Origin of the sequence: Nonomuraea guangzhouensis (genome assembly GCF_019396345.1) — a bacterium.
Classification (GTDB): domain Bacteria; phylum Actinomycetota; class Actinomycetes; order Streptosporangiales; family Streptosporangiaceae; genus Nonomuraea; species Nonomuraea guangzhouensis.
The window spans coordinates 115,344-171,586 of the sequence record NZ_JAHKRM010000001.1 but is presented as its reverse complement, the minus strand read 5'-3'; the positions used below and the strand labels follow the sequence as shown (position 1 = coordinate 171,586).

54 protein-coding genes and 2 riboswitches (1 of these 56 only partly in view) are annotated in these 56,243 nt (G+C 69.9%); of the genes, 30 read left to right on the top strand and 24 right to left on the bottom strand.

Features of this window, described 5'->3' with window-relative positions; all coding sequences use genetic code 11:
- A protein-coding gene (locus tag KME78_RS00775; RefSeq protein ID WP_219526731.1) for a DUF3618 domain-containing protein crosses the window boundary here: on the top strand, positions 1–40 show its end. 293 nt of this gene lie to the left of the window's left edge; the window shows 40 of its 333 coding nt (coding positions 294–333); its start codon lies beyond the left edge, outside the window; its stop codon occupies positions 38–40.
- 5 nt (positions 41–45) lie between these two features.
- Here KME78_RS00775 and KME78_RS00770 read toward each other — a convergent pair whose 3' ends face one another.
- Positions 46–1,239 (bottom strand): amino acid deaminase/aldolase, encoded by a 1,194-nt coding sequence (locus KME78_RS00770; RefSeq protein ID WP_219526730.1) that lies wholly within the window; start codon positions 1,237–1,239, stop codon positions 46–48.
- 137 nt (positions 1,240–1,376) lie between these two features.
- Here KME78_RS00770 and KME78_RS00765 point away from each other — a divergent pair, with 137 nt between their 5' ends.
- Both KME78_RS00765 and KME78_RS00760 read left to right on the top strand, forming a co-directional pair.
- Positions 1,377–1,976 (top strand): DUF6286 domain-containing protein, encoded by a 600-nt coding sequence (locus KME78_RS00765; protein WP_219526729.1) that lies wholly within the window; start codon positions 1,377–1,379, stop codon positions 1,974–1,976.
- Entirely contained in the window at positions 1,976–2,476 is a 501-nt protein-coding gene (locus tag KME78_RS00760; protein ID WP_219526728.1) for a hypothetical protein, read from the top strand. Before KME78_RS00765 ends, KME78_RS00760 begins: the two co-directional genes overlap by 1 nt.
- An 8-nt stretch (positions 2,477–2,484) precedes the next feature.
- On the opposite strand, the gene KME78_RS00755 is transcribed toward KME78_RS00760, so the two are convergent.
- The 7 genes from KME78_RS00755 to KME78_RS00725 form a co-directional block, all read right to left on the bottom strand.
- Positions 2,485–3,861: an L-serine ammonia-lyase gene (locus KME78_RS00755; RefSeq protein ID WP_219526727.1), complete on the bottom strand. Its 1,377-nt coding sequence runs from the start codon at positions 3,859–3,861 to the stop codon at positions 2,485–2,487.
- Between the two features lie 52 nt (positions 3,862–3,913).
- Positions 3,914–4,303: a glycine cleavage system protein GcvH gene (gcvH, locus tag KME78_RS00750; RefSeq protein ID WP_219526726.1), complete on the bottom strand. Its 390-nt coding sequence runs from the start codon at positions 4,301–4,303 to the stop codon at positions 3,914–3,916.
- Positions 4,300–5,385 (bottom strand): glycine cleavage system aminomethyltransferase GcvT, encoded by a 1,086-nt coding sequence (gcvT, locus tag KME78_RS00745; protein WP_219526725.1) that lies wholly within the window; start codon positions 5,383–5,385, stop codon positions 4,300–4,302. The genes gcvH and gcvT overlap by 4 nt, the downstream gene beginning before the upstream one ends.
- 33 nt (positions 5,386–5,418) lie before the next feature.
- Positions 5,419–5,514: riboswitch (glycine riboswitch) on the bottom strand.
- A riboswitch (glycine riboswitch) is annotated at positions 5,515–5,612 on the bottom strand.
- An 84-nt stretch (positions 5,613–5,696) separates the two neighbouring features.
- Complete coding sequence (locus KME78_RS00740) at positions 5,697–6,386, bottom strand: gamma-glutamyl-gamma-aminobutyrate hydrolase family protein (protein WP_219526724.1); 690 nt, start codon at positions 6,384–6,386, stop codon at positions 5,697–5,699.
- 12 nt (positions 6,387–6,398) lie between these two features.
- On the bottom strand, positions 6,399–7,163 hold the full coding sequence (locus KME78_RS00735) for a 3-oxoacyl-ACP reductase (protein ID WP_219526723.1): 765 nt from the start codon (positions 7,161–7,163) through the stop codon (positions 6,399–6,401).
- A gap of 4 nt (positions 7,164–7,167) precedes the next feature.
- A complete protein-coding gene (locus tag KME78_RS00730; RefSeq protein WP_219527176.1) occupies positions 7,168–8,511 on the bottom strand; it encodes an aldehyde dehydrogenase family protein in 1,344 nt (447 codons plus the stop codon).
- A 5-nt stretch (positions 8,512–8,516) separates the two neighbouring features.
- On the bottom strand, positions 8,517–9,893 hold the full coding sequence (locus KME78_RS00725; protein WP_219526722.1) for a glutamine synthetase family protein: 1,377 nt from the start codon (positions 9,891–9,893) through the stop codon (positions 8,517–8,519).
- 108 nt (positions 9,894–10,001) lie between these two features.
- Here KME78_RS00725 and KME78_RS00720 point away from each other — a divergent pair, with 108 nt between their 5' ends.
- Complete coding sequence (locus KME78_RS00720) at positions 10,002–10,706, top strand: FadR/GntR family transcriptional regulator (RefSeq protein ID WP_219527175.1); 705 nt, start codon at positions 10,002–10,004, stop codon at positions 10,704–10,706.
- 63 nt (positions 10,707–10,769) lie between these two features.
- Positions 10,770–11,525: a hypothetical protein gene (locus tag KME78_RS00715; protein ID WP_219526721.1), complete on the top strand. Its 756-nt coding sequence runs from the start codon at positions 10,770–10,772 to the stop codon at positions 11,523–11,525.
- A 9-nt stretch (positions 11,526–11,534) separates the two neighbouring features.
- On the opposite strand, the gene KME78_RS00710 is transcribed toward KME78_RS00715, so the two are convergent.
- The 3 genes from KME78_RS00710 to KME78_RS00700 form a co-directional block, all read right to left on the bottom strand.
- Positions 11,535–13,043, bottom strand: coding sequence for a nickel/cobalt transporter (locus tag KME78_RS00710; protein WP_219526720.1), 1,509 nt, complete (start codon positions 13,041–13,043; stop codon positions 11,535–11,537).
- Positions 13,040–14,245 (bottom strand): tetratricopeptide repeat protein, encoded by a 1,206-nt coding sequence (locus KME78_RS00705; protein ID WP_219526719.1) that lies wholly within the window; start codon positions 14,243–14,245, stop codon positions 13,040–13,042. The genes KME78_RS00710 and KME78_RS00705 overlap by 4 nt, the downstream gene beginning before the upstream one ends.
- Before the next feature lie 203 nt (positions 14,246–14,448).
- Positions 14,449–15,825 carry a DUF4331 domain-containing protein gene (locus KME78_RS00700; RefSeq protein ID WP_219526718.1) on the bottom strand — a complete coding sequence of 459 codons (1,377 nt, stop codon included), beginning with the start codon at positions 15,823–15,825 and terminating at the stop codon, positions 14,449–14,451.
- 228 nt (positions 15,826–16,053) lie between these two features.
- Here KME78_RS00700 and KME78_RS00695 point away from each other — a divergent pair, with 228 nt between their 5' ends.
- Positions 16,054–17,772: an ABC transporter ATP-binding protein gene (locus KME78_RS00695; protein WP_219526717.1), complete on the top strand. Its 1,719-nt coding sequence runs from the start codon at positions 16,054–16,056 to the stop codon at positions 17,770–17,772.
- 75 nt (positions 17,773–17,847) lie between these two features.
- Entirely contained in the window at positions 17,848–18,672 is an 825-nt protein-coding gene (locus KME78_RS00690) for a MurR/RpiR family transcriptional regulator (RefSeq protein WP_308126752.1), read from the top strand.
- Here the strand turns inward: KME78_RS00690 and KME78_RS00685 are convergent.
- The 3 genes from KME78_RS00685 to KME78_RS00675 are packed head-to-tail and all read right to left on the bottom strand — an operon-like array spanning position 18,652 to position 20,890.
- A complete protein-coding gene (locus tag KME78_RS00685; RefSeq protein ID WP_219526715.1) occupies positions 18,652–19,398 on the bottom strand; it encodes an ABC transporter permease in 747 nt (248 codons plus the stop codon). The genes KME78_RS00690 and KME78_RS00685 overlap by 21 nt on opposite strands.
- Positions 19,395–20,348 (bottom strand): ATP-binding cassette domain-containing protein, encoded by a 954-nt coding sequence (locus KME78_RS00680; RefSeq protein ID WP_219526714.1) that lies wholly within the window; start codon positions 20,346–20,348, stop codon positions 19,395–19,397. The genes KME78_RS00685 and KME78_RS00680 overlap by 4 nt, the downstream gene beginning before the upstream one ends.
- A gap of 11 nt (positions 20,349–20,359) precedes the next feature.
- On the bottom strand, positions 20,360–20,890 hold the full coding sequence (locus KME78_RS00675; RefSeq protein WP_219526713.1) for a PadR family transcriptional regulator: 531 nt from the start codon (positions 20,888–20,890) through the stop codon (positions 20,360–20,362).
- A gap of 53 nt (positions 20,891–20,943) precedes the next feature.
- Here KME78_RS00675 and KME78_RS00670 point away from each other — a divergent pair, with 53 nt between their 5' ends.
- From KME78_RS00670 to KME78_RS00655, 4 genes are all read left to right on the top strand, one after another.
- The gene (locus KME78_RS00670) at positions 20,944–21,630 is read left to right on the top strand and encodes an SDR family oxidoreductase (protein WP_219526712.1); all 687 of its coding nucleotides are present in this window, start codon (positions 20,944–20,946) and stop codon (positions 21,628–21,630) included.
- A 98-nt stretch (positions 21,631–21,728) separates the two neighbouring features.
- Entirely contained in the window at positions 21,729–23,081 is a 1,353-nt protein-coding gene (locus KME78_RS00665; RefSeq protein ID WP_219526711.1) for a formimidoylglutamate deiminase, read from the top strand.
- Positions 23,078–24,223: an imidazolonepropionase gene (hutI, locus tag KME78_RS00660; protein WP_219526710.1), complete on the top strand. Its 1,146-nt coding sequence runs from the start codon at positions 23,078–23,080 to the stop codon at positions 24,221–24,223. The genes KME78_RS00665 and hutI overlap by 4 nt, the downstream gene beginning before the upstream one ends.
- Positions 24,224–24,329: 106 nt before the next feature.
- Entirely contained in the window at positions 24,330–25,271 is a 942-nt protein-coding gene (locus tag KME78_RS00655; RefSeq protein WP_219526709.1) for a sigma-70 family RNA polymerase sigma factor, read from the top strand.
- Between the two features lie 155 nt (positions 25,272–25,426).
- Here the strand turns inward: KME78_RS00655 and KME78_RS00650 are convergent, their stop codons facing one another.
- Positions 25,427–25,996 carry a TetR/AcrR family transcriptional regulator gene (locus KME78_RS00650; protein ID WP_219526708.1) on the bottom strand — a complete coding sequence of 190 codons (570 nt, stop codon included), beginning with the start codon at positions 25,994–25,996 and terminating at the stop codon, positions 25,427–25,429.
- Positions 25,997–26,080: 84 nt separating this feature from the next.
- On the opposite strand from KME78_RS00650, the gene KME78_RS00645 reads away from it, so the two are divergent.
- On the top strand, positions 26,081–26,878 hold the full coding sequence (locus KME78_RS00645; protein WP_219526707.1) for an alpha/beta fold hydrolase: 798 nt from the start codon (positions 26,081–26,083) through the stop codon (positions 26,876–26,878).
- Here the strand turns inward: KME78_RS00645 and KME78_RS00640 are convergent, their stop codons facing one another.
- Positions 26,879–27,793, bottom strand: a complete 915-nt coding sequence (locus tag KME78_RS00640) for an ABC transporter substrate-binding protein (protein WP_219526706.1) — start codon at positions 27,791–27,793, stop codon at positions 26,879–26,881.
- Positions 27,794–27,982: 189 nt separating this feature from the next.
- Here KME78_RS00640 and KME78_RS00635 point away from each other — a divergent pair, with 189 nt between their 5' ends.
- From KME78_RS00635 to KME78_RS00600, 8 genes are all read left to right on the top strand, one after another.
- Positions 27,983–29,299, top strand: coding sequence for an ammonium transporter (locus KME78_RS00635; protein WP_219526705.1), 1,317 nt, complete (start codon positions 27,983–27,985; stop codon positions 29,297–29,299).
- Positions 29,296–29,634, top strand: a complete 339-nt coding sequence (locus tag KME78_RS00630; protein WP_184756141.1) for a P-II family nitrogen regulator — start codon at positions 29,296–29,298, stop codon at positions 29,632–29,634. The genes KME78_RS00635 and KME78_RS00630 overlap by 4 nt, the downstream gene beginning before the upstream one ends.
- Positions 29,631–31,856 carry a [protein-PII] uridylyltransferase gene (locus KME78_RS00625; RefSeq protein ID WP_219526704.1) on the top strand — a complete coding sequence of 742 codons (2,226 nt, stop codon included), beginning with the start codon at positions 29,631–29,633 and terminating at the stop codon, positions 31,854–31,856. The genes KME78_RS00630 and KME78_RS00625 overlap by 4 nt, the downstream gene beginning before the upstream one ends.
- Before the next feature lie 132 nt (positions 31,857–31,988).
- The gene (locus tag KME78_RS00620) at positions 31,989–34,886 is read left to right on the top strand and encodes a sensor histidine kinase (RefSeq protein ID WP_219526703.1); all 2,898 of its coding nucleotides are present in this window, start codon (positions 31,989–31,991) and stop codon (positions 34,884–34,886) included.
- 25 nt (positions 34,887–34,911) lie between these two features.
- Complete coding sequence (locus KME78_RS00615) at positions 34,912–35,334, top strand: roadblock/LC7 domain-containing protein (RefSeq protein WP_214641598.1); 423 nt, start codon at positions 34,912–34,914, stop codon at positions 35,332–35,334.
- Between the two features lie 26 nt (positions 35,335–35,360).
- The gene (locus KME78_RS00610; protein WP_219526702.1) at positions 35,361–35,723 is read left to right on the top strand and encodes a DUF742 domain-containing protein; all 363 of its coding nucleotides are present in this window, start codon (positions 35,361–35,363) and stop codon (positions 35,721–35,723) included.
- Positions 35,704–36,282: a GTP-binding protein gene (locus KME78_RS00605; protein WP_219526701.1), complete on the top strand. Its 579-nt coding sequence runs from the start codon at positions 35,704–35,706 to the stop codon at positions 36,280–36,282. Before KME78_RS00610 ends, KME78_RS00605 begins: the two co-directional genes overlap by 20 nt.
- Before the next feature lie 8 nt (positions 36,283–36,290).
- A complete protein-coding gene (locus tag KME78_RS00600) occupies positions 36,291–37,055 on the top strand; it encodes a hypothetical protein (protein ID WP_219526700.1) in 765 nt (254 codons plus the stop codon).
- Positions 37,056–37,579: 524 nt separating this feature from the next.
- Here the strand turns inward: KME78_RS00600 and KME78_RS00595 are convergent.
- A complete protein-coding gene (locus KME78_RS00595; protein WP_219526699.1) occupies positions 37,580–38,350 on the bottom strand; it encodes a TetR/AcrR family transcriptional regulator in 771 nt (256 codons plus the stop codon).
- A gap of 79 nt (positions 38,351–38,429) precedes the next feature.
- On the opposite strand from KME78_RS00595, the gene KME78_RS00590 reads away from it, so the two are divergent.
- Positions 38,430–39,353: an ATP-binding cassette domain-containing protein gene (locus tag KME78_RS00590; RefSeq protein WP_219526698.1), complete on the top strand. Its 924-nt coding sequence runs from the start codon at positions 38,430–38,432 to the stop codon at positions 39,351–39,353.
- Positions 39,354–39,433: 80 nt separating this feature from the next.
- Complete coding sequence (locus KME78_RS00585; RefSeq protein ID WP_219526697.1) at positions 39,434–40,249, top strand: ABC transporter permease; 816 nt, start codon at positions 39,434–39,436, stop codon at positions 40,247–40,249.
- 24 nt (positions 40,250–40,273) lie between these two features.
- On the opposite strand, the gene KME78_RS00580 is transcribed toward KME78_RS00585, so the two are convergent.
- Genes KME78_RS00580 through KME78_RS00565 form a run of 4 tightly spaced genes read right to left on the bottom strand, consistent with a single transcriptional unit; the run spans position 40,274 to position 45,204 of the window.
- The gene (locus KME78_RS00580; protein ID WP_219526696.1) at positions 40,274–41,209 is read right to left on the bottom strand and encodes an ABC transporter substrate-binding protein; all 936 of its coding nucleotides are present in this window, start codon (positions 41,207–41,209) and stop codon (positions 40,274–40,276) included.
- Positions 41,210–41,267: 58 nt separating this feature from the next.
- Positions 41,268–42,236 (bottom strand): ABC transporter substrate-binding protein, encoded by a 969-nt coding sequence (locus KME78_RS00575; RefSeq protein ID WP_219526695.1) that lies wholly within the window; start codon positions 42,234–42,236, stop codon positions 41,268–41,270.
- Entirely contained in the window at positions 42,233–44,146 is a 1,914-nt protein-coding gene (locus KME78_RS00570) for an ABC transporter permease (RefSeq protein ID WP_219526694.1), read from the bottom strand. Before KME78_RS00570 ends, KME78_RS00575 begins: the two co-directional genes overlap by 4 nt.
- Positions 44,143–45,204 (bottom strand): quaternary amine ABC transporter ATP-binding protein, encoded by a 1,062-nt coding sequence (locus KME78_RS00565; RefSeq protein ID WP_219526693.1) that lies wholly within the window; start codon positions 45,202–45,204, stop codon positions 44,143–44,145. The genes KME78_RS00570 and KME78_RS00565 overlap by 4 nt, the downstream gene beginning before the upstream one ends.
- 347 nt (positions 45,205–45,551) lie before the next feature.
- Here KME78_RS00565 and KME78_RS00560 point away from each other — a divergent pair, with 347 nt between their 5' ends.
- The 4 genes from KME78_RS00560 to KME78_RS00545 all read left to right on the top strand — a co-directional run bounded on the left by KME78_RS00560 (position 45,552) and on the right by KME78_RS00545 (position 49,457).
- Positions 45,552–48,104, top strand: a complete 2,553-nt coding sequence (locus tag KME78_RS00560) for a sensor histidine kinase (protein ID WP_219526692.1) — start codon at positions 45,552–45,554, stop codon at positions 48,102–48,104.
- Positions 48,101–48,523 carry a roadblock/LC7 domain-containing protein gene (locus KME78_RS00555; protein ID WP_219526691.1) on the top strand — a complete coding sequence of 141 codons (423 nt, stop codon included), beginning with the start codon at positions 48,101–48,103 and terminating at the stop codon, positions 48,521–48,523. The genes KME78_RS00560 and KME78_RS00555 overlap by 4 nt, the downstream gene beginning before the upstream one ends.
- A 66-nt stretch (positions 48,524–48,589) precedes the next feature.
- A complete protein-coding gene (locus KME78_RS00550; protein ID WP_246650163.1) occupies positions 48,590–48,904 on the top strand; it encodes a DUF742 domain-containing protein in 315 nt (104 codons plus the stop codon).
- Positions 48,885–49,457, top strand: a complete 573-nt coding sequence (locus KME78_RS00545; RefSeq protein WP_219526689.1) for a GTP-binding protein — start codon at positions 48,885–48,887, stop codon at positions 49,455–49,457. Before KME78_RS00550 ends, KME78_RS00545 begins: the two co-directional genes overlap by 20 nt.
- A 48-nt stretch (positions 49,458–49,505) precedes the next feature.
- Here KME78_RS00545 and KME78_RS00540 read toward each other — a convergent pair whose 3' ends face one another.
- Positions 49,506–50,468, bottom strand: coding sequence for an SIS domain-containing protein (locus KME78_RS00540; RefSeq protein ID WP_219526688.1), 963 nt, complete (start codon positions 50,466–50,468; stop codon positions 49,506–49,508).
- On the bottom strand, positions 50,465–51,616 hold the full coding sequence (locus KME78_RS00535; protein WP_219526686.1) for a hypothetical protein: 1,152 nt from the start codon (positions 51,614–51,616) through the stop codon (positions 50,465–50,467). The genes KME78_RS00540 and KME78_RS00535 overlap by 4 nt, the downstream gene beginning before the upstream one ends.
- Positions 51,617–51,766: 150 nt before the next feature.
- On the opposite strand from KME78_RS00535, the gene KME78_RS00530 reads away from it, so the two are divergent.
- From KME78_RS00530 to KME78_RS00515, 4 genes are read left to right on the top strand one after another with little or no spacing between them, the layout of a single operon-like run.
- Positions 51,767–52,882, top strand: coding sequence for a polyamine ABC transporter substrate-binding protein (locus tag KME78_RS00530; RefSeq protein ID WP_219526684.1), 1,116 nt, complete (start codon positions 51,767–51,769; stop codon positions 52,880–52,882).
- A 32-nt stretch (positions 52,883–52,914) separates the two neighbouring features.
- On the top strand, positions 52,915–53,754 hold the full coding sequence (locus KME78_RS00525) for an ABC transporter permease (RefSeq protein ID WP_308126751.1): 840 nt from the start codon (positions 52,915–52,917) through the stop codon (positions 53,752–53,754).
- Positions 53,747–54,526: an ABC transporter permease gene (locus KME78_RS00520; RefSeq protein WP_219526683.1), complete on the top strand. Its 780-nt coding sequence runs from the start codon at positions 53,747–53,749 to the stop codon at positions 54,524–54,526. Before KME78_RS00525 ends, KME78_RS00520 begins: the two co-directional genes overlap by 8 nt.
- A complete protein-coding gene (locus KME78_RS00515; RefSeq protein WP_219526682.1) occupies positions 54,513–55,574 on the top strand; it encodes an ABC transporter ATP-binding protein in 1,062 nt (353 codons plus the stop codon). The genes KME78_RS00520 and KME78_RS00515 overlap by 14 nt, the downstream gene beginning before the upstream one ends.
- On the opposite strand, the gene KME78_RS00510 is transcribed toward KME78_RS00515, so the two are convergent.
- Complete coding sequence (locus tag KME78_RS00510; RefSeq protein ID WP_308126750.1) at positions 55,556–56,173, bottom strand: TetR/AcrR family transcriptional regulator; 618 nt, start codon at positions 56,171–56,173, stop codon at positions 55,556–55,558. The genes KME78_RS00515 and KME78_RS00510 overlap by 19 nt on opposite strands.
- Positions 56,174–56,243 lie beyond the last annotated feature (70 nt).

The following is a 56,243-nucleotide window of genomic DNA, read 5'->3' as shown; positions in this document are numbered from 1 at the left end:
GGCCGTCATGCTCTGGCGCCGCCGTCGCCGCCGCGTCTAGCCGGTTTACAGGAAGGTTCTGCCTTCGCCCCGGTACGTCGGAGCGGTCTCCACGACGGTGTCGCCGTCGACGAGGTGGAGCTCGGGGAAGCGCTCGCACATCTCGCCCGCCTTGGCGTGCCGGAACCAGACCCGGTCGCCTACCCGCAGGTCCTGGGCCGCCTGGCCGAGCAGCGGCGTCTGCACCTCGCCCGCGCCCTCGTCACGCGTGTAGCGCAGCCCCGCGGGCAGGTACGGCTGCGGCAGCAGGCTCGTCCCCGGCCGTCCGGAGGCCAGGTAGCCGCCGCCGAGCACCGTCACCGCGTCCACCGCCGGCCGGCGCACGACCGGGAGCGCGAACAGCGCGGCCGGATGACCGGTGAAGGCGCGGTAGAAGTCGAAGAGCCGGGGATGGAAGAACCCGGAGCCGGCCGCCACCTCGGTGATCGCCCGCTCCCGCACGGTCCGCTCGATGGAGCCGGTGCCGCCGCCGTTGACGAACTCCAGGTCGCAGAGCTGCCGGACGGCGTTCACGATGCCGCCGCGGCGCAGGATGAGCTCGCGGGCCGACAGGCTCTGCATGACCCTGATCACCCGGGCGAACGCCGCGTTGCCCGGCGGATCATCGCCGACCCCCGCGATCTGCCCCTCGTACGCCATCAGCCCGGCCAGGCGGAAGCCCGGCCGCTTGGCGATGTCGGCGGCCAGGTCGGCGGCCTGTTCGGGCTCGCGGATCGTGGAGCGCAGGGCGCCCGCCCGGAACCTCCCGCCGAGCGCCACATATCCCGCGTCGAGGTCCATCGACAGCCGGAGCTCCAGTCGCGGATGGACGGCCGTCACCGCGTTCTCGATGTAGTCGAGATGGTCGGTGGAGTCGATGGTCAGCGTGATCTCCTCGGCCGCCCGCGCGTCGCCGGCCAGCGCCGCGAGCGCGTGCCGGTCGGCGGTGGGGTAGGCCACGAGCACGTCGGTGAAGCCCCGCTCGACCAGCCAGAGCGCCTCCGGCAGCGTGAAGGCCATGATGCCGCGGAAGCCGTCCATGGCCAGGATGCGTTCCATGACGGAACGGCAGCGGATCGACTTGCTGGCCACCCGGATCGGCTTGCCGGCCGCCCGCCGTACGAGATCGGCCGCGTTGGCGCGCATGGCCGCGAGATCGAGGATCGCGAACGGCGGTTCGAGCGCTGTGGTAGCCGTGTCGTAGCGCCGGCGATCGTCCATACCGGCAGCTTAACGGCATATCGGGCAGTTGAATATGAGGGTGGTTCATCTTATTTGCGCCTCCCGTAATGATCCGGCAAACCGGCGGCGGGGGAATGGTCCGGGGGATGCCCGGTCCGTGTACCTCTGGCGGTGTGATGACCGCCCTCCAGCAGATACTGTCCGGCGCCGGGATCGTCGCGCAGGAGAGCCCGCTGCGCAGGTCGGGCCGGGTGCTCAGACCGGCGCGCACGCCCGCCGGGGCCGTCGTGGCGTTCGCGGTGACCGCCGGGCTCGGGCTCACCACCGCCGAGGTGGTGTCCGCCCTGCTGGGCAGGCCGCTCGGCTGGCTGCCGGTGTCCCGCCTCCTCGAGTTCGCGGCCCATCGCGCCTGGGCCGAACTGTCGCTGCCGGCCCTGCTGACGGTGGGCGCGGGTGCCGTGCTGTTGCTGCTGGCCGCCGTACCCGGCCGGTCCAGGCTCGTGCCGGTCGAGACGTCCGACCCGCTGATCGTCATCGGCATCACCCGGGTCGGCCTCCGCCGTACGCTGCGGGCCGTCGCCCAGGAGGTCGAGGGCGTGGAACGGGCCCGGGTACGGCTGCGCAGGCGCACGATCGAGGTCCGGGTCTTCACCGGCCCCGAGAGCTCCGGCTCGATGCTCAGACAGGTCGGCAGCGCGGTCGGCGACCGGCTGGCGAGCGTGGGCACCCTGGCCGCGGCCGAGGTCATCGTACGGCTGCGCCGGAAGGGGCTGTGATGCGGCAGTACTCGGGCAACCGGATCGGCCTGGCCGTGGTCGGCGCGCTGCTGGTGGTCCTGGGCGGCTACGCCTGGCTACGGGGCGAGGACAAGTTGCCGGGCCTGTCGCCACGCGGAAAGGTCCTGCCGGATCGCACCGCCGAGGCCATCGCCGACCAGCCGTGGGCCCTGTGGGCGGGGGCGTTCGTCATGCTGGTGCTCGCCCTGGCCGCGTTCCGCTGGCTGATGCTCTGCCTGGGCTGGGGCCGCCACGGCGTCCGCAACGGCACGGGCACGGCCATGCTCTGCATCGGCCTGAAGGACATCGACGGCCTGACCCGGGCCAGCGCCCGCGTGGTCGGCGACGCGGCCCGCCTGCGCATCTCCCTCAGCTGCCCCTCCTCCGCCGACGTCGGCGCGGTGGTCCACAAACTGGACAAGGAGATCGTCGGCCGCATCCGCCGCGAGGTCCGCGACGACGAGGTCGGCACCGTGGTCCGGGTCCACGTCCGCCGCTGATCAGCCGCTCAGCACTCGATGACATTGACGGCCAGCCCGCCGCGCGACGTCTCCTTGTACTTGTCGAGCATGTCGCGGCCAGTGTCCCTCATCGTCTTGATCGCCTTGTCCAGGGCGACGAAGTGCTGGCCGTCGCCGCGCAGGGCGATGCGGGCCGCGGCGATGGCCTTGATGGAGGCCACCGCGTTGCGTTCGATGCACGGGATCTGGACCAGGCCGCCGATCGGGTCGCAGGTCAGGCCCAGGTTGTGCTCGATGCCGATCTCCGCCGCGTTCTCCACCTGCTCGGGCGTGCCGCCCAGGACCTCGGTGAGGCCCGCGGCGGCCATGGAGCAGGCCGAGCCGACCTCGCCCTGGCAGCCGACCTCGGCGCCCGAGATCGAGGCGTTCTCCTTGAACAGGACGCCGATCGCCGCCGCGGTGAGGAAGAAGCGGACGATGCCGTCGTCGGCGGCGTGCGGGATGAACCGGGAGTAGTACGTCAGGACGGCGGGGATGATGCCCGCGGCGCCGTTCGTGGGGGCGGTGACGATGCGCCCGCCCGCCGCGTTCTCCTCGTTGACCGCCAGCGCGAACAGCGACACCCAGTCCATGGCGTGCAGCGGGTCCGTCTCCGGCGCCTCCGTCTGCAGGCGGCGGTGCAGGCGGTTCGCGCGGCGCTTGACCTTCAGGCCGCCCGGCAGGACGCCCTCCTTGGCGATGCCGCGCTCGACGCACTCGCACATGACCCGCCACAGGTGCAGGATCTCGGCGCGGATCTCCTCGGGGGAGCGGCCGAACGCCCGCTCGTTCTCCAGCATCAGCGCGGAGATGGACAGGCCCGTGTTGCTGCAGTGCTTGAGCAGCTCTTCCCCGGTCGTGAAGGGGTAGGGCAGGACGGTGTCGTCGGGCTTGATGCGGTCGGCGCCGGTGGCCTGCTCGTCCACCACGAAGCCGCCGCCGACCGAGAAGTAGACCTTCTCGCGCAGCGTCTCGCCCGAGGCGGAGAAGGCGGTGAAGCGCATGCCGTTCGGGTGCTCGGGCAGGGAGATCTTGCGTTCGAAGACGAGATCCTCGCCCACGACGAAGGGGATCTCCCGCGTGCCGTACAGCTTGACCGTGCCGGACTCGCGCATCTCGGCCAGGCGCGCGTCGATGCCGTCCACGTCGACCAGCTCGGGTTTCTCGCCGGACAGCCCCAGCAGGACGGCCTTGTCGCTGCCGTGGCCCTTGCCGGTCAGACCGAGCGAGCCGTACAGGATCGCCTCGACGCGGGCCGTACGCGCGAGCAGGTCGTCATCGTGCAGGCCACGGGCGAACCGGTGGGCGGCGGCCATGGGACCGCCGGTGTGCGAGCTCGACGGGCCAATGCCGATCTTGAAAAGGTCGAAGACGCTGATCGCCATCGATGGGCGCCCTTCAGAAAGGCCGGGGTCCGGCAGGACCCCGGCGGGTGGATCAGGACTCGCCTGAGGTGAGCGCCGAGTACTCCTCGGCGGAGAGCAGGTCCTCGGGGTCGCCTTCCACGCGCACGCGGAACATCCAGCCGTCACCGTAGGGGTCGCTGTTGGCCAGCGACGGGTCGTCCACGACGGCCTGGTTGACCTCGACGACCTCGCCGCCGACGGGGGTGTAGATCTCACTCACCGACTTGGTCGACTCGACCTCGCCCACGGAGTCGCCCGCCTCGACGGTCGAGCCGGCCTCGGGGAGCTGCACGTAGACGACATCACCCAGCGCCTCGGCCGCGTAGGCCGTGATGCCGATGGTCACGGTGATGCCGTCGTCGACGCCGGCCACCCACTCGTGCTCTTTGGTGTAGTTCAGGTCGTCTGGGATGTTGCTCACTTGTTCCTCCTGTAGAAGGGCAGCTCAATGAGGTCCATAGGTTCATGGCTGCCCCGGATGTCCACGGCCAGACCTGCCTCGACCCCGCTGTCGACGTAGGCCATCGCGATGGGTTTGCCCAGAGTCTGGGAGGGGGCCCCGCTGGTGACCTCGCCGACGACGGCGCCGTCCTTGGTCACCGGGTATCCATGGCGTGGCACCCGGCGCCCCCGCGCGACCAGGCCGACGAGCCGGCGCCGTGGTGGCGTGTCCTTGACCGCCTCCAGCGCCGACCTGCCGACGAAGTCGCCCGGCTTGTCGAATTTCACCACTCTGCCCAGCCCCGCGTCGAACGGGGTCAGCTCGACGCCGAGCTCGTTGCCGTACAGCGGCATGCCCGCTTCGAGCCTGAGCGTGTCACGGCTGGACAGACCCGCCGCGCGCAGCCCGTACGTACGGCCGGCCTCGGTCAGCGCGTGCCAGAGCGGCACGGCGTCCTGGTTGGCCACGAACAGCTCGAAACCGTCCTCGCCCGTGTAGCCCGTGCGCGCGATGAGCGCCTGCCGCCCGTCGACCAGACCGGGCAGCCCCGCGTAGTACTTCAGCCCGGCGAGGTCGGCGTCGGTGAGCGTGGCGAGGATCTCCTGCGCGCGCGGCCCCTGTACGGCGATCAGCGCGTACTGCTCCGAGCGATCCTCAACCACCGCGTTGTACGACTTGGCGCGATTTTTCAGCTCTTCCCCGACTTTTTCATAGTTGGAGGCGTTAGCCACAACCATGAACTCCTCGTCCCCCAGCCGGTAGACGATCAGGTCGTCCAGCACCCCGCCACGCTCGTTCACGATCATGGTGTAGCGGGCCCGGCCGGACGCGAGTGCCGACAGGTGTCCCACCAGCGCGTAGTCGAGCGCCTCGCCGGCCTGCGGCCCGGTCACGAAGATCTCGCCCATGTGGGAGAGGTCGAACAGCCCGGCCGCCTGGCGGACGGCGTTGTGCTCGGCGGACTCGCTGCCGTAGCGGAGCGGCATCAGCCACCCGGCGAAGTCGGTCAGTGTCGCGCCGAGGCTCTCATGGACGTCTCGAAGCGGTGTGGGTCGGGACATATGCACACCTCAGGGCAGGATCGGATGCAAGGATCCTCCCCCTCTGTCATCGGTGCCTGAGAGCTTCGCCCGGATTTTGCCGGACTTTCACCTTCGGCGAGGCCACCAGGCCTGCTTTCCAGAGGACACCTCGTCCGTGCGGTCCTTTGCCTTGAGAGGTTCGCGGGGAGGGCTTGCTCCTTCAGGGGCCCTGGCCGGATGCCAGGACGCTCTCCCGCACAGGTTCGTCGGTGATGCGGCAAGCCTAGTGCCGTTATGGGGGAGTTGTCGCGTACGGATTGTGCCATTTCACTGCGGCAGGGCTCGAGCGTTCAGCAGGCGGCGACGAGTGCCTCGAACAGCGCGCAGTCCTTCGCCGCCTCCGGATGCCACTGCACGGCCACGGCGAACGTCCGGGACTCCAGCTCCACCGCCTCGACCGTGCCGTCATCGGCCACGGCGGCCAGGGTCAGCCCGGGAGCGAGCCGGTCGACGGCCTGGTGGTGGTAGTGCGGCACGTCCTCCGGCTCGGCCCCGAGCGCCTTGGCGACGCGGGTGCCCGCCACGGGCCGTACGGGGAGCTGGCCGAACTGGCCGGGTGCGGGGGAGTGCCCGGTGTGTCCGACCACGTCGGGCAGATGCTGGTGCAACGTCCCGCCGAGCGCGACGTTGAGCACCTGCATCCCCCGACATATCCCGAGATAGGGCACGTCTGCCTCAAGAGCGGCCTCCAGCACCGCAAACTCCGCCGCATCCCGAAATTTCCGGATGTAGCCGGTCCGCTCATCCGGCTCCTGCCCATACCGGTCGGGCGAGACGTCGCCCCCACCGGCCAGGATCAGCCCGTCCAGCCGTCCCACCAGCTCGGCGGGCTCCCCGGCGGGCGGCAGGATCACCGGCTGCCCACCGGCCCGGACCACCTGTTCCACGTACATGTACGGCAACAGGGCGACCGGCATGTCCCACACGGTGTACCGGGCAGGCTCCACATAGGACGTGATCCCGATGACAGGCCGCTTCACGACATCCCCTTCCTACAGCGGGGTGACGTACGCACTCGAAATACCCCCATCGACCAGAAACTCCGAGCCGGTGATGAACGAGGCGTCGTCGCTGGCCAGGAACGCCACCGCCGCCGCGATCTCGGACGCCTCGGCGAAGCGTCCCACCGGCACGTGCACCAGGCGCCGCGCCGCCCGCTCGGGGTCCTTGGCGAACAGCTCCCGCAGCAGCGGCGTGTTGACCGGCCCGGGGCACAGCGCGTTCACCCGGATCCCCTCACGCGCGAACTGGACGCCGAGCTCGCGCGACATCGCCAGCACGCCGCCCTTCGAGGCGGTGTAGGAGATCTGCGACGTCGCCGAGCCCATCACCGCCACGAACGACGCGGTGTTGATGATCGAGCCCTTCCCCTGCCGCCGCATGTACGGGATCGCGTGCTTGCAGCAGAGGTAGACGCTGGTCAGGTTCACCTCCTGCACCCGGCGCCACGCGTCGATGCCGGTCTCCAGGATCGAGTCGTCGTCGGGCGGCGAGATGCCCGCGTTGTTGAAGGCGATGTCGACGGAGCCATAGGTGTCGAACGCCGTCTGGAACATCCGGACGACGTCCTCCTCGCTGGTCACGTCGACCTTGACGAAGATCCCGCCCACCTCGGTGGCGGCCTTGGTGCCCGCCTCCTCGTCGACGTCGGCGCAGACCACCTTGGCGCCCTCCTCGGCGAACCGGCGCGCGGTGGCCAGCCCGATCCCGCCGCCCGCGCCGGTGATCACGGCGACGCGGTTGTGCAAACGCTGCATGTGCTCACTCCGTTGAGATGAAGACGTTCTTGGTCTCGGTGAACGCCGAGAGGGCGTCCGGGCCCAGCTCCCGGCCGAGGCCGGACTCCTTGAAGCCACCGAACGGCGTCCAGTGGCGGACCGACGAGTGCGAGTTCACCGACAGCGCGCCGGCCTCCACGGCCCGCGCGACGCGCAGCGCCCGGCCGACGTCGCGGGTCCAGATGGAGCCGCTGAGGCCGTAGCGCGTGTCGTTGGCGATGCGTACGGCCTCCGCCTCGTCCGCGAACGGCACCACCGACACCACCGGCCCGAAGATCTCCTCGGTGAACGTCCGGTCGGTGACCGCCGACGTCAGGACCGTGGGCGGGAACCAGAACCCCTTGCCCTGCGGGCAGTCGCCCTGGAGGTACGGCGGGCCGTCGATGAAGCCGCGCACCCGGTCCAGATGTTCGGCGCTGATCAGCGGGCCCATCTCGGTGCTCTCGTCGAGCGGGTCGCCGACCTTGACGTTCCGCACGGCCGGCACCAGCCGCTCCAGGAACTCGTCGTAGACCTCGGCCTGCACCAGGATCCGCGACCGGGCACAGCAGTCCTGGCCGGAGTTATCGAAGACGGCATACGGTGCGGTTTTCGCCGCTTTTTCGAGATCAGAGTCCGCAAATACGATATTTGCGTTTTTGCCGCCTAGTTCGAGGGTGATGCGCTTGACCTGGGCGGCCGCCTTGGCGGCGATCTGCTTGCCCACCTCGGTCGAGCCGGTGAACACGATCTTGGCCACCCCCGGATGCTCGACCAGGTGGGCCCCCGCCACCTCCCCTGCCCCAGGCAGCACCTGGAGCACCCCCTCGGGGAGGCCCGCGGCGAGGGCCAGCTCGGCCAGCCTCAGTGCGGTCAGCGGGGTCCATTCGGCGGGCTTGACGATCACCGTGTTGCCCGCCGCGAGTGCCGGGGCGACGCCCCAGCTCATGATCAGCATCGGGAAGTTCCACGGCACGATCACGCCCACCACGCCCAGCGGCTCCTGGAACGTGATGTCCACGCCGCCGGGCACCGGGATCTGCTTGCCGTGGTTGCGTTCGGGCGCGCCGGCGTAGAAGTGCAGCACGTCGCGTACCGCGCCCGCCTCCCAGCGGGCGTTGCCGATCGGGTGGCCGGAGTTCGTGAGCTCCAGCAGGGCCAGCTCCTCGCGGTGCTGGTCCACCAGGTCGGCGAAGCGGCGCAGCAGCCGCGCCCGGTCGCCGGGCGCCACGTCGCGCCAGCTCTCATAGGCCCGCCTGGCACGCTCCACGGCCCGGTCGACCTCGGCCGCGTCGGCCAGTTCCATGTCGGCGAGGATTTCCTCCGTCGCCGGATTGACGATCAGCATCTTGCTCACATCCGCTCGAAACCCCGGAACAGCTCCCAGTCCGTGACCGCCGCGTCGAAGGCGGCCAGCTCGACCCGGGCGTTGTTCGCATAGTGCGCCACCACGTCGTCGCCGAACGTCTCGCGCGCCAGCTTCGACCCCTCGAACAGCGCCAGCGCGTCCCGCAGCGTGTGGGGCACGGTCTCGGCGCCGGACTCGTAGGCGTTGCCCTCGAACGCGTCCTCCAGCGACAGTTCCTCGTCGATGCCGTGCAGCCCGGCCGCGATCAGCGCCGCGACCGCGAGGTAGGGGTTCACGTCGCCGCCCGGCACCCGGTTCTCGATCCGCAGCGACTGCCCGTGGCCGACGAGCCGGAGCGAGCAGGTGCGGTTGTCCACGCCCCACTTGACGGCCGTGGGGGCGAAGCTGCCGGGGACGTAGCGCTTGTAGGAGTTGATGTTCGGGGCGTAGAAGAGGGTGAGCTCACGCATGTGGGCCAGTTGCCCGGCGATGAAGCGGGCGCCGAGTTCGGAGAGCCCGTGCGGGCCGTCGCCCGCCATGGCCGAGACGCCGTCCGCGCTCCACAGCGAGATGTGGATGTGGCAGGAGTTGCCCTCGCGGGCGTTCGGCTTGGCCATGAAGGTGATCGACTTGCCCTCCTGAGCCGCGATCTCCTTGGCGCCGTTCTTGTAGATGGAATGGTTGTCGCAGGTCTTCAGCGCCTCGTCGTAGCGGAAGGCGATCTCGTGCTGGCCCAGGTTGCACTCGCCCTTGGCGGACTCGACGTACAGCCCAGCTCCCTCCATGTCCCGCCTTATCCGGCGAAGGAGGGGTTCGATGCGGGCCGTACCGATGAGGGAGTAATCGACGTTGTAGAGGTTCGCGGGGGTCATGTCGCGGTAGCCGCGCTTCCACGCGTCCTCGTAGCTGTCTTCGTACACCACGAACTCCAGCTCGGTGCCGACGAAGGCGGCCAGGCCGCGGTCGGCGAGCCGGGCGAGCTGGCGGCGCAGGATCTGCCGCGGCGAGGCGGTCACGTCCTCGTCGTTCTCCCAGGCCAGGTCGGCCATGAGCATGACGGTCCCCTCCTGCCACGGGACCCACCGCAACGTGGAAATATCGGGCTTCATCACGAAATCGCCGTAGCCGCGGTCCCAGGAGGACATCGCGTAGCCGTCGACCGTGTTCATGTCGACGTCCACGGCGAGCAGGTAGTTGCAGCCCTCGGAGCCGTGCCCGAGCACCTCGTTCAGGAAATAGCGCGCCGACAGTCGCTTGCCCTGCAGCCGGCCCTGCATGTCGGCGATCGCGAGCAGCACGGTGTCGACCCGCCCGGCGGCCACCTCGTCACGCAGCTCGTCGACGGACAGTGGTCCGGGTTGTGGAAGACCTCGCTCGCTCACGGAAGTTCGCTCGCTTTCGGGCTAATTGGGCTACTCTTAGACCATTGATGTGCATATGGGGATCGCTTGTCAAGACCTGAGGACACGTTGGACGACTCGGCGCGGTTGATGACGGTGTTACGGCCGGTCAGAGCAGGAAACGCCTTCGAGGAGACGGTAGAGCGGCTGCTCCAGGCGATCAAGCTTGGCGTGGTCGCGCCGGGCCGGAAGCTGCCCCCGGAGCGCGAGCTCGCCGTCCAGCTCGGCATCAGCAGGGTGACCCTGCGCGAGGCGATCCGGGCGCTCCAGGACGCCGGCTACCTCGAGGTGCGGCGCGGCCGGTACGGCGGCGCCTTCGTCACCTACGCCCCTCCCCAGCCCGGCAGCGGCGACCTGCGCAGGATCGTGGCCGACATGGGCGCGGCCGACCTCACCGACGCGCTGACCTTCCGCATGGCCGTGGAATGCGGGGCGGCGGAGGTCCTGGCGGCGGCCACGCTCACCGACGCCCAGCGCGCCCTCCTGCGCGGCCGGCTCACGGACCTCAACAAGGCGGGCATCGAGGACTACCGGCGCCTGGACACGGCCTTCCACCTGTCGATCGCCGAACTGACCGGCTCACCCCTGCTCGCCACCGCCTGCGCCGACGCGCGCCTGCGGGTCAGCGACCTCCTCAACGCCATCCCGATGCTCCAGGTGAACCTCGACCACTCCGCCCTCCAGCACGAGGCGATCGTGGCGGCCATCCTGGCCGGCGACCCGGAAGGGGCCCGTCGCGCGGTGTCGGAGCACCTGGAAGGCACAGCGGCACTGCTGCGCGCGTTCCTGTCCTAGGTCGTTTCGGGACCCTTGCGGTCAAGGGAGGGCGACAGGGCTCGTAGCATCAATTCCAAGGTCATGAAGAACTGGTTCGAGCTGAACATCGTCGGGACAGGACGGCTGCCGCTGTTCTGTTTCTTCGTCGCGCTCATCGCGGCCTTCGTGGCGACCCGCGTCAATGTGCGGCTGATCAGGGCGAAGGTCGGCTGGTTCCGTAACGTCAACGTGGGTGAGATGCACATCCACCACGTGGTGTTCGGGGTCGTGCTCATGCTGGTCGGCGGGGTCAGCGGGCTGATGGTGTCGTCGGCCTCGCAGGTGGCCTACGCCGCCGCGGCGGCCGTTTTCGGGATCGGGTCGGCTCTGGTGCTGGACGAGTTCGCGCTGATCCTGCACCTGCACGACGTCTACTGGGAGGAAGAGGGGCGCACCTCGGTCGACGCGGTGTTCATCGCGGTCGCGGTGACGGGGCTGCTGCTCACCGGGCTCCGGCCGCTGACGTTCGACTACGGGACCCCGGTCAACCCGGGCGCCCTGATCGTGGCGAACATGGTGCTCGCTGTCATCACCCTGTCGAAGGGCAAGATCTGGACCGGGATGGTCGGGCTGTTCGTACCGGTGCTCCTGGTGGTCTGCGCGATCCGCCTGGCCAGGCCGGGCTCTCCGTGGGCCCACCTGTTCTACGAGAAGCGCTCGCCGCGCAAGCTGGCCAAGGCCGCGCACCGGGAGGAACGGTGGCGCCGGCCGGTGATCAGGGCCAAGATCGCGTTCCAGGAGTTCGTCTCGGGACGCCATGACCTGCCCTCCACCCGGCGCGGCCGCCGGCCCACCTAGCGCGGGCGCCTAGAGGGCGATGGCCGAGCGGAGGGCCAGGCCCGCGCCCAGCAGCATCACCATGCCGGCCGTGCCCAGCGGTGCCAGGGCGGACAGCCGGGCGGCCAGGCCCCGCCCCAGCGAGGCGCGCCGTTCGATGCGGTCGACGAGCTTGACCAGCAGCAGGCCCGTGACGGTGAGCGTCGCCGCCATGCCGATGCCGTACGCGGTGACCAGCGCCACCCCGAACCAGGTACGGCCCAGCGCGATCGCCCCGAGCAGCACGATGAGCGCCGACGGGCTCGGCACCAGGCCGCCCGCCACCCCCATCCCGAGCAGACCGGCCCGCGTCGAGCGTTCGCGGCCGTGCCCGTCGCTGTCGCTGTCGCCGTGCCCATGACCATGTCCGTGCCCATGACCATGTCCGTGGCCGTGCCCATGTCCGTGGCCATGACCGTGTCCATGCCCGTGACCCGAGTCGCGGCGGGTGGACAGGAGCAGGCGCAGGCCGATGAAGGCGATCAGCAGGCCGCTGGCCACCCCCAGCCACCCCAGCACCGACTCCCCGGCCAGCGCGGTGAACGCGCTCAGCAGCAGCCCCACCACCAGTACCCCGGCCGTGTGCGTGGCCGTCACCGTGGCCCCCACGACCAGGGCGTCACGCGGCCGCCCGCGCCGCCCGGCCAGGTACGCGGCCATGATCGTCTTGCCGTGCCCAGGGATCAGCGCGTGCCCGGCCCCGAGCAGCATCGCCAGGCCCACGGCCAGCAACCCGAGCGGCACCGTGAGCGTGTCGGAGCCGATCAGGCCGGTGAATGTCCGGTCCAGCGCCGCCAGCGCGTCCCCGATCGGCCCGCCGACGCTGATCGTGCCGAGCCCGGACGGCGTACCGCCGGAGCCGGGGGAGCCGCCGCCGGACAGGGCGGAGGCCGCGCCGCCGACCGTGACGGTGGCGGTGCGCTGGTCGAGCGGGTTGGTCAGCAGGTCCTCGGGGTACTTACGCAGTTCGTCGCTCACACTGGCCGACGGCACGGACGACCGGGTCAGCCGCACCCCGTCACCTACGGCGGTGATCTCCCGCCAGCCGATCCGGTCCTGCTCGAACGTGTCGGCGAAGGACACCGTGCCCGACACGCGGGCCGTGGCGACGAGCCGGCAGGTCAGGCGGCTGGTCTGCAGGCCGCCCTGCCCGGGCGCGTACGCGAACTCCGAACCCGCCACCCGCCACGGCACCGCCGCGCCGCGGACGGTGAGCCGCTGGGCGGCGGCCAGCGTGGCGCAGGTCCTGGCCGCGTACGAGGCGTCCACGTTCGGTTTGGCCTGGAGCGTGGGCAGTTCGGCGGCGTCCACGACCGCCTTGTTCTCCACCCGGTCGGGCCGCAGGCGCAGCCCGTTGTAGTGGTTGACGGTGAAGTTGCCGAGCGGATGCCTGGCCACCGCCAACGCCACCGTCTCCGCCCGCGCCGCGGTCGTGAACAGGACCGACACGCCCATCGACAACAGCAGGCCCACGAGCAGGCCGAGCCGGAGCACTCTCATGAGAACCTCGCCAGTGCGGGCAGGGACGGATCGAAGCCCGGGGTCACGCGCGCGGGCTTGCCGAGCGCGCGCTCGATCCGGGCGCGGTGGTAGGCGAGCAGCGGATTGCGCCAGCCGGTCGAGGTGGCCTTCTTCGCGTACGGCAGCGCCTCGCGCGGCTTGCCCGCCTTGAACAGGGCCCAGCCGAGCGCGTCGGCGGCGACGAGGTTGGGGTTGCGGGCGTACTCGGCCCTGGCATGCCGGACGGCCACCGCCGGGTCGCCGTGGTCGGCCTCGAACTCGGCCCAGGTGAGGTCGTCCCGCACGCCGGCGGCCCGCAGCAGCTTGCGCTGGGCCTCCAGCAGGGTCCAGTCGGGCTTCAACCCCGCCTTGATCCGGGTCTCGCCCTGCTCGATGAGGTACTGGGACAGCGGCAGCCGCTCGACCACCCGCTGGTAGAGGTCGAGGGCCTCTGTCGTCCGCCCGCTGAGCGCGGCGACCCTGGCCTGTCCGGCGACCGCGGGGGTGTAGGCGGGGTAGGCCTGGAGCGCCTTGGCGTACCAGTCGCCGGCCGCGGCGAGGTCGCCCGAGTGCAGGGCCAGCTCGCCCAGGTAGTAGCGGGTGTAGGCGACGTCGGCCGGGGCGTAGGCGTCGTTCTGGGCGTACTCCAGGAACTCGCGGGCCTTCGTCCGGTCGCCCCGGAGCTCGGCCGCGTACGAGGCGCGGGCGAACGCCGCCACGCCGGGGCGCAGCCCCATCATCTTGTCCACGGCCTTCGAGGCGCCGCTCAGGTCGCCGAGCTGTGTCTTGGCGTCGGCCAGCACGCCGTGCGCCGCCGCGCTGTACGGGTTGGCGCCGATGGCCCGCTGCGCCAGCCGTACCGCGTCGGAGAACTCGTGGCGGCCGGCGGCGAGCGCCGCCTGGCCGGTCAGCACCGCGTCGTCGGCGGCGTTCAGGCGGGCCGCGGTGGCCAGGGCGCCTTCGGCCTTGGTGTAGTACGACGGGTCGCCGGTGACTCTGGCCTGGTCGACGTACTCCATGCCGAGCTGGGCCCAGCTTCGGTAGTCGCCGGGCAGGCGCTTCAGGCGGGACTGCAGCGTCTCGGTGAAGGTCACGGTCCGCGTGGTCACGGTGGCTGGCTCTGGCGGGGCGTAGACGGCGTAGGCCGTGAAGGCCAGCGCGCCGGCCACGACGAGGCCACCTGCTATGGCGAGGGATCGCATCCAAGGCTCCGGAGATCGGAAAGGGTCGGCGGAGACGGGGTGATGGCCGGCTGGCCCTGACGGGGGGCACGGCCAGCCGGCCAGGGTCGGCCGGCCCTGATGGGGGCATGGCCGGCCGGCCGGGGTCGCGGCGGGAGTGTGGGAGACGGGCCCGCCGCGGAGAGGGACCGGCCGGCCCGGAGAGGAGGCCGGCCGGTCGGGCTTCACCGCTTGTTCACAGCGACGTTGCTGGGCAGCGGGATGTACGGGAACGACTGGAAGAAGGGCTTGTCGTTCTGGTCGACCTTGTCCGTCAGGCCGGGGACGAGCTTGCCGGACAGCGCGGCACCGGCCACGGCCTGCAGCGAGATGTCCACGACGTCGTCGGACAGGCGGCGGCCGTTCGGGAAGCCCTGCAGGTCACCGGCCAGCACGCCGAGACGGTTGGGGTCCTTGGACGGCGGGACCGCCATGTTGAGCCGCAGCATCTCGGAGGGCCGCAGCTTGCCGGCGTCCTTGTTGAGGGTCTGCGAGTTCAGGTCGGCCTTGATCGGCCCGTTGCCCTTGGCGATGCCGGTCAGGAAGATCTCGACCAGGTCGCCGCGCGGGGTCGCGGGCGCCTTGATGCCGTAGATGCCCTCCAGCAGCCTGGCCACCTCGGGGTCGGTCACGCGCTTGACCACCTGCGGGATGTCGGCGTCCTTGTGCGGGGGCAGCGAGTTGAACGCGTCCTTCAGACCGGCGGGCACCACGACCTCGTTGACCAGCGGGTTGCCCAGGCGCGAGACCTGCGCGTAGCCGTTCGGGCTCCACTTGTCCGTGGTCGACCAGACGCCGATCACCGGGTTGCGCCTGACGTCGCCCTTGAGCGCCAGGTCACTGGCGGGCACCTGGACGGCCAGGGTGCTCACGTTGTAGCCCTTGGTGGTGTCCTGGCCGACCTCGGTCAGGTTGCCGCCGTAGAGCAGGTCGAAGACGCGCAGGTCCAGGAAGAACGCCTCATCCGACTGGCCGGCGTAGGCCTTGCCGCCGTGCGGGAGGCTCTTCAGGGACTGGGCGCGCAGCGTGCCGTAGTCGGGCATCGAGGCGGGGCCGACGTTGCTCGGCGCGACGATGCCGTTCGAGACGAGCGTCCTGCTGCCGTTCTCGGTGAGCCGCTTGAGCGTGTAGCGCTGGCGGAAGAGCAGGTTCTCGTCGTGCAGCGAGGTGACGGGCCCGTTGTTGTACAGGAACGTGTCGTTGCCGCGCCGGTCCTCATCGCGGAACGTCCACTGGTACACGATGTCGGGCTTGGCGTCGCCATCGTTGTCGATCTTGATGTTGTAGCGGGACTTGGTGTCGAACGTGTAGAAGTTCGGGCCGCCCTGCGGTTCCTGGAACGGGATCCAGTTGGAGAGCAGCGTCACCGTGTCGGCTTTGTCCGGGCTGACGAACGCGTACACGTCAGTGTTGTCGTTACGCGGGTCCCCCGCGATCATCGGCGCCTCGCGGTGCGAGGAAGCGGTGCCGGAGTCGGTACGAAGCAGGGCGAACGAGGAGGCGGTCAACGCCGCCGCGACGCCCAGTCCGACTAGAGCGCGCCGGTTGATCCGGAGCTCCATGTTCGGTCCTTTCGAGAGGGCTGATCGAGATGCTGATCGTGATCGAGAGGTTCCGGCCGGGTTCCTCGACGGCCTATTCGTCGCCGCTCCGCGAATGGATGTGTCTCTCCTCCCAAAGAATGAGAGGTCAATCAAAGTTGACATACTTTGGTCGTCAATCTAGGTTGACGGGTGCGGAATCCGATCCGCCGTTCGTTGGGATGTCGGGATATATCGCGAGAGGAGAACATGGTGATCAGAGAGCTGCTCGCCTACATACGCCCGCACCGGAGGATCTTGATCCTCGGTGGGTTGCTGGGTCTGGTCGGCTCGGCGGCCGGTCTGGCGATGCCGTTGCTGGCCAAGTACGTGGTGGACGCCTTCGGCCAGAACAGGTCGATGGCCGGGCCGTTACTCGGGCTGACCGTGGCGGTGCTGGTCGGCGCGGTGGTCTCGGCGCTGGGCACGTATCTGATGGAGCGCACGGGCGAGGGCATCGTGCTGGGCGCGCGGCGCCGGCTCGTCGATCGGATGTTCCGGCTCAAGGTCGCCGACGTGGACCGGCTCAAGCCCGGCGACCTGCTGTCGCGGGTGACCGGTGACACGACGCTGCTGCGGGCCGTACTGACCAACGGGATCGTGAACTCGATCGGTTCGGTGTTCATGCTGGCCGGCGCGATCGTCATGATGGCGACCATGGACGGCGTGCTGCTGCTGGTCACGCTGCTCGTGGTGGTGGTGATCGGCGGGCTGACCGGGCTGGTGATGCCCCGGATCCAGCGGGCGCAGAAGCAGGCTCAGGAGGCCGTCGGCGAGATGGGCGCCGTGCTCGACCGGGCGCTCCAGGCGTACCGCACGGTCAAGGCCAGCGGCGCGGAGGAGCGCGAGATCGCGGTCGTCGCCGGCGCCGCCGAGCGTGCTCGCGACCGGGGGCTGCAGGTGGCCGGGTGGACCTCGCTGGCCGGGGTGGCGACCTGGATGGCGGTGCAGATCGCCTTCCTGTGCGTGCTGGCCGTCGGCGGGTCGCGGGTCGCCTCCGGCGCGCTGGAGGTCTCGTCGCTGATCGCGTTCCTGCTGTACCTGTTCTACCTGGTGGCGCCCATCGGGCAGATCGTCGAGGGGCTGGTGCAGCTCCAGCAGGGCCTGGCGGCGATGAAGCGGATCAAGGAGATCGAGGACCTGCCCGCCGAGCCCGTCGGTGCCACGGTTCCGGTGACTGTCGGCGCCGGCGACCCGGTGGGGGTGCGGTTCGAGGACGTGGTGTTCCGTTATGGGGACGACCGGCCGACCGTGCACGACGGGGTCAGCTTCGAGGTGCCGCCCGGCGGGCTGACCGCGCTCGTGGGGCCGTCGGGCGCGGGCAAGTCGACGGTGTTCGCCCTGCTGGAACGGTTCTACGAGCACCAGGACGGCCGGATCACGGTCGACGGCCGCGACATCCGCGACTGGCCGCTCGCCGAGTTGCGGGCCACGCTCGGCTATGTCGAGCAGGACGCGCCCGTGCTGGCGGGCACGCTCAGGGAGAACCTGCTCTTCGCGGCTCAGGACGCCACCGAGGAGGAGTTGCGGCGGGCGATCGTCCGTACGCGTCTCGACGACCTGGTGTCCAGGCTGCCCGAGGGGCTCGACACGGCCGTCGGGCACCGGGGCGTGCTGCTGTCGGGCGGCGAGCGGCAGCGGGTGGCGATCGCCAGGGCGCTGCTGCGCAAGCCCAGGCTGCTCCTGCTGGACGAGGCGACCTCCCAGCTCGACGCGGTCAACGAGCTCCGGCTGCGCGAGGTCATCGCCGAGGTGGCCGCCGAGACGACCGTGCTGGTCATCGCGCACCGGCTGTCCACGGTGACCAACGCGGACCGCATCGTGGTCATGGAGGCGGGCGGGGTGCGCGCGGTCGGCACCCATGCCGAGCTGGTGGGGGAGGACGACCTTTATCGCGAACTGGCCGCGACCCAGTTCCTGGTGAGCTAGTGCTCTGCGAGTGACATAGATGAATGCGTTCATTCAGGTGGGATGAGAAGCGGGGCGGGTGGTGTTGGAGGTGGCGTGACGGGCGGATACCACAGCGGTCTTGGCGGGCTTCTCGACGGGCGGCGGCTGTCTCCCGTGCAGCGACGGATCGCGCACTACCTGTCCGAGCATCTCGACGAGGCGATCTTCCTGTCCAGCGTCGAGCTGGCCGAGCGGTCAGGGGTGAGCCAGCCGTCCGTGACCAGGTTCGCCATGGTGCTCGGCTTCGCCGGCTACCCCGAGCTGCGGCAGGCGCTGCGTCCCCTGGTGCTGGGCGGCCTGCCGGAGGAGAGCCTGCTCCAGGGCGCCATCGACAGCGAGATCAGGAACCTGGCCGCCGTCAGGGAGCGGCTGGCGGGCTTCCCGCTCAAGGAGCTGGGGGAGTCCCTGGCCGCCGCCGAGCCGCTCCCGGTGCTGGGGCTCCGGGTCTCCTGCGGGCTGGCCACCACCTTCGCCTACTACGCGCGCCGGATCCATCCCGACGTACGGCTGCTGTCGCGCGGCGGCTCGGAGCTGATCGACGGGCTGCACGCCGTGCGCCGGGCCGGCGCGGAATGGCTGCTCGCCGTGGTGCTGCCGAGATATCCGGCCGAGGTCATGCAGGCCCTGGAGTACGCGGAGAAGCTGGGCCTGCGGATCGCGGCCATCTGCGACAGAGCCGATTTCCCCGCCGAGGTGGTGCTCGACGCGCCGGTGGGGGACCGGCTCGTGTTCGACTCGCACGCGGCGCCGCTCGCGCTGGCCATGGCGCTGGTCGAGGCCATGGCCGACGCCGCGCCGCTGCGCACCCAGGCCCGGCTGGAGGAGTACGAGCGGATGACCGACGAGACCGGTACGTTCCTAACCGGCGATCCGGCGTAGCGAGCGCACCGACCAGCCCACGGTCAGCGCGGCCAGGCCCAGCATGATGGCGAACGCGATCGGGATCGACCCGTCGGTCAGATCGCCCGCGAACAGCGCCCGGCCGGCCACCACCGGGTGGTACATCGGGTTGAACAGGGCCACCTTCTGCATCCACTCCGGTGCCAGGGTCATCGGCAGCAGCGCCCCCGACAGCAGCATGATGGGCAGGGCGAAGAACTGCATGATCTGCGCCATGCCGTTCTCGTCCCGCAGCGACAGCGCCAGGCCGTATCCGATGCCGGAGGAGAACAGGCCGGTCACCGCGATGAGCAGCACCATGATGGCGAGCCCCGGCAGGCTGGCGCGCATGCCCATGACCAGCGCGATCACGATCACCACGATCGACTGGAGGACCAGCACGACCCCGTCGCGGAGCGTGCGGCCAAGCACGATCGACGGGCGCCAGGCGGGACTGACGGCGATGCGTTCGAGGACGCCGCTGCGCAGCTCGTAGATCATGCCGTAGCCGACGCCGATCGCCCCGAACAGCGCGGTGATCACCAGCATGCCCGGCGCGAAGCTGGTGAGCTGCGCGGAGGTGGGCTGCCCGGCGGCTCCCGCCACCAGCGGGCCGAACAGCAGCAGGTACACCACCGGCTGGACGATGCCGAACAGCGGCCAGATCGGGTTCCTGAAGGTGTTGCGCAGCTCGTACATCAGGAACAGCAGGGTGTGGCGGATCATGCGGCGGCTCCAGCGTCGCGAAGGGATCGGCCGGTCTTGGCCAGGAAGACGTCGTCGAGGGTGGCGCGGTCGAGCGCGATCGAGGACAGGGTGAGGCCCTGCTCCTCCAGCGCCCGCAGCAGCGTGGGCAGCGTGTGCTCGCCGTCGTCGACGTAGACGCGCAGCACGTCGTCGTCGACGCGGGTCTCCCGCGCGTACGGCTTGAGCGTCTCGGCGGCGCGGTCCGGCTCGTCCAGCCTGAGTGTGACGACGTCGCCGGAGACCTCGCGCTTGAGCTCGCCCGGCGTGCCCTCGGCCACCACCAGGCCGTGATCGACGATCACCAGCCGGTCGCACAGGGCGTCGGCCTCGTCGAGGTAGTGGGTGCTGAGCAGCACGCTGGTGCCGAGCTCGCGCAGCTGCCTGATGCGGTCCCAGAGGTTGGCCCGGTTCTGGGGGTCGAGCCCGGTGGTTGGCTCGTCGAGGAAGAGCAGGGGCGGGCCGTGCACCAGCCCGAGCGCGATGGCCACCCGCCGCTTCTGGCCGCCGGACAGGGTGCGGCCCGGCCGGTCGGCCATCTCCGTCAGGTCGAACCGGTCGAGCACGTCGGCCGTGGCCCCGGCCGGGTCGGACACGCTGTGGATCTTCGCGGCCATCATGATCTGGGCCCGCGGCGTGGTGTTCTCCTCCACCCCGCCGACCTGGCTGACGTAGCCCAGGTTGCGGCGGACGGCGCCGGGCGCCTTGAGCAGGTCGTGCCCGGCGATGGCGGCCGTGCCGGAGTCGGGCGTGATCAGCGTGGCGAGCATTCTGATCGTGGTGGTCTTGCCGGCGCCGTTCGGGCCGAGGACGCCGAAGATCTCGCCCTTCTCCACCTGGAGGTTGACGCCCCGGACCGCTTCCACGGTCTGCGTGCCCTTCCTGCTCCTGGTGGTGAACGTCTTGCGTAAGCCATGTGCGTCAATGATCATTTGTGGGCTCCTTAGGGAAGTTCGTCTGCTTCGACCCTGATGACGGCCTTCTCGGCCCAGGCGAGCTGGGCGGCGAGCATGTCCGTGGTCAGGCGGAGGTTCTCGTCCACGTGCCGGGGGGCGCCGTAGCGCTGCTTGACGCCGAAGGCGCTCTCCAATGCCTCGATGGACATCTTGAGCTGGCGGATCCTGCCGTGGAGCGAGTCGAGGATCTCCTGTTTGGTCAGGCGGTCCATGAACGTGAGCGCGACCTGGAAGGGGTCGACGATCGGCTTGACGTCGTACCAGTTCTGCAGCAACAGACGACGGAACTCCAGCCGGCCCGCCTCGGTGATCTCGTAGAGGGTCTTTCCGCCCTTGCCGCTCTCGACCACCTCAAGAAGACCCTCTTCGGCCATCTTGCCCAGCCCGTGGTAGATCGAGCCGAACGCCACGTTGGCCCATTGCTCCGCGCCCATCACCTCCAGCTGCCTGCGGACCTGATATCCGTTGCGCGGCTGATCGAGCAGGCAACCGAGGATGAGAACCCGAGTCGAAGACATATTCAAGTTTGTATTCAAATTTGAATGCCTGTCAAGGTCATAAACTGAGGCGCATGACTGAACGACCGACCGCGCTGGTCACCGGCGCATCTCGTGGCATCGGCGAGGCGATCGCCAGGGCGCTGGCGCCCACGCACCACGTCATACTCGGCGGCCGCGACGGCGACGCGCTCGCCGCTCTGGCGGCCGAGCTGCCCGACGCCAGGGCATGGCCGGTCGAACTGACCCAGGTCACCGCGGCCGACGTGGCGGACGTCGAGCGGCTCGACCTGCTCGTGCACAGCGCCGGGATCGGCACGCTCGGCACGATCGCGGAACTCCCCGCCGACGCGTGGCGGAACACGATGGAGCTCAACGTGATCGCCGTCGCCGAGCTCACCCGGCTGCTCCTGCCCGCGCTCAGGCCGGCCGGCGGTCAGGTGATCTGCGTCAACTCCGGCGCCGGGCTCCGGGCGAACCCCGGCTGGGGCGCCTACGCGGCGAGCAAGTTCGCGCTGCGGGCCTTCGCCGACGCGCTGCGCCAGGAGGAGACGGATCTCAGGGTGACGACCGTCTACCCGGGCCGGGTGGCCACCGACATGCAGCGGGGCGTCCGTGCGCAGGAGGGCGGCGAGTACGAGCCGGACAAGTACCTCACACCCGAGTCCGTGGCCCGCGCGGTGCTGGCCGCCGTCAACGCCGGACCCGACGCCCACCTGACCGAGCTCGTGCTGCGGCCCAGCGCGGGTCCGGTCAACTGAATGGATCCATTCACTGCCGTGTCCCACCACGGTGATGAGCAGTCTGAGCAGGCAGACTGCGAAGCGGGATTCGCCCTCGCGAACGTTCTGGAGGACCTGTGTCGGTGACCTACTGGTGCGAACACGCCTGGCTGCCCGACGGCGTCGTCGACAGCGTGCTCGTCGAGGTCGACGGGGCCCGCATCGCCGCCGTGACCCAAGGGGAGCCGGGCGGCGCCGAACGCCTGGCGGGCCTGACGATCCCCGGTCTGGCCAACGCCCACTCCCACGCCTTCCACCGGGCGCTGCGCGGGGCCACGCAGGCGGGTTCTGGTGACTTCTGGACGTGGCGCGACCGGATGTACGAGGTGGCCGCGGCGCTCGATCCCGACAGTTACCTGGCGCTGGCCAGGGCCGCCTACGCGGAGATGGCGCTGGCCGGGATCACCTGCGTGGGCGAGTTCCACTATCTGCACCACGCGCCGGACGGACGGGCGTACGAGGACGCGAACGCGATGGGCCACGCGCTCATCCAGGCCGCCCGCGAGGCGGGCCTGCGCATCGCGCTGCTCGACACCTGCTACCTGACGGGCGGCATCGGCATGGGCACGGCGGCCGGGAACGGTGGCCACACGCACCTGGCGGGGACGCAGGTGCGGTTCGGGGACGGCGACGCCGACCGGTGGGCGAACCGCGCCGGCGACCTGGCCGCCGCCTACGAGGGGCAGCACGACGTGGAGATCGGCGCGGCCGTCCACTCGGTGCGGGCCGTGCCGCCGGAGCAGATGCCGGTGATCGCCGAGTTCTCCCACCATCATGCCGCGCCGCTGCACGCGCACGTCTCCGAGCAGCGGGCGGAGAACGCCGCGTGCGTGGAGATGTACGCGGCCAGCCCGGTGCAGGTGCTGCACGAGCGGGGCGTGCTCGGGCCGCGGTCCACCGCCGTGCACGCCACCCACCTGAGCGACGTCGACATCGAGCTGCTCGCCCAGTCGGGCACGCACATCTGCATGTGCCCCACCACCGAACGCGACCTCGCCGACGGCATCGGGCCCGCCAGGACGCTGTTCGACCACGGCGCGCCGATCACGCTCGGCTCCGACAGCCATGCCGTCATCGACCTGTTCGAGGAGGCCCGCGCGGTCGAGCTGGACGAACGGCTGGCCACCGGCGAACGCGGCCATTGGCGCGCCGCCGAGCTCCTGACCGCCGCGGCCGGCGCGGGCCACACCTCGCTGGGCTTCCCCGACGCCGGGCTGCTCGTGCCGGGCGCGTGGGCCGACCTGGTGTCGGTACGCCTCGACTCGGTCCGTACGGCGGGCACGGGCGGGCTGGAGGCGGTGGTGTTCGCGGCGACGGCGGCCGACGTGCACTCGGTCATCTCAGGTGGCCGGTGCGTCGTGTCGGAGGGACGGCACACGCTGGGAGACGTGGGCGCCATGCTGACCGAGGCGATTGGACGGGTTCGATGACCACTGTGCTGTTCGACGGGATCAAGCTGCTCTACACCGGGGATCCGGAGTGTGCGGAGATCGAGGACGCGGCGCTGGTCGCCGAGGACGGCCTGGTCGCCTGGGTGGGACCGGCGGGTCGGGCGCCGGACGCCGACGAGCGGGTGGACGTCCGGGGCCGGGCGGTGATCCCGGGGTTCGTGGACAGTCACGCGCACCTGGTGTTCGCCGGTGACCGGACGGCCGAGTTCCAGGCGCGCATGTCCGGGGTGCCCTACACCGGTGGCGGAATCAGGACCACGGTCGCCGCCACCCGGGCGGCCTCCGACGCGGAGCTGGCGACGGGAGCCGCCGCCCTGGTCGCCGAGATGCGGGCGCAGGGCACCACGACCGTGGAGATCAAGAGCGGCTACGGGCTGACCGTCGAGGACGAACGCCGCTCGCTGGAGATCGCCACCGGGCTGACCGACGAGACCACCTACCTCGGGGCGCACGTGGTGCCCTCGGGCATGGCGGCCGACGACTACGTGCGGCTCGTCACGGGCGAGATGCTCCAGGCGTGCGCGCCGTACGCCAAATGGGTGGACGCCTTCTGCGAGCGCGGCGCCTTCGACGGCGACCAGACCAGGGCGGTGCTGGAGGCCGGGATCAAGGCCGGGCTGCAGGCCCGGGTGCACGCCAACCAGCTGAGTGAGGGGCCGGGTGTCCGGATCGCCTGCGAGCTGGGCGCCGCCTCGGCCGACCACTGCACCCACCTGTCCGATGCCGACGTCGACGCGCTCGCCGCCTCGGGTACCGTCGCGACGCTGCTGCCCGGGGCCGAGTTCTCCACCCGGTCGCCGTACCCCGACGCCCGGCGGCTGCTCGACGCGGGGGCGGTGGTCGCGCTGGCCACCGACTGCAATCCCGGCTCGTCGTACACCTCGTCGATGGCGTTCTGCGTGGCGCTGGCCGTACGGGAGATGGGCATGACGCCGCTGGAGGCGGTCAGGGCGGCGACGCTCGGTGGGGCCCGCGCGCTACGGCGGACAGACGTAGGATGGCTGCGGCCGGGAGCCCGCGCGGACCTCGTCGTGCTGGACGCCCCCTCTTACGTGCATCTGGCCTATCGACCCGGTGTTCCCCTCGTTCACCAGGTGTTTCTTGGCGGTCTCCTCCTTTAGGAGGACATCCAGAACCGTCCCCTGGTCGTAGCTCTTTAGGGAATCTTTGCATCTGGCCGGACGTTGGCCGGATATAGAACGCAGCTGCGGAACGAGGTGCCTGGGGATGGCAAGGCCTACGGGGAGTCGCACGCAGGAGCAGCACGTCGCTGATCGCGATCTGCTGGGGACCTACCTGGCGGAAATCGGGCGGGTCCCGCTGCTCACGGCGGAGGAAGAGGTGGAGCTCGCCAAGCGCATCGAGGCGGGCCTCTTCGCCGAGCAGCTGCTCGACAGCGGGGGCTCGGAGCCGCGGATCGGCGACGCCGCCGATGAGGAGCTGGAGCGCGTCGCGATCTCCGGCCAGCGGGCGAAAGACGAGTTCATCCAGGCGAACCTGCGCCTGGTGGTAGCGGTCGCGCGCAAATACTCAGGGCGCGGCATGCCACTGATCGACCTGGTCCAGGAGGGGAACCTGGGCCTGGTACGCGCGGTGGAGAAGTTCGACTACAAGCGGGGGTACAAGTTCTCGACCTACGCCACGTGGTGGATCAGGCAGTCCGTGGGCCGGGCCATCCACGAGCAGGCGCGGCCGGTGCGGCTGCCCACGCACGCGGGTGAGCAGATGACCCGGCTGATGCGGGTGCGCAGGGACATGCTGGCGGAGTTCGACGTCGAGCCGACCGACGACGACCTCGCCGGGATCCTGGAGCTGCCGATCGAGCGGGTCCGCGAGCTCCGCCGCTGGGCGTCCGACCCGGTGTCGCTGCAGCTCGGCGTGGGCGACGAGGACGAGACCGAGCTGGGCGACATGATCGCCGACGAGACCTGGGCCGATCCGGAGCAGCAGGCGATCGACATCCTGGAGCGCGAACGGCTCGACCAGTGGCTGACGGATCTCGAGGGGGACACCCGGGACATGCTGCGGTGGCGGTATGGGCTGGTGGACGGCCGCGAGCACACGCTCACTGAGGTGGGCGAGCGGTACGGGATCGGTCGCGACCGGGCTCGCCGTATCGAGCGCGACGCGCTGGCTCGCCTGCGCAAGATGGCCACCGCGGCGGCATAACAACCATTTTCTTTTACGGCTGAGCACGGTGGGCGCCACCCACCGTGTTCAGCTGGCGTCTGTCCAGGGGCACGCTCCTCCGGTGGAGCGGGCTGGGCGCCGTGACGTGCGCATTCTTGGCCCCGGTCCGTGGATTGAGCCGGACGTCGTGCTCTCTACGGGCGTCGCAGGAGGCGCCTGAGGAATTCCTCCACCGCCGCCTCCGCTGTGTCTCGGTCGCCGCCTCTGGCGACCAGCAGGGCGCTCTCGTTGATGGCGGCCAGGAGCATGTGGGCGTGCAGGTCCAGGAACTCGGCGGGGACCGCGTCCGTGGCCTGTAGGGCGAGCTTCAGGCTGCCGAACGAGTAGCGCTCCTCCAGCGCCCGCCACTGCTGCCAGCCCAGCACCGACGGCGCGTCGATCAGCACGATGCGCTGGATCACGGGGTCGCCCGCGAGCCTGATCCAGGCCAGTGCGCCGGTCCGGAGGATCTCGGCGGGGTCGTCGAGGCCCTTGACCGCTTTGAGGATGTCGCGGCCGATGGCCGCCTCCTTCGCTTCCAGCACCGCCTCGAACAGGGCGTCCTTGCCCGCGTAGTGGTGGTAGAGAGCGCCTCTGCTGAGGCCGGATTCCTGGAGCACCGCCTCGATCGAGGTGCCCTCGTAGCCGTGTTCGGCGAACAGCCGCGTGGCGATCGCGAGGAGCTGGTCGCGGGTGGCCGCGCCGCGTTCCGCCTTGAGGTTCATGGCACCACTCTAGACAAACCGACAGTCAGTCGGTAATTTCGTAGACCGACAGTCGGTTTGTAATCCGGAAGAAGGAGTCAGACCATGGACGGCATCAGTTACGTGGACGTCGGCGAGGGGCCGGTCGCCTTGTTCGTGCACGGCGTCGGCACCAGTTCGTACCTGTGGCGCAACGTCATCGCCGAGCTGCGCGACGAGCGCAGATGCGTGGCGATCGACCTGCCCCTGCACGGCGGCAGCGCGCCGCGCGAGGACCTCTCGATCCCCGCGCTGGCCGAGGCGGTGGCGGAGCTCTGCGACGAGCTCGGCCTGGATCAGGTCGACCTCGTCGCCAACGACACGGGTGGCGCGGTGGCGCAGGTCTTCGCCGTGCGGCACCCGGGACGGCTGCGCTCGCTCACGCTCACCAACTGCGACGTGCACACCAACACGCCCCCGGAGGCGTTCCAGCCCACGGTCGACCTGGCGGCCCGGGGCGAGCTCGCGCCGCTGACCGCCGCCGTGCTGGATCAGCCGGAGCTGCTGGCCCAGACGGCGTTCGGCGACGGCTACGAGCGCATCGACGACGCGGCGGACCTGGTCGACCACTTCCTGCGGCCGATCTTCGACAAGCCTGACGGGCCGCGTGCCTTCGAGCGGCTGCTGACCTCGATCGACGCCAAGGACATGGTCGCGATCGAGCCGCTGCTCACCGTGCTGGCCGTGCCGACGCTGGTGGTGTGGGGGACCGGCGACGTCTTCTTCGACGTGAGCTGGGCCCACTGGCTGCGCGACACGATCCCCGGCGTCAAGGAGGTCGTGGAGATCGAGGGCGGGCGGCTGTTCTTTCCCGATGAGCGGGCCGGTGAGCTCGTGCCGCACCTGCGCCGGTTCTGGGGCTGATCAGACGAGCGGGGCCAGGTATTTGTCCAGGTCGTCGAGGATGCCGCCGGCGGCGGTGACGCCGATGCCGAGCATCCAGACCTCGTCGTCCACGTTGTGGGCATTGCCCGACTTGACCGCCCCGAGGTTCTTCCAGAGCGGGCCTCCGGTCACCGACGCCTGGCTCTTGGCCGCCGCCTGGCCGTACGCGCTGTAGAAGAGGGCGTCGGCGTCGGCCTGGGCGATGTTCTCCTGGCTCAGCTTGCCGAAGCGCTTGTCCTGCTGGGTGGCCAGCTGCTGCGCCTCCGGCCGCGGGATGCCGGCGTCGCCGACCACGATGCCGCTGAACGACTCGGGGCCGTACATCCGGATCTCCGTCGGCATGAAGCGGACGATGCTCACCTTCAGCTTCGCGTACTTGGCCCCGACCTGCTTGGCCCGCGTCTCATAGGCCGACAGCAGCCCGGTCGCCTGGTCCTTCTTGCCCAGGGCGTCGGCGTCGAGCAGGAAGTTCTGCTTCCAGGTGACGCCCACCTTCTCCGTGAACACGGTCGGGGCGATCTTGCTGAGCTTGTCGTAGAAGGCCGCCTGCCGGAACTTCGTGCCGAGGATGAGGTCCGGCTTGAGCGCCATGATGGCCTCGATGTTCGGCTGCTGGGTCGTGCCGACCGCCTTGGTCGCGGCCAGCGCCGAGCCGAGGTACTTCGGCCACGACTGGCTCTCGGTGGCCTGGGCGGCGCCGACGGGGGCCAGGCCCAGCGAGACCATCGTGTCGAGCTTGTCGGTGTCGAGGACCACGACTCGCTTCGGCTCCATTGGCACCTTCGTCTGGCCCATGGCGTGCGTGATGGTCCTGGTCGGACCCGCCTGCTGGGAAGTGGTCGCGGTGCCGCAGGCGGTGAGCACGAGGAGGGGGAGCAAGAGGGCCAGGCGCATGAAAGATTCCTTGATCTCTTAGGTAAGGCGACCCTAAGTCTATGGCCCGAATGCTCGCCGCCAGACGCCCGAAACATGTACGAAACACCAGTAGAGCGAGATTCACGAATGTGAAACACACCCGGTCGAGCCACGAAACGCCGGGCGAACACGCTGTGGCCACACGTCACATGTAAGGAGGGTCGCGTCGTGAAGATCGATAGCGGCACGACAGCCTGGATGCTAGCGGCCACCGCGCTGGTGCTGCTCATGACACCAGGACTCGCGTTCTTCTACGGGGGCATGACCAGGGCCAAGAGCGTCCTGAACATGATGATGATGTCGTTCGTCAGCATCATCACCGTCACCATCGCCTGGGTGCTCTACGGGCACTCGTTCGCGTTCACCGACAACAGCATGTCCTGGCTCAACAACTTCGTCGGTGGCCTCGACGCCCTCGGGCTGCAGAGCCTGGTCGACACGGCCACGAAGACCGACGGCACCGGCATGCCCAGCCTGGTCTTCTCGGCCTTCCAGCTGACGTTCGCCATCATCACCGTCGCGTTGATCAGCGGTGCGATCGCCGACCGTGCGAAGTTCGGCGCCTGGGTGCTGTTCAGCTTCATCTGGGCGAGCATCGTCTACTTCCCCGTCGCCCACTGGGTGTGGGGCACCGGCTGGCTGAACGCCCTCGGCATCGAGGACTTCGCCGGCGGCACGGTCGTCCACATCAACGCCGGTGCCGCGGCGCTGGCGCTGGCCCTGGTGCTGGGCAAGCGTAAGGGGTGGCGCAAGGAGCCGATGCGGCCGCACAACCTGACACTGGTGCTGCTCGGTGTGGGCCTCCTGTGGTTCGGCTGGTTCGGCTTCAACGCGGGCTCCGAGCTGGCGGTCGACGGCACGGCCGGCCTGGCCTTCATGAACACCCAGATCGCCACCGCCGTCGCGGCCGGCGCCTGGATCGTGGTGGAGAAGCTGCGCGACGGCCACGCCACCAGCCTCGGTGTCGCCTCCGGCGCGGTCGCCGGTCTGGTCGCCATCACCCCCGCCTGTGGGTTCATCGACCCCTGGGCCGCGATGCTGCTCGGCCTGATCGCCGGTGCGGTCTGCGCCTACGCGGTCGGCCTGAAGTACCGCTTCAACTTCGACGACTCGCTCGACGTGGTCGGCGTGCACCTGGTCGGCGGTGTGATCGGCGCCGTCTCGCTCGGCTTCCTGGCCGTGTACCCCTTCCTGGAGCAGCAGAACAAGGGCCTCTTCTACGGCGGCGGGTTCACCCAGCTCGGCCTCCAGGTGCTGGGCCCGATCGCCATCGGCGGCTACTCCTTCATCATCACCTGGGTCGTCGCTAAGATCATCGACAAGACGATGGGCTTCCGCATCCCGGTCGAGGACGAGGTCACCGGCATCGACGTCACCACCCACGCCGAGACGGGATACGACCTCGGCACGGTCCACGCTTCCGGCGTGTCCTCCCCGAACGGCCCGATCACCACGGCACCGGCACCCAAGAAGGTGGAAGCATGAGGCTCATCACCGCCGTCATCAAACCGTTCAAGCTGGACGATGTGAAGGCGGCCCTCGAACAGTTCGGCGTCAAAGGCATGACGGTCAGCGAGGCGAGCGGCTACGGCCGCCAGCGCGGCCACACCGAGGTCTATCGCGGCGCCGAGTACCAAGTGGACCTGGTCCCCAAGGTGCGCCTCGAGGTGCTGACCGAGGAGGAGGACGCCGAGGACGTGATCGACGTCATCGTCAAGGCGGCCCAGACAGGCAAGATCGGTGACGGCAAGGTGTGGTCCGTCCCGGTCGACACGGTGATCCGGGTCCGCACCGGAGAGCGGGGTCCAGAGGCCCTGTGAGGGGTGAGGCTCGTACCTACGCCGCGGCCCGCAAGGAGCGGGCCGCGGACACCGATCGCTGGCTCAAAGACCTCTTCCGCACGGCGAGTGACGGCGAGCACGTCGCGCTGGTCGCCGTGGGGAGCCTGGGGCGCGGAGAGCTGGCCCCTGGAAGCGACCTCGACCTCGTCCTCCTGCACAACGGCAGGGACGACGTGGCGAGGATCGCCGATCGCATCTGGTATCCGATCTGGGACTCCGCCGTCGGCCTCGACCATTCGGTGCGAACCGTGGACGAGGCCGTGTCGGTCGCCCGCGACGACCTCAAGGCCGTGCTGGGCCTCATCCAGGCCAGGCACATAGCGGGCGATCCCGAGCTGACGAAGAAGGCCAGGGAGGCGGTGCTCGCCGAGTGGCGCGCCGACTCCCGCCGCCGCCTCGGCGAGCTGCGCGAGTCCGCGGACCGGCGCGCCCAGGTCAGCGGTGAGCTGGCCTTCCTTCTCGAACCCGACCTCAAGGACGGCCGCGGCGGCCTTCGCGACGTCCAAGCCATGCAGGCCGTGGCAGCGGCCTGGGTCGCCTCCGCGCCCGGTCCCCGGGCGCGTGAGGCCTATGAGCTCATCCTCGACGTACGCCACGCCCTGCACGTCGTCACCGCGCGCGGCACCGACAGGCTCGTGCTTCAGGAGCAGGACGCCGTCGCCGGGCTGCTCGGGCTGCTCGACGCCGAGGCGCTGATGCGCAGGCTCGCCGAGGCGGGCCGGACGATCTCCCACGCCTTCGACGCCACGTGGCGCACGGTTGACAGACTCCTGTCGGGACCGGCTCCACGAGGGCGCCGCCCGCTGGCCGACGGCGTGGTCGAGCACGGCGGTGAAGTGGTGCTCGCCCGTGGCGTCGACCCGCGCAAGGACCCGGTCCTGGTGCTGCGCGCCGCCGCCGCGGCGGCCGACTCGGGGCTGCCCCTCGCCCCCGCCACCATGTCCGTTCTGGCCGCTCAGTCTCCTCCGATGCCCGTGCCGTGGCCCGAGGAGGCTCGTGACGCGCTGGTGTCCATTCTCGGCGCGGGCCGCGCCGCCGTGCCCGTCTGGGAGGAGCTCGATCAGGCGGGCATCCTTGTCAAGCTGCTTCCTGACTGGGAGCGCGTACGGCATCGCCCGCAGCGCAACCCGATCCACCGGTTCACCGTCGACCGGCACCTGATCGAGGCGGCCGCGAACGCCGCCAGCCACACCCGCGAGGTGTCCCGCCCCGACCTGCTGCTGATCTCGGCACTGTTCCACGACATCGGCAAGGGCTGGCCCGGTGACCACTCGGCCACCGGCGAGGTCGTGGTCCGCGACATCGCGGCCCGCATCGGCCTGTCCTCGCAAGACGTCGAAACGCTGGCCACGGTCGTCCGTCACCATCTGCTGCTGCCCGAGACCGCGACCCGCAGAGACCTCGACGATCCGGTCACGATCGAGAAGGTCGCCGCCACGGTCGGGTCGCGTGAGGTGCTCGACCTGCTCGCCGCGCTGGCCGTCTCCGACGGGCACGCCACCGGCCCGGCCGCCTGGAACGCCTGGAAGGCCGGGCTCGTCGCCGACCTCGTGCGCCGCGTCCGCTCCGTGCTGTCCGGCTCACCGCCGCCCAAGCCGCCCAGCCTGTCGGCCGAGCAGGCCGCGCTGGCCCGCCACGGCGGCGGCGCCGTCCGCGTCGTCGGGGGAGCCGTCACGGTCGTCGCCCCCGACCGGGCCGGGTTGCTGTGGAGCGCCGCCGGCGTGCTGGCCGCGCACCGGCTGATCGTCCGCTCCGCATCGTCCGCCGCCGCCGGCTCCACCGCGGTGATCGAGTTCTCCGTCATTCCCGAATATGGCACTCCGCCGGACCCCGCCACGCTGGAGGCTGATCTTCGTCTGGTCCTTGCTGGACGTCTTGACATCGAACAGCGTCTGGCCCGCCGTACGAGGTCTATGAGACCTGCTCGTGTTCCGGTCGCTCCGCCCCGTGTGACCTTGGTGGATGATGCCTCCGCGACCGCCACCGTGGTCGAAGTCAGGGCCCATGACAGACCGGGACTCCTGTGGCGCATTGGACGGGCATTCGGTGAATGTGGTCTTGACGTGAGGGCCGCTCGCGTGGAGACTCTCGGCGCGGAGGCGGTGGACGTCTTCTACGTGGTCGATCGTGCCGGACGGCCCCTCAGCGACGGTGCGCAGCGGACTCAGGTCCGTGATCAGGTGCTTGCGGCACTTCGATAACCAACAGCACACACTCGCTACGGGTATGTTTGCAGCGATGTGCCCGTTTTGCCTGGAAGTCGGGTGCTCTTTACCTTATGAACCGGCCTGGACCCGCCGACGGATCGGGATGATTGAGGGGTAGCGGAAGCAGTGACTACGGGGAACTCCGAAAGCGGCCACGCCGCGAGGCAGGGCCGCGGAAAGCGGACGCTGCCCCGGCTCGGGCTGCGCAACTGGCGGGTGAGATGGCGCCTCACCGCGCTGGTCCTGGTTCCTACCATGGCGGGAGTCGTGCTCGGGGGAGCGCGGGTGGTGAGCTCGGTGCAGAGCATCGGCGACTACGACCGCACGGCACTGGCTGCGGAGCAGGCCGGCCGGATCCGCGACCTGGTGCAGGCACTCGGCCTGGAGCGTGACACCGGAGGCTGGATGGCCGCCTCCTCCAGGGTGCGCAAGAAGCTCACCGAGCCGTACAAGGAGCGCAAGCAGCGGGTCGACACGCTGGTCAAGGCCGTGCAGGCCGACATGGCGGTGATGGACGAGTCCTACGGCGACCGCGTGCTCAACGCGGTCAAGCGGGCCCGCTACGACTTCAACGTGCTGGGCAGGACCCGCAGCGAGGGCCAGAGGGACACCACCCGCTACGACTCGCTGCTCGACACGCTGCTCAAGCTGCACGACGAGCTGAGCCTGCTCAGTGACGACTCGCAGATCATCGGCCAGTTCCGCGCGCTGAGCGCGCTGGCGCGCGCGAAGGAGGAGGTGTCCAGGCAGCGGATCCAGTTGCTCAAGGGCTACTACAACTCCGCCAGCGTGGACGCCAAGGAGGTGGAGCGGTTTATCGCCTCCAACGCCAGGCAGCGCGCCGAGATCGCGGCCGTCGGCCAGGAGGCCGGGCCCGTCGTCGGCCTCGCACTGGCGAAGGCGATGACGGCGCCTGAATACTTCAACACCGAGCTGACCAAGGCCCGCGCCGTCACGCTCGCCGCCGGCAAGGCGCCGGGCGTGCGGATCAGGGACGACCTGCTCGCCCAGACGGACCGTGCCAAGCCGGCGCCGGACCAGTGGTTCGACGACAACGCCATCACCATCGACATCCTGCACTCGATCGAGGGCGATCTGAGCCAGAAGGTGGCGCTGCGCAGCCAGGAACTGCGCGACTCCGAGACCCGCAACGCGATCATCGCCGCGGTGTTGATCATAGCGCTGTTGCTGCTCGTCCTGCTCTTCACCGTCGCGATCGCCCGCTCGATGGTGGCGCCGCTGCGCCGGCTGCGCGCCGAGGCGCTGGAGATCGCCGGGTTCCGGCTGCCCGACGTGGTGCGCAAGCTGCGGGTCAGCGGTGACGCGCCCGCCGACGTCCGCCCGATCGAGGTCGAGGGCGACGACGAGATCGGCGACGTGGCCAGGGCCTTCGACCAGGTACACCGCCAGGCCGTACGGCTGGCGGGCGAGGAGGCCGACCTCCGCAGCAACATCAGCTCGATGTTCGTCAACCTCTCGCGCCGCACCCAGACGCTGGTGGAGCGGCAGATCTCGCTCATCGACGGCCTGGAGAAGGGCGAGCAGGACGGTGCCCGGCTGGCCGACCTGTTCAAGCTCGACCACCTGGCCACCCGCATGCGGCGCAACTCCGAGAACCTCCTGGTCCTGGCCGGCCACGAGGCCGCCCGCAGGCGCAGCCAGCCGGCCAAGCTGGTCGACGTGGTCCGCGCGGCGCTGTCGGAGGTCGAGGGCTACGAGCGCGCGCAGGTCAAGGTGCACCGGACCACCTCGGTGATCGGCAGCGCGGCCAACGACCTGGTCCACCTGGTGGCCGAGCTGGTCGAGAACGCCATCCAGTTCTCGCCGAACAACACCAACGTCGTGGTGTCGAGCAGCCTCATCGAAGGCGGCGGCGCGCTGCTGTCGGTGAACGACCTCGGCATCAGCATGACCGAGGACGAGCTCGCCGAGGCCAACCGCCGCCTGGCCGAGCCGCCGGTCGTGGACGTGTCGGTGTCCCGGCGGATGGGCCTGTTCGTGGTCGGCCGGCTGGCGCTGCGCCACGGCATCCGGGTCCAGCTCCGCAAGGGCGACGGCGCCGGATTGATCGCCATGGTGCTGCTGCCGCCGACATTGATCTCCGACGGCAACCGGCCGCCGCTGCCCCAGCGGCCCGGCTTCGGGGGAACGCCGCCGAACGGCATGCCTCTGACCTCGATGCCCGCCAACGGCGCGCCTCCTGCCACGCCGCCCAACGGCGTTCCCGCGCCGAACGGGACGTTCCGCTCGTTCAGCACCTTCGACTCCTTCGACGCCGGCTCCGGGCCGTCTCAGCCCTTCACCGCCGACACGGACGGCGGGGCCCACCGGCCGTCCTACGACTCGGGCGGCTACCAGTCGTACCCGAGCCAGGCTCCGTCGTATCCCGACCCGGGACCGGGGGCGCAGCCGCCCGGCCGGGCGCAGCCGGGGCTCCGGGGGCCGAGGTACCCGAACCAGCCCCCGTCGTACCCGGGCCAGGAGCGCACCGGCGCTTTCCCGTCCTTCCCCGGCCCCGTCGGCCCGGGCTCGGACGGTGCCTTCCAGACGCCTTACACCACAGGTGAGGTGCGCCGGCCGGAGTCGACGCCGTCGGTGGACGTCTCGCCCATGGAGCCCGGTCAGGAGGAGTTCCTGCCGATCTTCGCGGCCGTGGAATCCGCCTGGTTCCGTAGGCCGGCGGAAGAGCGGGCGCCGGAATCCTCGAGCCGGGATGAGTCAACCCCCCCACAAGCCGTACTCTCTGGGGAGGAATCGTGGCGAAACGCCGCTGACGCCGGTTGGCGAGCGGCGGCGGCCGCCACGAGCGATCCCAGCCTTGGGGGCACCACGTCCTCGGGGCTACCCAAGCGCACTCCTAAGGCGAACCTGGTTCCTGGCACGGCCGGCCAACCGCAGCAATCGCAGCGGCAGGCCCCGATGCCGCCGGTCTCCGCCGATCGGGCGCGCAGCAGGTTGTCCAGCTTCCAGCAGGGAGTGCGACGGGGTCGTGCGGAAGTTCGTGGACAGGAGGAACAACAGTGATTGAGCGTCCTGCCGGGGAGGGCGAGTGACCACCCTTAGCCATGAGGCCCACAGGTTCGACTGGCTGATCACCGACTTCGTGCGGAACACGCCCGGAGTCGCGCATGCCGTCGTCGTCTCGGCCGACGGCCTCTGCCTGGCCAGTTCCGAGGGCTTCCCACCGGACCGCGCCGACCAGCTGGCCGCGGTGTCCGCGGGCCTGCTGAGCCTGACCGTGGGCGCCTCCAGGGTGTTCGAGGGCGGCTCGGTTTCGCAGACCGTCGTCGAGATGCAGCGCGGGCTGCTCGTCGTGATGGCGATCAGCGACGGCTCCGTGCTCACGGTGCTGGCCGGGATCGATTGCGACATGGGGCTGGTGGCGTACCAGATGACGCTGCTGGTTGACAGGGCGGGCCAGGCACTGACGCCGGCCCTGCGCGCGGAACTGCAGGCGGCCAGGACGCGGTGATGCAATGGAACTGATGGGGGAGGGCCGTGTACGGCATTGACGGGACCGGGGAGGATGAGCCCCTGTTCCGTCCGTACGCGGTGACCGGCGGTCGTTCAGAGCCGCGCTACCACCTTGCGATGGAGACGCTGATCTCGTCGATGTCCATACCGGATGACGAGATGTCCATGCTCACTCCCGAGCAAGAGGCCATCATGCAACTCTGTCGCACGTTCCGGTCGGTCGCCGAGATCTCGGCCCTGCTCCGTGTCCCGCTGGGCGTGGCGCGAGTGCTCGTGGCGGACATGTCCGACGAAGGGCTTGTCCGCCTGCACCAGCCACGTCTCAGCCAGGGACAGCCAGACCTCAATATGCTCGAAAGGGTGCTCAGTGGACTTCGCAGGCTCTAGCCCCGGCCTCACGTCGACGAAGATCGTCGTGGCGGGCGGGTTCGGCGTCGGCAAGACGACGTTCGTGGGGGCGGTGTCCGAGATCCTGCCGCTCACCACGGAGGCGGTGATGACCGACGCGTCCGCGGGCATCGACGACCTCGGCATGACCCCGAACAAGCAGACGACGACCGTGGCCATGGACTTCGGCCGCGTCTCGCTCGACCGTGACCTGATCCTCTACCTGTTCGGTACGCCCGGACAGCACCGGTTCTGGTTCATGTGGGATGACCTGGTGCGCGGCGCGATCGGCGCGGTGGTGCTGCTCGACACGCGGCGGCTGGCCGACAGCTTCCCCGCGATCGACTACTTCGAAGAGGCCAAGCTGCCGTTCGTGGTGGGCATCAACGGCTGGGACGGTCAGTTCCAGCACTCGGACGACGAGGTGCGCGAGGCGCTGGCGCTCTCGTCGCATGTGCCCATCGTGCGTACGGACGCGCGGCACCGCGAGTCGGTGAAGGGGACGTTGATCTCGCTCGTGGAGCACGTCGTACGCCTGCGTGCGGCGCCCGTCTCCTAGCAGGCGGCATGTGGATCGCGCTCGCCGCCGCCGTGGTGATCGGCGTGGCCGTCTGGTGGGTCCGCCACCGTGGCACGGCCGACGGCGGGTCGGCGGTTGCGCGCAGGCCGGGTTGGGAGGCTCGGCTGGGGGACGAGGGCGCGACCGCGTTGCTGGAGGGGCTGAGGGCTTTCGCCGACGCGGGGACGCCGGTTGATCTCGGTGGGGAGTCCGGGGTCCTGACGGTGTTCGAGCCGCCGCGGCTCATCTCGCTCGACCTGCTCGCCGGCCGGTTCGCCGCCCGGGGGCAGGCGGCCATGCACGATCCGCAGACCACGGTCGGTGAGTTGATGGCCGAGTTCCTGGCCACCGAGGAGCCGGGTGTGCTGCATCTGCGGGCGGGCTGGGCGGACTCTGCGGACGGCGGGCGCTTCGCCGATCAGGTGCGCGAGATCGTCTGTCCTGAGGGAGCGGGGGGCATCGGTGCCTGGTCCGGTGCCGGCGGCCTGGGTGCGCTGGGGGTCGCTGTCCTGGGCGACGGGGTGCCGGACACCACGATGCTGATCGACCTGGCGCGGATCCGTGACCAGTACGACGAGTCGCGGGCGCGGCAGCCGGGGGCACCCGGCGAGGTGGTGCTCCGGAGCCTGCTGACGAGCGTGATCGCCAACGGCGGGCCTGGACTGACCTGGACGGTGCCGCCTACGGAGCGGCAACTCGGCACGACGCTGGCTGCCGCGGGGCCGCCGGAGCTCCGGCGCGCGACCCCTGCCAAGGAAGCGGCTGACCACTAGGCCCGTATTTCGGTTGCCGCATGCTCCCACACTTTCCCGCCGTACTTCGGCTGGCGTCCTTTTGGGTTGTGGGTCCGTGATCGCTGGGGTCCTTCTGAGCGTGGCGGTGGCCGACTGGGGTCCTCGGGGTGTGGCGGTGGCCGCTGGGGCCCTTTTGGGTGTGGCGCGGTGATCGCCACTCCCGCTCCCCAGTGGTCGCTGGCCCACGCTCAGAGGCATCTCCGGGGGTTAGCGTTCCCCCCAAGGGACCCCCAGCGGTCGCTGGCCCACGCTCAGAAGCATCTCCGGGGGTTAGCGTTCCCCCCCAAGGGACCCCCAGCGGTCGCTGGCCCACGCTCAGAAGCATCCCCGAGGATTAGCGCTCCCCTCAGGGGACCCCCAGCGGTCGCTGGCCCACGCTCAGAAGCACCCCCCAGCGATCAGCGCTCCCCCCAGAAGGACCCCAGCCGAAGTACGGCGGGACATGTGAAGAACGCGGCTGGCGGTGTCGGCAGGGCAGGGGCTGATCCGGTGGGCAGGCGGCGTCAGGCAGGCTCGGCTCGGCGGCTGATCAGGGTGTCGATGCCGTCAAGGACGCGTTCCAGGCCGAACTCGAAGGCGTGCTCGGCGCTGTACGCGCCGCCCAGGGCCTCGGCCGCGGCCTGACCGACGCGGGACGCCGTGGGCCAACGGGACGTGTCGGCGATCCGGCTGAGGAACGGCGCGTGCGCCGCCCACCACTGTTCGTCGGTCAGCCCGGTCTGGCTCTCCGCCTGCGCGGCCTCCACCGCCCCTCTGGCCGTGCCGTGCACGAACCCGGTCACCAGGGTGATCACCGAGTCCATCTCCACGTCCGTCAGCCCGATGCCGTCGACGGCACGCAACTCGTAGTCGTACTTGGCCGTGACGTTCGGCCCCAGCACCGGGCGGTTGGCCGCCACCTGCAGGAGCCAGGGGTGGCGCTGGTAGAGCGCCCAGTTCTCTCTGGCGATCAGGGTCAGCCTGGCCCGCCAACCGCCTGGCACGTCCTCCGGCCTCGCGGTCTCGCCGTAGACGGTGTCGAGCATGACGTCGAGCAGCTCCGGCTTGCCCGGCACGTACGTGTAGAGCGACATCGTGCCGACGCCGAGCCGCTCGGCGACGCGGCGCATCGACAGCGCCTGCAGGCCGTCGGCGTCGGCGACCTCGATGGCGGCGCGCACGATCCGGTCGACGCTCAGGTCGGGCTTGCCTTTGCGGCTGGCCCGTTCGCTGGTCCGCCAGAGCAGCGCCAGGCTGCGTGCCGGGTCGCCCTTGCCGGAGTACTCGATCGTCACCTTCGTACGGTACACCGTACGGTTGCGACCACCGAACCGTATGCTGTACGGTACGCCGTACGGAATTTGAGGAGGCGTTATGGCGGCGGTACACGCACAGGGGCTGCGCAAGACGTACGGCAAGAAGACGGCCCTGGACGGCTTCGACCTGGAGGTGGCCGAGGGCACGGTCTGCGGCCTGCTCGGCCCGAACGGCGCGGGCAAGACCACGGCCGTCCGGATCCTCACCACGCTCCTGCGCCCGGACGGCGGCCGAGCGGAGGTGGCGGGGTTCGACGTGGCGGCCCGCCCCCGGCTCGTACGGCGGAGCATCGGCCTGGTAGGCCAGCACGCGGCGGTGGACGACGTGCTGACCGGCAGGCAGAACCTGGAGCTGTTCGGCCGCCTCTACCACCTGGACGCCCGCGCGGCCCGGGCCAGGGCCGCCGAGCTGCTGGACGCGTTCGACCTGGAGCACCCGGGACCGGTCAAGGAGTACTCGGGCGGCATGCGGCGCCGGCTCGACCTGGCGGCGGGCATGATTCTCTCCCCGCCCGTGCTCTTCCTCGACGAGCCCACCACGGGGCTCGACCCGCGCAGCCGCGGCGAGGTGTGGAAGGCGGTGCGCGCCCTCGTTGCCACCGGCACCACGGTGCTGCTCACCACCCAGTACCTGGAGGAGGCCGACCAGCTCGCGGACCGTGTCTCGGTCATCGACACCGGCAGGGTCGTCGCCGAGGGCACGCCGGCCGAGCTCAAGAACAAGCTCGGCGGCGACCGGCTCGACGTGGTCGTCAGGGACGCGGCGCGGCTGTCCGAGGCCGCCGGGATCGTCGGCAGGGTGGCCGCCGCGCCCGCTGAAGTCGATCAGGACACCCGCCACGTCAGCGCGCCGGTGATCGAGCGGGTCCAGGCGCTCACGGCGGTCCTGGCGGCGTTCTCGGCCGCGGGCATCGAGGCCGAGGACGTCGCGCTGCGCAGGCCGACACTCGATGAGGTCTTCCTGAGCCTGACCGCCGCGTGAATCCCAGCCGCCTGAATCCCAGCCGCCTGAATCCCTCAACCGAAAGCCGTGTGAATCCCATCAACCGAAAGGAGCCCGGCATGACCGAACTCACCATGGACCCGCCGTTCACCCGGCTGCGCTGGGCGCTGGCCGACGGCTGGTCGGTCGCCCGGCGTGACCTGATCCACTGGATCGCCCAGCCCATGACGATCGTGTTCGGGGTCGCCTTCCCCGTGGTGATCGCCTTGGCGTTCGGCTACCTGTTCGGCGGCGCGGTGGACGTGCCGGAGGGGGCCGACTACTTCGCCTTCCTCATGCCCGGCATGTACGGAATGACGATGCTGTTCGGACTGGGCGCCACCATGGTCGCGGTCACCACGGACCTCTCTCGCGGGGTGACCGACCGGTTCCGGTCCATGCCGATGGCCCCGTCGGCCGTGCTGATCGGCCGGGCCGTCGCCGATCTGCTCAACTCGGTGCTGGTCCTGGCGGGCATGCTGGCCTGCGGGTTCGCGGTGGGCTGGCGCCCGGCGAGCCTGGGCGGGGCGCTCGGGGCCGTGGGGCTGCTGCTGTGGCTGCGCTTCGCCCTGTTGTGGGCGGGGATGTACCTCGGGCTGGTGGCCAAGGATCCGGGGGCGGTGACGGCCATCCAGACGCTGGAGTTCCCGATCGGCTTCCTGTCGAACGCCTTCGTCGCTCCGGGCACCATGCCGGGCTGGCTGGGCGCCGTCTCCGAGTGGAACCCTCTGTCGTCGACCGTCGCGGCGGCGCGGGAGCTGTTCGGCAATCCCGGCTGGGGCGGCGACTCGTGGGTGGCCCAGCACGCGGTGACGATGGCGATCGTCTGGCCGCTGGTGATCACCGCGGTCTTCTTCGTCCTGTCGGTCCGCCTCTACCAGCGCCTGGACCGGTGACCCCGGGGGGTCACCCGGCCAAGCTCAACGCGGGATCCAGTCCTGCCACACGATCTTGTTCTCGTCGACCCACTTCTTGGCGGCCTGGTCAGCGGTCATCCTGCCGTTGATCATGTCGCTGGCGACCGCGTTCTGGTTGTCGTTGGTCCAGATGAAGTTGCGGACCAGGGCGTACGCCCGGCCGCCGGTCGCGGCGAAGCTCCGGCTCACGATCTTGTCGAGCAGGTACGGCGGGTAGTCGCAGGCGACCTTGGCCGCGACGGCGTCGCAGCCTATCGAATAGGCGGGCAGATTGATCTTGACGAGTTTGACCTTGGTGAACAGCCATTGGGGTTCGTAGAAATACATCAGCACCGGCTTCCTGTTCTTGGTCGCCGCCTCTGCCGCCTTGATCAACGCGTCTTCGCTGCCGGAGTAGACCACCCGGTAATCGAGGCCGAGGTTCTTCACGAGCGCCTCGTCATAGGTGACGAACGACGGATCTCCGTCGAGCACCTGACCGGAATTTCCAGATTTAGCGGTCCGAAAAAGGCTCGAATACTTGTTCAGGCTCCGCCAGTTGGTGATGTCCGGATATCGCTTGACCATCCACTGGGGGACGTACCATCCGATCACCCCTTTGTTTCCGGTGAGACCCGCCGAGAGCGCGACCTTCTCGTCCTCGATGTACTTCTTCTTAAGATCGTTGTGGCCCCAATTCTCGACGATCACGTCGACCTTGCCGGTCGCGAAGTCCTTCCAGGAATCCTCCTCTTTCATCTTGCGTTTCTTGACGTCGTACCCCAGCTCGTGTTCGAGCAGGTAGGCCAGCACGGCGGCCTGGGCCTCGTAGCCGACCCACCCGTGGATGTCGATGTGCACCGTGCCCTTCGACCCTGGGGTGGGCGACGGCTCTCCACTGGAGCAGGCCGTCAGCAGCAGGGCCGCCACCAGCGGCCCCGCGATCGTCTTGGTTCGCATGAGAGGCTCCACGACCGCGGCCCGCTGGGGTCCGCGGTCGAAAAGGGGTCATGAGGGGTTACTTGGGGATCCACGCCTGCCACTTGGCGGTGTTGGCCTCGATCCACTTCTTGGCGGCCTGCTCGCCGGTCATGCCGCCGTTGGTCATGTCGTTGGCGACGGCGTTCTGGTCCTCGTTGGTCCAGCTGAAGTTCTTGACCAGGTCGTAGGCCTTGCCACCGGTGTCGGCGAACTTCTTGCTCACGATCTTGTCGAGGTCCAGCTCCGCGTAGTCGCAGGCGACCTTCTTGGCGTCGGCGTCGCAGCCCGAGGTGTAGGCGGGCAGGTTCACGCGTACAAGATCGACCTTGTCGAAGAGCCAGTGCGGGGTCCAGAAGTAGAACAGCAGCGCCTTCTGCTGCTCCTGCGCCTGGGTCGCCGACTTGAGCAGGGCCGCCTCGCTGCCGCCCGTGACCACCTTGAAGTTCAGTTTGAGGTTCTTGACCAGGGCCTCGTCGTTGGTGACGTAGCTCGGGTCGCCGTCGAGGAGCTGGCCCTTGCCGCCGGACTCCGACGTCTTGAACAGACCGGCGTACTTGTTCAGGTTCTTGTAGTCGGTGATGTCCGGATACTTGTCGGCCATCCACTTGGGCACGTACCAGCCGATGACGCCCTTGTTGCCGGTCGAGCCCGCGGACTGGGCGACCTTCTTCTCGTCGATGAACTTCTTCACCAGGTCCGGGTGACCCCAGTTCTCGATGATGACGTCCACGTCGCCGGTCTCGAAGCCCTCCCAGGCGAGCTGTTCCTTGATCTCGGGGAGCTTGACGTCGTAGTGGAGCTCGTTCTTCAGCAGGTAGGCCACCACGTTGGCGCTGGCCTCGTAGCCCACCCACGGGTTGATCGCGATCTTGACGGTTCCGGCGCTCGAGGCGCTGCCCTGGGCTTGCGGCGCGGCGGAACTGGACGGCTCTTCGACCTTGGCGCCACCGCATCCCGCGGCCGCGAGCCCGAGTGCGAGAAGGCCCGCGAGCAGGCGAATCTTCATGTGGTCTTCCTTCTTTGGGGGGAAGGGCGTCTGTCGGCGCCCTGCGTGATGCGGTCGAGCATGACCCCGAGCAGGACCGTCGCGATGCCGGCGATGAACCCCATGCCGAAGTCGGTCCGCTGGGAGAAGCCCACGACCACGTCGTAGCCGAGGGCGCCGGCCCCGACCAGGCCACCCACGACGACCATGGCCAGGGTCAGCACGATGCCCTGGTTGGCGGCCAGCAGGATCGCCCGGCGGGCCATCGGCAACTGCACCTTCCACAGGAGCTGGCCCGAGGTGGACCCGGCGGACGCGGCCGCCTCCACCACGGTCGCCGGCACCGCCCTGATGCCGTCCTCGACCAGGCGTACGACCGGGGGCACCGCGTAGATGACCGAGGCGAAGATCGCGGTGAACCTGGTGGTCTCGAACAGGGCGAGCGCCGGCAGCAGGTAGACGAATGCGGGCATGGTCTGCGCGGCGTCGAGTATCGGGCGCTGCACGGCCGAATACCGGGACGACCGCGCGGCCGCCACACCCAGCAGCAGGCCGATGACCAGGGTGACGAGCACCGCGACCGCGACGGTGGTGAGCGTCTGCATGGCGTGCTCCCAGACGCCGAGCAGCGCGATCGCCAGCAGGCAACCGAGTGCCGTGAGCGCCGGCCGTAGCCCGCTCACCCGCCAGGCCAGGAGCAGCGCGGCGGCGGCGACCAGCCACCACGGCGCCGAGGTGAGCAGGCCCTCCAGCGGGTTGAGCAGGAGACTGGTCGTGACGTCCTTGACGAACGTCGTGCCGCCGTACCAGCTCGTCTCGGCCCAGTGCACCGCGTCGTTGACCTGGACGACGAAGTTGACCGTCCAGCCGTCGGGCCACTCGGCGGGCAGCAGCGGCGTCAGCACCAGCCCGGCGACGGCCAATGCGGCGGCGGCGATGAGGGAGATCCGGCTGGTCCGCCGGTGCGGGTCGCGGGTGGCCAGTGAGACCGTCATCCGGTCCAGCAGCACGGCCATGACGACGATCGCGAGCCCGGCCGGGAGCATGATGCCGACCTGCGCGCGCGACAGGCCCCGGATGATGTCGCCGCCCAGGCCAGGCGCCGAGATGAGGTTCGCGATGACGACCATCGACAGCGCCATCATGATGGTCTGGTTCACCGCCAGCGCCATCGTCGATCTGGCCAGCGGCAGGTAGACCTTGAACAGGGTCTGGCGCCCCGTGGCGCCCAGCGACGCCGACGCCTCGACGGCGGTGGGGGAGACCTGCTCGATGGCCAGCGCGGTGATGCGGATGGCCGGCGGGATCGAGTAGATCATCGTCGCGATGGCGCCGGCGGGCGCGCCGATGTGGAAGAACAGCACGAGCGGCGCCAGGTACGCGAACGTCGGCATGATCTGCATGACGTCGAGGACCGGCGTGATCGCCTTGCGCACCCGGCGCGAGAGACCCGCCCAGACGCCCAGCGGGACCCCGATCGCCAGCGACAGCAGCACCGAGGCCGCGACCAGGGCCAGCGTGTCGACGCTCGACTGCCAGAGCCCGAGCACACCGAACGAGCCGACCCCGGCGACCGCCAGCAGCGCGATCCGCCAGCCGCCCGCCAGCCAGGCCAGCGCGCCCATCACGCCGATGAGCCCGGGCCAGCCGAGCGCGTACAGGACGCTCTGGAAGGCCGTGTAGACCGACCCGACGAAGATCCGGATGTAGTTCAGGAAGTACAGGAACAGCGGGTTGGAATTGCGGTGGTCGTCGATCCACTCCCGCAGGTCGGTGATCGCCAGGAACTGCGGCGCCGACTTGTCGTGCGGGAGCGTTCCCGTGCCGTGGAAGACGAGGTAGGCGGCGGCGAACAGCAGCACGATCCCCGCCGGGGCCGCCCACCTGGGTATCCGCAGCCTGGACGGGGTGGTGACGGCCGTGGTGCTCATGCGCCGGCCCGTACGGCCGGTGCCGGGTCGTGGCCCGAGAGGAAGGTGAGCATGTCCACCCGGTCCACGACTCCAGCCAGCTCGTCACCGTCGACGACCCGGATGGGCCGGGAAGAGGAGGACGTGGCGCCGATCGCGTCCTTGATGACCGTGCGGGCGGGCAGGACCGGGCCGTCGAGGGGCTCGCCGGGCTCGGGCGGCCGGCAGATCCAGCGCAGCGTGAGCACATGGCTCCTGGGCACGTCACGGACGAAGTCGGCCACGTAGTCGTCGGCCGGCGCGCCCACCAGCTCCTCCGGCGTGCCGAGCTGCACGATCGACCCGGCCCGCATGATCGCGATGCGTTCGCCCAGCTTGAGCGCCTCGGACAGGTCGTGGGTGATGAACAGCATCGTCTTGCCGACCTCGCGGTGCAGGCGGATCACCTCGGCCTGCATGTCGCGGCGGATCAGCGGGTCGAGCGCGCTGAACGGCTCGTCGAACAGCATCACCTGCGGGTCGACGGCGAGCGCGCGGGCCAGGCCGACCCGCTGCTGCATGCCGCCGGAGAGCTGGTCGGGGTAGGCGTCGGCGTGCCCTTCGAGGCCGACGAGGGCGAGGATCTCCCCGGCCCGCGCGTGCCTGACGGTCTTGGCAGCGCCCTGGATCTCCAGGCCGTAGGCCACGTTGTCGATCACGCGCCGGTGGGGGAGCAGGCCGAAGTGCTGGAACACCATGCTGACCCGGTGACGGCGGATCTCGCGTAAGCGGGCGGGGGTGGCCCGGCCGATGTCCTCGCCGTCGATCCTGATCTCGCCCGCGCTCGGCTCGACGAGCCGGGTGAGGCAGCGGACCAGGGTGGATTTGCCGCTTCCCGACAGGCCCATGACGACGAAGACCTCGCCGGGCCGTACCTCGAAACTGACGTCTCTGACGGCGGCGGTGCAGCCGGTCTTCTCTCTCAGCGCGGTGGGTTCCAGATACTTGTCATCGCACTCCAGGACCCTTTCCGCCTTTGCGCCGAAGATCTTCCACAGTCCGTTGACGTCGATGGCCGCACTGTCGGGAGAAACCCCCACAACTCGCCTCCTCGCTTTGACCGGGCTCAACCTATGTCGTAAATAACGCAAATCTCAACGGCGTGACCTTGAAGAGACGACTGTGGTCCTTCTCTGTAACAGCCTTGGAACGCTACAAACGCCCACAAGCGGACACTTGTTTACTTAAAGGAGCATTTTTCACCTATAACGGATCTAAATGGGACCCCAGGTTCTCGCCTCATGCGTCACACCACTCGGGTTTTGCCACGTTATGTTCGCTTGGCCGAGCTAGTAGGTATGTGTTCCAATTACCCCCACTTGCTGATTTCCCCGAGGGCCTCAGTCGCCCCGTCAAATACGCCGATTCGGGCGAGAGGTTGCGTTCGGTGAGTACACAGTTGGGTGAACGGCACGCGGACGAGGCAACTTGGCGCCTGCGCAACTGGCGCGTCCGGGCGCGGCTCGTCGCGCTCATCCTGGTCCCGACCGCCGCCGCCGTCCTGCTCGGCGGGGTCCAGGTGTTCGCCTCGATGGGCGCCGCCGCTGACTACGCGCGTACGAACCGGCTGGCGCAGCTCTCCCAGCAGGTCGGCGCGCTCACCCATCTGGTCGCCGGCGAGCGCGGCAGGACCGCGTGGTTCATCGCCAAGGGCCGGCCCGCGCCCGGGCTGGCCGCCGTGCGCGACCAGATGGACCTGGTGGACGCGTCCACCAGGCAGGTGCGGGCGAGCGCCGAGCAACTGGTGGGGGAGGTCACCGGCCGTACCGCCGACCAGATCGAGAACATGCTGAGCCGCCTGAACGACCTGGCCGGCCTGCGCCAGCAGGCGCTCGAAGCCGACCTGCTGCCCGGGGCCTGCGTCGAGCTCTACACCACGGTGATCAACGAGCTGCTGTCGGTGCACAACGAGCTGGTCAAGGGCAGCCAGGACGACGAGCTGTTCCGGCAGACCCGCATGCTCGACTCGCTGGCCCGCGCCAAGGAGAGCATCTCGCTCCAGCAGGCGTTGGTCACCACCGGCCTCGTCGAGGGGAGCCTCGACCAGGAGCAGCTCAAGCGCTTCCTCGGCGAGCTGTCACGCGAACGCAACGAGCGCAAGGGCTTCGGCGACGAGGCCACCGCCGAGGAACGCCGCTTCTTCGACGAGACCGTCAACGGCAGATCCGCCGACCGCATGCTGTTCCTGCGCGAGCTGGTGCTGATCCGGGCCACGGCCGGGCTGCCCCTGAAGGGCCTCGACCAGGGCAACCACGGAGACGACGCCAAGGAGTGGTACGACGCGGGCAGCGTCGTCGTCGACTCCTTCCGCGAGGTCGAGCAGCGCCAGGCGGCCGGCATCCTGACCCGCAGCGAGGCGCTCAGCGCGGACGAGCGGCAGCGCGCCCTGGTCATCGCGTGCGCGGTGCTCGCGCTGCTCGTCGCCGTCCTGCTGATCACCACGGGAGTGGCGCGATCGCTGGTCCGGCCGCTGCGCCGGCTGCGCGGCGAGGCGCTGGAGATCGCCGGCCGGCGGCTGCCGGAGTTCGTCCAGCACCTGCGCGAGTCGCGCGACGGCGCGCTCGACGTCAAGGTGCCGCCCATCGGCATCTTCTCCAAGGACGAGGTGGGCGAGGTCGCGCGCGCCTTCGACGAGGTGCACCGTGAGGCCGTACGGCTGGCCGGCGACGAGGCGCGGCTGCGCTCGAACGTCAACGCGATGTTCGTCAACCTGTCGCGGCGCAGCCAGACCCTCGTCGAGCGGCAGCTCACGCTGATCGAACGGCTGGAGCGCGGCGAGCGCGACGACAACCGGCTCGGAGACCTGTTCAAGCTCGACCACCTGGCCACCCGCATGCGCCGCAACAGCGAGAACCTGCTGGTCCTGGCCGGCCAGGAGGCGGCACGCAGGTGGAGCGAGGCGGTCGAGCTGATGGACGTCGTACGCGCCTCGCTCGGCGAGGTCGAGAGCTACGACCGGGTCAGCGTCCAGGCGCAGTCGGCGGCCGCCATCGCCGGCCAGGCGGTCAGCGACGTCGTCCACCTGCTCGCCGAGCTGGTCGAGAACGCGGTCTCGTTCTCCTCGCGCGACACCAAGGTGATCATCTCCAGCAGCCGCATCGACGGTGGCGGGCTGATGGTCTCGGTCACCGACCACGGCATCGGCATGAGTCCGGAGGAGCTGACCGAGGCCAACTGGCGGCTGGCCAACCCGCCGGTGGTCGACGTCTCGGTCTCCCGGCGGATGGGCCTGTTCGTGGTCGGCCGGCTCGCGCTGCGGCACAGCATCAGGGTGCAACTGCGCCGCCAGGACATCGGCGGGCTGACCGCCATGGTGCTGATCCCCGAAACGCTGCTCACCACGGTCCCCGGGGCGACGCCGGTCCCGGAGCCGCCGCCGTTCGTGCCGATGCAGGCCACCCCGGCGATGCCCGGCCTCGGCCACCCGTCGTTCGACCCTTCGCTCGACCAGCCGTTCGACCGGCCGTTCGAGCGCTCGTCCCATCAGTCTTTCGAGGCCCTCGACATGGCGCCATCGCCCTCATCCTCGTCGTGGTTCAGCTCGCGTCACACGCCCTCGGCGGAGGTGCCGATGCCCGACCTGGTCACCCCGTCACCGCAGGCGGACAACGAGTTCCCGCCGGACTTCGGCTCCGCCGGGTCGAGCTGGTTCACCAAGCCGGAACCGGATCATCGCGACCCCGCCTGGTCCTCGCCGGCCGACGGCGGATGGCAGGCGGCGGGCGCGATCAGTGAGCCCGCGCGGAGCGGGACCACCTCATCCGGACTGCCCAGGCGGACGCCCAAGGCCAACCTGGTGCCGGGCTCCGCCGGCGCCCAGCCGTCGCCGACCCCCGCCCCCGCGCCTCCTGTCTCGCCCGACCGGTTGCGCCGCAGGCTCGCCAACTACCAGCAGGGCGTGCGCAAGGGCCGCTCAGAGTTAGAGGAGGACCCAGGATGAAGAATCTGAGCCAGGCGGCCAGGGACATGAACTGGCTGGTCAGCGGCTTCGTGGAGCAGGTGCCCGGCGTGGCGCACGCCGTGGTGGTCTCCGCCGACGGACTGCCGGTGGCCTTCTCACGCGGCTTCCCCCAGGACCGCGCCGACCAGCTCGCCGCCATCGCGGCCGGGCTGATCAGCCTCACCCAGGGCGCTGCGCGGGTCTTCGAAGGCGGCGAAGTCACCCAGACCCTCATCGAAATGCGGCGCGGCCTGCTCCTGGCCATGTCGATCAGTGATGGTTCGTGCCTGGCGGTGCTGGCCGCCCCCGACTGCGACATGGGCCTGGTGGCCTACCAGATGACGATTCTGGTCGAGCGCGCGGGGCAAGTGCTCACGCCCGCCGTCCGCGCGGAACTCTCGGCCGCGCGTACCTGGTGATGGGAGTGACTGTTGGCAGCGTGGCATGACCGCGAACCGGAGCCCGAGCGGAGCTCGTTGGTCCGGATGTACGCCGTCACCGGCGGGCGAACCGCCCCACGCGGTGGCCTTGCGGTGGAGGCGCTTGTATCCTCAGCGACGTCGATGCGGCTCGGCATGACCTACACCCGGGAATACCGGGCGATCAGCGAGCTGTGCCGGCAGGTCCGGTCGGTGGCGGAGGTGTCAGCTCTGCTGCGGGTCCCGCTCGGTGTGGCGCGGGTCCTGATCGCCGACATGGAGTCGGAAGGGCTGGTCCGCGTCTACCAGCCGCAGCTTGAGGCGGGCGTTCCTGACAAGAGCCTGCTCGAAAGGGTACTCAGTGGACTTCGCAGGCTCTAGCGGGCTCACCTCGACGAAGATCGTCGTCGCGGGCGGGTTCGGCGTGGGCAAGACCACCTTCGTCGGCGCGGTGTCGGAGATCATGCCGCTGACCACGGAGGCCGTCATGACGGATGCCTCGGCGGGCATCGACGACCTCGCGCACACGCCGGGCAAGACGACCACGACCGTGGCCATGGACTTCGGACGACTGTCACTGGATCGTGATCTGATCCTCTATCTGTTCGGCACGCCCGGTCAGCACCGGTTCTGGTTCATGTGGGATGACCTCGTCAAGGGTGCGATCGGCGCGGTGGTGCTGGTCGACTCCCGGCGGCTGGCCGACAGCTTCCCCGCGATCGACTACTTCGAGAACGCCGGGCTGCCGTTCGTCGTCGGGCTCAACGGGTGGGACGGGCAGTTCCCGCACGTGGAGAACGAGGTGCGGGAGGCGCTCACGCTCTCGCCGCACATCCCGATCGTGCGTACCGACGCGCGGGTCCGCGAGGCGGTCAAGAGCACGCTCATCTCGCTGGTCGAGCACGCTCTCACCGCCCAGGCCGGCGCCCGCTGACCGCCGCGTCCGGCGCCCGTCGACGCCCGGCGGCGTCCGATGCGCCGGTCAGGACGCGGCCGACCACCAGTAGGCGGCGACCAGCTCCGCCACCAGCGTCTCCGTGAGCAGGGCCACGTCCGCGTCGCCCTCGTGCGCGTAGTGGATGGCGGCCGTGGCGTCCTTGACGTCTCCGCCGACGGTGACGACCGTCGAGCCGCGCTGCCGCACCCAGTCCATGGCCTGGTCCTCATAGCGGGAGCCGGGAAAGAGCAGGGCGCGGTAGTCGAGGGTCTTGGTGAGGTAGACGTCCACGTGCGCCCAGTCGCCCGTCTCGCAGGCGTCGGCCGGGCGGCGGGGACCCTCGCGGAACATCAGCGCCGACTGCTCCGCCGACGACAGGCGCTCCGGTGGCGCGATGGTGTAGACGCCGTGCGGGCCGTCCAGCAGTTCCAGCGCCAGGGGCAGCCACTCGTCCCTGCGGTCGAGGAGGTCGGCCGACGCCTCGGCGCCGCGCCGTACCAGATCGGGCAGGTCGCGCCCGCCGCCCGTGAGGCGGGACTCCAGCGCGAGCAGGAGGGCGAGCGTGTGCTGGAACGTACGGCAGGACACGCCGCCTCGCTCCTCGCCCGCGTGCATGGGGACGACCAGGTCGGCCGCCTCGGTGATGGCCGAGCCGGGAGTGTTGGTGAGCGCCGCGACGAACGACGGGCCGCCCGCGTACCTGGCCACCGCGTCGAGCGTCTCGCGGCTGCCGCCCGTGGCCGAGATGGGCACCACCAGCGTCTCCGGACCCGCGGGGTACGAGGCCGCGGCGGAGCCGTAGTCGGCGTAGGCGTCGATGCCCGCGGCGCGCAGGCGGAGCGCGGCCACGCCGGCGGCGTAGCGGGAGCTGCCCATGCCCAGGAACAGCACGCGGCGGACACCTTCCGGCAGCCCCTCGAACGGATCGGCGCTCGCCAGCGCGTCCGCCAAGGTGGCCAGGGCCGCTGGCTTGGCCTCCAGGTCGGCCAGGTAGAGCTCGGAATTCACGGGGTCTCCTCGGGATAGCGGGCGCGCAGCACGCCCATCGGGGCGTAGCGCCAGCGGGGCAGGTGCCGGGCGGCGTAGACGAGCTCCCGGCACTCCTGCTCGATCTCGAACGGGCGCAGCAGGGAGCCGTCCAGCAGGTCCGGCCGCCCGCGCTCGGCCAGGCGGTCCCGGTAGGCGGACAGCAGGAGCTCGCGGGCCTCGCCGGCCCAGCCGAGTGCCTGGCGCGGCGGGGTGCCGCGGCGCTTGATCGCCACCTGGGCGACGTGTTCCAGGCTGGTGGCGAGCTGGGCGACGTCCCTGGCCGCCGGTTGATACGGCGCGGCCTCCGTGACGGTGGGGTTGCCGTCGAAGTCGATCACGGCGTAGCCGCCGGTCCACCGGAGGATCTGGCCGACGTGGAGATCGCCGTGGATGCGGATCAGGGGCGTGGCGATGGGCCCGGCGAGCGGGGCCAGCTCGGCTCTGAGAGCGCCGGCCCGGCCCGCCAGCCACTCGCCGTCTTCGCCGTCCGTCAGGGTGAGGGCCTCGGCCAGCGCGCCCTCCGCCCTTTCCGCCGGTCCGAAATCTGTTGTAACGGCTGGGGCGGTTGCCGCGATGGAGGGGGGTGGGAAAGTGGAGAGTGCCAGGTGGAGGTCGGCGGCCAGGCGGCCGAGGGCGTCCGCGAAGGCGGTGCGGCCCGCCTCGGCCTCATCGGCGCACCACTCCCAGCCGTCCCTGGCCCCCGGCAGGTAGCCCGTGACCAACGCGAGGAGCCTCTCGCCCGCCCCGTCCACACGCGTCAGTGCCGCGTACGGCGGAGCCGTATCCTGGAATCCCGCTCCGGCCAGATGGGCGAGCATCTCGGGGGCGGGATGCGGCATCGTCGCCGGAGGCGTCAGCCACTTGACCACCACCCGCTCGGCCACGATCACCGAATAGTTCGTCTGGTCGACGTGTGACCCGAAATCCCGCTCGGCCGGCACCCCAGTGTCGGGTTCCGCCGCACTGTACGAGAGGCTGGGCAGGGCGGAGAAGCGGCGGACGGCGAAGGGTGGTGGCACCTCGACCCCATCCACGAGCGCCGTCACGAGTGCGGCGGAGACGCCGCGATCTTGCTCGGTGGGAGACTTCTCACCGAGAGAGAGCAACCGCTTCCATATTGAATTCATGTTCAACAGCTAGACCAAACATCCAGGTAACAGTGTCCGCAAAAGTCTTGCCCATGTTGATTTCTGCTGCAACACTCCTGCTCTGGTCCGCCGTGCCCGGTTGGTCGCGCGACCCCTCTCGTCTCTTGGAACCCTGAAGGAGTAGCGGCCGTGTCCTCCCGTACCCGGTTCACCCGTCGTCTTCCGGCTGCCGTGGCGGTGGTCGGCCTCGCGCTCGCCGTCGCGGCGTGCGGTGGTGAGTCGACCAACAGCGCAGCCGCGCCGGCGGCGACGGCCGACCAGCTCAACCCGAACGCCGACCTGACGAAGCAGTCGGTCAACGTGACGGTGTGGGACGGCTACACGCCCAAGGAGCTGCCGGAGAAGGTCAAGGACAAGCTCAAGTTCCCGCTGAAGATCCAGCTCCACGCCACCAACGAGGAGGCGATGACCAAGCTGACCGCCGGCGGCGACAGCGGCATCGACGTGGCGTTCGTGTCGGGCCAGTACGCCCAGGCGCTCAACGAGCAGGGTCTGCTGGAGCCGATCCACGCGGAGCTGATCCCCAACCTGGCCAACCTCTACCCCGAGGCCACCCAGCTCTCCTACGACAAGGGCAACAAGTACTCGGTGCCCTACACCTGGGGCACGACCGGCATCTGCTACCGCAGCGACCTGGCCAAGACGCCGCCGACGAGCTGGAAGGACATCCTGTCGCCGCCGGCCTGGGCCGACAAGAAGGTCACCATGATGACCACCGAGCGCTGGCTGGCCCTGCCCGCGCTCAAGGCGCTGCACTACTCGGTCAACACCGACAAGGACGAAGAGATCGCCGCGGCCAAGAAGCTCCTCGTCGAGGCCAAGCCGCACCTGCTCGGCTACGACGACACGACCTTCGGCGACAAGCTCAAGTCCGGCGAGGCCGTGATGGTCGAGGCGTGGGACGGCTGGTGCCCCACGGACCAGAAGAACATCAAGTTCGTGGTGCCGAAGGAGGGCAGCGACCTCTGGGTGGACACCATGGTGATCATGAAGTCCTCCAAGAACAAGGAGGCCGCGCACGCCCTGATCAACTACATCCTCGACCCCGAGATCCACGGCTGGGCCGCCGCGAACATCAACTACAAGGTGCCCAACAAGGCCGCCATGGACAAGGTGCAGATCCCCGAGGGCTCGCTGCTGGGCATCAAGCCGGCCGAGCTGCTCAACGGTGAGTCGATCATCGACCTGGGTCAGGCGTCGGTGAAGTACACCCGCATGTCGACCGAGATCACGGCGCAGTCGTAGCAGCGGTGAAAGCACAAGCTGAAACCCGGCCGGTGTCCCCTTCGAGGGGGCGCCGGCTGGGTGCGTTCGTTTTCCTGTCACCCGGGCTGACCTACCTGGTCGTGCTCCTTCTGGTGCCGCTGGTGCTGGTGCTGAGCTACACGCTCTTCCAGCGCGGGCGGTTCGGCGGCGTCGTCTACGAGGTCACCGGCGAGAACTTCAGCCGCCTGCTCGACCCGCTCTACCTCGGCGTGGTGGGCACCTCGCTGAAGATCGCCGGGCTCACGACGCTGATCGCGCTGCTGCTCGGCTATCCGACGGCTTACCTGATCGCGCGGCTGCCACCCAAGTGGAAGACGGTCGCGCTGGTCGCCGTCGTGCTGCCGTTCTGGACGAACTTCATCATCCGCGTCTACGCCTGGATCATCCTGCTCAGCGGGCCCGGCCTGCTCAACTCGGGATTGACGGCGCTCGGACTCGGGCCGTACGAACTGCTCTACAACCAGGGCGCCATCGTTCTCGGGCTGCTCTACTCCTACCTGCCGCTGATGGTGCTGCCGCTGTACTCGGCGATCGAGCGGCTCGACCCGCAGTTGTGGGAGGCGTCGGCGAACCTGGGCGCGTCGGGGTTCACCACCTTCCGCAAGGTGACGCTGCCGATGACGGTGCCGGGTGTGCTGACCGGGTGCCTGTTCGTGTTCGTGCCGAGCTTCGGCAACTTCGTCGTCCCCGAGATACTCGGGGGCGGCAAGTCGATCATGGTGGGCAACCTGATCCGCACCGAGTTCCTGAAGGCACGGGACTGGCCTTTCGGCTCCACCCTGGCGCTGGCCCTGGTGGCGGTCCTGGTGGTGCTGCTGATCGCGCAGTCGTGGGCGGCCCGCCGTGGGTAGGGCGAGGTGGCTGCACGTCCCGTTCTGGGCCACGTACGTCTTCCTCTACGCGCCGATCGTCGTGCTCGTCGTGATGTCGTTCAACTCCGGCAGGTCGGCGTACACCTACGAGGGCTTCAGCCTCAAGTGGTACGGCGAGCTGGCCCAGGACGAGCGGGTCAGGGACGGCCTGGTCAACACGCTCATCGTGGCCGTGGGATCGACCGCCATCGCGACCGTGCTCGGCACGCTGCTGGCCGTCGGCCTGGTCAGGCACACGCGGTCGAAGACGCTCGACGCGTTCGCCCTGATGCCGGCCGTACTGCCCGACCTGGTGCTGGCCATCGGGCTGCTGGTCTTCTACGGGATGATCCAGCTCACGCTGGGGCTCTACTCGGTGATCCTCGCGCACGCCGTCTTCTCGATGGCCTTCGTCGCCGCGGTGGTGCGCACCAGGCTGACGAACGCCGACACCTCGCTGGAGGAGGCCTCGCGTGACCTCGGGGCGGGCCCGGTCGTCACGTTCGTGAAGGTGACGCTGCCGCAGCTCGCGCCGGGCATCATCGCGGGCGCGCTGCTGGCCTTCACGCTGTCGCTGGACGAGTTCGTGATCGCCTTCTTCACGATCGGCAACACCGAGCAGACGCTGCCGATCGTCATCTATTCGATGATCCGTTTCGGGGTGACCCCGAAGATCAACGCGCTGGCCGCCATCCTGCTCCTGGTGAGCTTCACGGCGGTGATCGCTGGACAGCGGATCACCAAGATCGGGGAATCACGTGCTCAAGATTGACCGGATCACCCGGCGGTTCGGTGATGTGACCGCGCTCGACGGAGTCTCGCTGGAGATCCGCCAGGGTGAGTTCTTCGCCCTGCTGGGGCCCTCCGGGTGCGGTAAGACCACGCTGCTGCGCATCCTGGCCGGGTTCGAGACGCCCGACGGCGGCACGGTGACCCTCGACGGTGAGGACCTGCTCGCCAAGCAGCCGAACCGGCGGCCGATCAGCCTGATGTTCCAGTCGTACGCGCTGTTCCCGCACATGACCGTCGCCAAGAACGTGGCCTACGGCCTGGAGCGGGAGAAGCTGCCGCGCCAGGAGATCAAGCAGCGGGTCGGCGAGGTGCTGGAGACCGTCGGCCTGTCGGAGCTCGGCGCGCGCAAGCCCGCCCAGCTCTCCGGCGGCCAGCGTCAGCGCGTCGCGCTCGCCCGGTCCATCGTCAAGCGCCCGCGCCTGCTCCTGCTCGACGAGCCGCTCTCCGCGCTCGACAAGAAGGTCCGCGCCGACATGCAGCTGGAGCTCAAGCGGCTGCAGCACGAGGTCGGCATCACCTTCGTGGTCGTCACCCACGACCAGGAGGAGGCCATGTCGCTGGCCGACCGCATCGCGGTCTTCGAGCGGGGCGGCGTGCGCCAGGTGGACGAGCCCGTCGAGCTCTACGAGCGGCCCCGCACCCCCTTCGTCGCCGACTTCGTCGGCGCCAACAACCTGTTCGAGGGTACGGCCGGCGGCGCGGAGGGCCTCAGGACCGCCGACTTCGGCCTGCTGCCCGGCACCCCGCTGGAGGAGCTCGAGGCCGGCGCCAAGGCGCTCCTCGGCGTCCGCCCGGAGAAGGTCGAGCTACGCGACGAGACGGCTGCCCACGGACTCAAGGGCACCGTGCTCGACGTCAGCTTCTACGGCGGCGTCTCCCACATCTCGGTCGACCTGCCCGGCCACGTCAAGCCGGTCCTGGTGGCCGTGCAGGGCGCCAGCGCCGTGCAGCAGGGCGCCAAGGTCAAGCTGCACTGGCGGCACGACGACGCCGTCATCATCCCGGCGGGTCAGGGCACGGCCGGATGAGTCAGCTCGTGGCCCGTCGCCGTGCGCGCGTAGGAGAGGATCAGCTCGGCCGCCTCCTGCGGGTCTATCACCGGGTGCCGGGCGGTGATCCGGTAGCCGTAGGCGTCCTCCAGGGCCACCAGGTTGCGCGAGATCGTCAGCGAGTCGGAGCTCAGCTTGAACACTCCGAGCGCGGAACCCGTGTCCAGGATCGACTGGTACATCGACACCTGCCGGTCGTACAGGGAGGTGAGCAGCACGCCGTACACCCTGTTGCGCCCCGCGGCCCCGCCGAGCTCGTTGAGCAGCCTGACGTCGGGATCCAGCGGACCGGTCGGCAGCCCCGACCTGATCGTCATGACCAGCTTCTCCGCCGGGTCGGTGAGCGCGACGAGCTGGCGCAGCCGCTGCTCGTAGAACCGCTCCATCCCGGCGTGCTGCGCCTCGACCAGCAGCTCGCTGAGGTCGGGGTAGTGATAGAGCACGGCACCGGAGGTCAGCCCGGCCTCCTCGGCCACATGCGAGAGCTGGACGCGGTCGATGCCGTGACGGATGATGGCCCGCCGGGCCGCCTCGATCAGGTCGATGCGCCGGTCGCTGCGGCTCTTTCGCTGGGCCACAATCACCGCCTTGTTTGTCTGCCGTTCAGGAAGCCGTGACCATAGTGCCTTGAAGTTGGCGTCCCCGCTA

Bases quoted from the DNA above. Each gene is read 5' to 3' on its own strand.
- KME78_RS00640 (WP_219526706.1), bottom strand. From the start codon at position 27,793: ATGCGCCTGGCCCTCTTGCTCCCCCTCCTCGTGCTCACCGCCTGCGGC.
- KME78_RS00570 (WP_219526694.1), bottom strand. From the start codon at position 44,146: ATGAGCACCACGGCCGTCACCACCCCGTCCAGGCTGCGGATACCCAGG.
- KME78_RS00645 (WP_219526707.1), top strand. From the start codon at position 26,081: ATGGACGGCATCAGTTACGTGGACGTCGGCGAGGGGCCGGTCGCCTTG.
- KME78_RS00735 (WP_219526723.1), bottom strand. From the start codon at position 7,163: ATGCAGCGTTTGCACAACCGCGTCGCCGTGATCACCGGCGCGGGCGGC.
- hutI (WP_219526710.1), top strand. From the start codon at position 23,078: ATGACCACTGTGCTGTTCGACGGGATCAAGCTGCTCTACACCGGGGAT.
- KME78_RS00700 (WP_219526718.1), bottom strand. From the start codon at position 15,825: ATGGAGCTCCGGATCAACCGGCGCGCTCTAGTCGGACTGGGCGTCGCG.
- KME78_RS00730 (WP_219527176.1), bottom strand. From the start codon at position 8,511: ATGCTGATCGTCAATCCGGCGACGGAGGAAATCCTCGCCGACATGGAA.
- KME78_RS00575 (WP_219526695.1), bottom strand. From the start codon at position 42,236: ATGAAGATTCGCCTGCTCGCGGGCCTTCTCGCACTCGGGCTCGCGGCC.
- KME78_RS00715 (WP_219526721.1), top strand. From the start codon at position 10,770: ATGAAGAACTGGTTCGAGCTGAACATCGTCGGGACAGGACGGCTGCCG.
- KME78_RS00650 (WP_219526708.1), bottom strand. From the start codon at position 25,996: ATGAACCTCAAGGCGGAACGCGGCGCGGCCACCCGCGACCAGCTCCTC.
- KME78_RS00720 (WP_219527175.1), top strand. From the start codon at position 10,002: ATGACGGTGTTACGGCCGGTCAGAGCAGGAAACGCCTTCGAGGAGACG.
- KME78_RS00685 (WP_219526715.1), bottom strand. From the start codon at position 19,398: ATGATCCGCCACACCCTGCTGTTCCTGATGTACGAGCTGCGCAACACC.
- KME78_RS00670 (WP_219526712.1), top strand. From the start codon at position 20,944: ATGACTGAACGACCGACCGCGCTGGTCACCGGCGCATCTCGTGGCATC.
- KME78_RS00600 (WP_219526700.1), top strand. From the start codon at position 36,291: ATGTGGATCGCGCTCGCCGCCGCCGTGGTGATCGGCGTGGCCGTCTGG.
- KME78_RS00675 (WP_219526713.1), bottom strand. From the start codon at position 20,890: ATGTCTTCGACTCGGGTTCTCATCCTCGGTTGCCTGCTCGATCAGCCG.
- KME78_RS00585 (WP_219526697.1), top strand. From the start codon at position 39,434: ATGACCGAACTCACCATGGACCCGCCGTTCACCCGGCTGCGCTGGGCG.
- KME78_RS00655 (WP_219526709.1), top strand. From the start codon at position 24,330: ATGGCAAGGCCTACGGGGAGTCGCACGCAGGAGCAGCACGTCGCTGAT.
- KME78_RS00590 (WP_219526698.1), top strand. From the start codon at position 38,430: ATGGCGGCGGTACACGCACAGGGGCTGCGCAAGACGTACGGCAAGAAG.
- gcvT (WP_219526725.1), bottom strand. From the start codon at position 5,385: ATGTCCCGACCCACACCGCTTCGAGACGTCCATGAGAGCCTCGGCGCG.
- KME78_RS00550 (WP_246650163.1), top strand. From the start codon at position 48,590: ATGTACGCCGTCACCGGCGGGCGAACCGCCCCACGCGGTGGCCTTGCG.
- KME78_RS00770 (WP_219526730.1), bottom strand. From the start codon at position 1,239: ATGGACGATCGCCGGCGCTACGACACGGCTACCACAGCGCTCGAACCG.
- KME78_RS00705 (WP_219526719.1), bottom strand. From the start codon at position 14,245: ATGCGATCCCTCGCCATAGCAGGTGGCCTCGTCGTGGCCGGCGCGCTG.
- KME78_RS00555 (WP_219526691.1), top strand. From the start codon at position 48,101: ATGAAGAATCTGAGCCAGGCGGCCAGGGACATGAACTGGCTGGTCAGC.
- KME78_RS00695 (WP_219526717.1), top strand. From the start codon at position 16,054: ATGGTGATCAGAGAGCTGCTCGCCTACATACGCCCGCACCGGAGGATC.
- KME78_RS00755 (WP_219526727.1), bottom strand. From the start codon at position 3,861: ATGGCGATCAGCGTCTTCGACCTTTTCAAGATCGGCATTGGCCCGTCG.
- KME78_RS00580 (WP_219526696.1), bottom strand. From the start codon at position 41,209: ATGCGAACCAAGACGATCGCGGGGCCGCTGGTGGCGGCCCTGCTGCTG.
- KME78_RS00535 (WP_219526686.1), bottom strand. From the start codon at position 51,616: ATGAATTCAATATGGAAGCGGTTGCTCTCTCTCGGTGAGAAGTCTCCC.
- KME78_RS00765 (WP_219526729.1), top strand. From the start codon at position 1,377: ATGACCGCCCTCCAGCAGATACTGTCCGGCGCCGGGATCGTCGCGCAG.
- KME78_RS00630 (WP_184756141.1), top strand. From the start codon at position 29,296: ATGAGGCTCATCACCGCCGTCATCAAACCGTTCAAGCTGGACGATGTG.
- KME78_RS00760 (WP_219526728.1), top strand. From the start codon at position 1,976: ATGCGGCAGTACTCGGGCAACCGGATCGGCCTGGCCGTGGTCGGCGCG.
- KME78_RS00680 (WP_219526714.1), bottom strand. From the start codon at position 20,348: ATGATCATTGACGCACATGGCTTACGCAAGACGTTCACCACCAGGAGC.
- KME78_RS00710 (WP_219526720.1), bottom strand. From the start codon at position 13,043: ATGAGAGTGCTCCGGCTCGGCCTGCTCGTGGGCCTGCTGTTGTCGATG.